At 44.6% G+C, this 44,829-nt stretch carries 58 protein-coding genes and 1 other RNA gene (2 of these 59 only partly in view); 53 read left to right on the top strand and 6 right to left on the bottom strand.

Annotated elements, in window-relative coordinates:
- From ACK8P5_RS00720 to ACK8P5_RS00855, 28 genes are all read left to right on the top strand, one after another.
- Window positions 1-805, top strand: partial view of a terminase large subunit gene (locus tag ACK8P5_RS00720; protein ID WP_422659106.1) — the final stretch only. The gene continues 989 nt to the left of window position 1, outside the view; 805 of the gene's 1,794 nt are visible here — the last part of the coding sequence; its start codon lies beyond the left edge, outside the window; it ends in the stop codon at window positions 803-805.
- A gap of 18 nt (window positions 806-823) precedes the next feature.
- The gene (locus tag ACK8P5_RS00725) at window positions 824-2,098 is read left to right on the top strand and encodes a phage portal protein (RefSeq protein WP_422659107.1); all 1,275 of its coding nucleotides are present in this window, start codon (window positions 824-826) and stop codon (window positions 2,096-2,098) included.
- A gap of 1 nt (window position 2,099) precedes the next feature.
- Entirely contained in the window at window positions 2,100-2,696 is a 597-nt protein-coding gene (locus ACK8P5_RS00730) for an HK97 family phage prohead protease (RefSeq protein WP_422659108.1), read from the top strand.
- Between the two features lie 42 nt (window positions 2,697-2,738).
- Window positions 2,739-3,905: a phage major capsid protein gene (locus ACK8P5_RS00735; RefSeq protein ID WP_422659109.1), complete on the top strand. Its 1,167-nt coding sequence runs from the start codon at window positions 2,739-2,741 to the stop codon at window positions 3,903-3,905.
- Window positions 3,906-3,944: 39 nt separating this feature from the next.
- A complete protein-coding gene (locus ACK8P5_RS00740) occupies window positions 3,945-4,358 on the top strand; it encodes a collagen-like protein (protein WP_422659110.1) in 414 nt (137 codons plus the stop codon).
- Window positions 4,358-4,900, top strand: a complete 543-nt coding sequence (locus ACK8P5_RS00745) for a phage gp6-like head-tail connector protein (RefSeq protein ID WP_422659111.1) — start codon at window positions 4,358-4,360, stop codon at window positions 4,898-4,900. The genes ACK8P5_RS00740 and ACK8P5_RS00745 overlap by 1 nt, the downstream gene beginning before the upstream one ends.
- Window positions 4,900-5,373: a hypothetical protein gene (locus ACK8P5_RS00750; protein WP_422659112.1), complete on the top strand. Its 474-nt coding sequence runs from the start codon at window positions 4,900-4,902 to the stop codon at window positions 5,371-5,373. Before ACK8P5_RS00745 ends, ACK8P5_RS00750 begins: the two co-directional genes overlap by 1 nt.
- A 2-nt stretch (window positions 5,374-5,375) precedes the next feature.
- On the top strand, window positions 5,376-5,723 hold the full coding sequence (locus ACK8P5_RS00755; RefSeq protein ID WP_422659113.1) for a hypothetical protein: 348 nt from the start codon (window positions 5,376-5,378) through the stop codon (window positions 5,721-5,723).
- Window positions 5,710-6,183, top strand: a complete 474-nt coding sequence (locus tag ACK8P5_RS00760; protein WP_422659114.1) for a phage neck terminator protein — start codon at window positions 5,710-5,712, stop codon at window positions 6,181-6,183. Before ACK8P5_RS00755 ends, ACK8P5_RS00760 begins: the two co-directional genes overlap by 14 nt.
- 5 nt (window positions 6,184-6,188) lie before the next feature.
- Entirely contained in the window at window positions 6,189-7,193 is a 1,005-nt protein-coding gene (locus ACK8P5_RS00765) for a DUF3383 family protein (RefSeq protein WP_422659115.1), read from the top strand.
- Window positions 7,194-7,209: 16 nt separating this feature from the next.
- The gene (locus ACK8P5_RS00770) at window positions 7,210-7,605 is read left to right on the top strand and encodes a phage structural protein (protein WP_422659116.1); all 396 of its coding nucleotides are present in this window, start codon (window positions 7,210-7,212) and stop codon (window positions 7,603-7,605) included.
- A gap of 37 nt (window positions 7,606-7,642) precedes the next feature.
- Window positions 7,643-7,951, top strand: coding sequence for a hypothetical protein (locus tag ACK8P5_RS00775; protein ID WP_422659117.1), 309 nt, complete (start codon window positions 7,643-7,645; stop codon window positions 7,949-7,951).
- Complete coding sequence (locus ACK8P5_RS00780; RefSeq protein WP_422659118.1) at window positions 7,938-8,126, top strand: hypothetical protein; 189 nt, start codon at window positions 7,938-7,940, stop codon at window positions 8,124-8,126. The genes ACK8P5_RS00775 and ACK8P5_RS00780 overlap by 14 nt, the downstream gene beginning before the upstream one ends.
- 44 nt (window positions 8,127-8,170) lie before the next feature.
- Window positions 8,171-10,543: a phage tail tape measure protein gene (locus ACK8P5_RS00785; protein WP_422659119.1), complete on the top strand. Its 2,373-nt coding sequence runs from the start codon at window positions 8,171-8,173 to the stop codon at window positions 10,541-10,543.
- Window positions 10,543-11,100 (top strand): phage baseplate protein, encoded by a 558-nt coding sequence (locus tag ACK8P5_RS00790; protein WP_422659120.1) that lies wholly within the window; start codon window positions 10,543-10,545, stop codon window positions 11,098-11,100. Before ACK8P5_RS00785 ends, ACK8P5_RS00790 begins: the two co-directional genes overlap by 1 nt.
- A 9-nt stretch (window positions 11,101-11,109) precedes the next feature.
- Window positions 11,110-11,433, top strand: coding sequence for a phage baseplate plug family protein (locus tag ACK8P5_RS00795; protein ID WP_422659121.1), 324 nt, complete (start codon window positions 11,110-11,112; stop codon window positions 11,431-11,433).
- A complete protein-coding gene (locus ACK8P5_RS00800) occupies window positions 11,423-12,214 on the top strand; it encodes a phage protein (RefSeq protein ID WP_422659122.1) in 792 nt (263 codons plus the stop codon). The genes ACK8P5_RS00795 and ACK8P5_RS00800 overlap by 11 nt, the downstream gene beginning before the upstream one ends.
- A complete protein-coding gene (locus ACK8P5_RS00805) occupies window positions 12,211-12,606 on the top strand; it encodes a Gp138 family membrane-puncturing spike protein (protein WP_422659123.1) in 396 nt (131 codons plus the stop codon). The genes ACK8P5_RS00800 and ACK8P5_RS00805 overlap by 4 nt, the downstream gene beginning before the upstream one ends.
- Window positions 12,588-12,953, top strand: a complete 366-nt coding sequence (locus ACK8P5_RS00810) for a DUF2634 domain-containing protein (RefSeq protein ID WP_422659124.1) — start codon at window positions 12,588-12,590, stop codon at window positions 12,951-12,953. The genes ACK8P5_RS00805 and ACK8P5_RS00810 overlap by 19 nt, the downstream gene beginning before the upstream one ends.
- Entirely contained in the window at window positions 12,943-14,130 is a 1,188-nt protein-coding gene (locus ACK8P5_RS00815) for a baseplate J/gp47 family protein (protein WP_422659125.1), read from the top strand. Before ACK8P5_RS00810 ends, ACK8P5_RS00815 begins: the two co-directional genes overlap by 11 nt.
- Entirely contained in the window at window positions 14,114-14,755 is a 642-nt protein-coding gene (locus ACK8P5_RS00820) for a hypothetical protein (protein WP_422659126.1), read from the top strand. Before ACK8P5_RS00815 ends, ACK8P5_RS00820 begins: the two co-directional genes overlap by 17 nt.
- Before the next feature lie 15 nt (window positions 14,756-14,770).
- On the top strand, window positions 14,771-15,757 hold the full coding sequence (locus tag ACK8P5_RS00825) for a tail fiber protein (RefSeq protein WP_422659127.1): 987 nt from the start codon (window positions 14,771-14,773) through the stop codon (window positions 15,755-15,757).
- Between the two features lie 6 nt (window positions 15,758-15,763).
- On the top strand, window positions 15,764-16,162 hold the full coding sequence (locus ACK8P5_RS00830; protein WP_422659128.1) for a hypothetical protein: 399 nt from the start codon (window positions 15,764-15,766) through the stop codon (window positions 16,160-16,162).
- A 1-nt stretch (window position 16,163) separates the two neighbouring features.
- Window positions 16,164-16,289, top strand: coding sequence for a CD1375 family protein (locus tag ACK8P5_RS00835; protein WP_422659129.1), 126 nt, complete (start codon window positions 16,164-16,166; stop codon window positions 16,287-16,289).
- 58 nt (window positions 16,290-16,347) lie between these two features.
- A complete protein-coding gene (locus ACK8P5_RS00840) occupies window positions 16,348-16,491 on the top strand; it encodes a CD1375 family protein (RefSeq protein WP_422659130.1) in 144 nt (47 codons plus the stop codon).
- Window positions 16,492-16,571: 80 nt separating this feature from the next.
- The gene (locus ACK8P5_RS00845; protein ID WP_422659131.1) at window positions 16,572-16,952 is read left to right on the top strand and encodes a hypothetical protein; all 381 of its coding nucleotides are present in this window, start codon (window positions 16,572-16,574) and stop codon (window positions 16,950-16,952) included.
- Between the two features lie 26 nt (window positions 16,953-16,978).
- On the top strand, window positions 16,979-17,245 hold the full coding sequence (locus tag ACK8P5_RS00850; protein ID WP_422659132.1) for a phage holin family protein: 267 nt from the start codon (window positions 16,979-16,981) through the stop codon (window positions 17,243-17,245).
- Window positions 17,242-17,973, top strand: coding sequence for an N-acetylmuramoyl-L-alanine amidase (locus tag ACK8P5_RS00855; RefSeq protein WP_422661333.1), 732 nt, complete (start codon window positions 17,242-17,244; stop codon window positions 17,971-17,973). The genes ACK8P5_RS00850 and ACK8P5_RS00855 overlap by 4 nt, the downstream gene beginning before the upstream one ends.
- A gap of 41 nt (window positions 17,974-18,014) precedes the next feature.
- Here the strand turns inward: ACK8P5_RS00855 and ACK8P5_RS00860 are convergent, their stop codons facing one another.
- The 3 genes from ACK8P5_RS00860 to ACK8P5_RS00870 all read right to left on the bottom strand — a co-directional run bounded on the left by ACK8P5_RS00860 (window position 18,015) and on the right by ACK8P5_RS00870 (window position 19,130).
- Window positions 18,015-18,584, bottom strand: coding sequence for an Ltp family lipoprotein (locus tag ACK8P5_RS00860; protein WP_422659133.1), 570 nt, complete (start codon window positions 18,582-18,584; stop codon window positions 18,015-18,017).
- Window positions 18,585-18,726: 142 nt separating this feature from the next.
- A complete protein-coding gene (locus ACK8P5_RS00865; protein ID WP_422659134.1) occupies window positions 18,727-18,927 on the bottom strand; it encodes a hypothetical protein in 201 nt (66 codons plus the stop codon).
- Window positions 18,927-19,130 carry a hypothetical protein gene (locus tag ACK8P5_RS00870; protein WP_422659135.1) on the bottom strand — a complete coding sequence of 68 codons (204 nt, stop codon included), beginning with the start codon at window positions 19,128-19,130 and terminating at the stop codon, window positions 18,927-18,929. The genes ACK8P5_RS00865 and ACK8P5_RS00870 overlap by 1 nt, the downstream gene beginning before the upstream one ends.
- Before the next feature lie 135 nt (window positions 19,131-19,265).
- Between ACK8P5_RS00870 and ACK8P5_RS00875 the strand changes: the two genes are divergently transcribed.
- Entirely contained in the window at window positions 19,266-19,463 is a 198-nt protein-coding gene (locus tag ACK8P5_RS00875; protein ID WP_422659136.1) for a hypothetical protein, read from the top strand.
- Window positions 19,453-19,845: a hypothetical protein gene (locus ACK8P5_RS00880; protein WP_422659137.1), complete on the top strand. Its 393-nt coding sequence runs from the start codon at window positions 19,453-19,455 to the stop codon at window positions 19,843-19,845. The genes ACK8P5_RS00875 and ACK8P5_RS00880 overlap by 11 nt, the downstream gene beginning before the upstream one ends.
- Window positions 19,846-19,858: 13 nt before the next feature.
- Here the strand turns inward: ACK8P5_RS00880 and ACK8P5_RS00885 are convergent, their stop codons facing one another.
- The gene (locus ACK8P5_RS00885; protein WP_422659138.1) at window positions 19,859-20,062 is read right to left on the bottom strand and encodes a hypothetical protein; all 204 of its coding nucleotides are present in this window, start codon (window positions 20,060-20,062) and stop codon (window positions 19,859-19,861) included.
- Window positions 20,063-20,147: 85 nt separating this feature from the next.
- The gene (locus ACK8P5_RS00890; protein WP_422659139.1) at window positions 20,148-20,387 is read right to left on the bottom strand and encodes a helix-turn-helix domain-containing protein; all 240 of its coding nucleotides are present in this window, start codon (window positions 20,385-20,387) and stop codon (window positions 20,148-20,150) included.
- A 187-nt stretch (window positions 20,388-20,574) separates the two neighbouring features.
- Here ACK8P5_RS00890 and ACK8P5_RS00895 point away from each other — a divergent pair, with 187 nt between their 5' ends.
- The 11 genes from ACK8P5_RS00895 (at window position 20,575) to argS (ending at window position 31,109) form a co-directional block, all read left to right on the top strand.
- The gene (locus ACK8P5_RS00895; RefSeq protein ID WP_422659140.1) at window positions 20,575-21,486 is read left to right on the top strand and encodes a hypothetical protein; all 912 of its coding nucleotides are present in this window, start codon (window positions 20,575-20,577) and stop codon (window positions 21,484-21,486) included.
- Window positions 21,487-21,638: 152 nt separating this feature from the next.
- Window positions 21,639-22,634, top strand: a complete 996-nt coding sequence (locus ACK8P5_RS00900) for a hypothetical protein (protein ID WP_422659141.1) — start codon at window positions 21,639-21,641, stop codon at window positions 22,632-22,634.
- Between the two features lies 1 nt (window position 22,635).
- Window positions 22,636-22,893, top strand: coding sequence for a hypothetical protein (locus ACK8P5_RS00905; protein ID WP_422659142.1), 258 nt, complete (start codon window positions 22,636-22,638; stop codon window positions 22,891-22,893).
- A gap of 148 nt (window positions 22,894-23,041) precedes the next feature.
- Window positions 23,042-23,242 carry a hypothetical protein gene (locus ACK8P5_RS00910; protein WP_422659143.1) on the top strand — a complete coding sequence of 67 codons (201 nt, stop codon included), beginning with the start codon at window positions 23,042-23,044 and terminating at the stop codon, window positions 23,240-23,242.
- 413 nt (window positions 23,243-23,655) lie between these two features.
- Complete coding sequence (locus tag ACK8P5_RS00915; RefSeq protein ID WP_422659144.1) at window positions 23,656-23,949, top strand: hypothetical protein; 294 nt, start codon at window positions 23,656-23,658, stop codon at window positions 23,947-23,949.
- Window positions 23,950-24,130: 181 nt separating this feature from the next.
- A complete protein-coding gene (gene speE / locus ACK8P5_RS00920) occupies window positions 24,131-24,958 on the top strand; it encodes a polyamine aminopropyltransferase (RefSeq protein WP_422659145.1) in 828 nt (275 codons plus the stop codon).
- A gap of 17 nt (window positions 24,959-24,975) precedes the next feature.
- Window positions 24,976-25,845, top strand: coding sequence for an agmatinase (speB, locus tag ACK8P5_RS00925; protein WP_422659146.1), 870 nt, complete (start codon window positions 24,976-24,978; stop codon window positions 25,843-25,845).
- Between the two features lie 458 nt (window positions 25,846-26,303).
- Window positions 26,304-28,112 (top strand): LamG-like jellyroll fold domain-containing protein, encoded by a 1,809-nt coding sequence (locus ACK8P5_RS00930; RefSeq protein WP_422659147.1) that lies wholly within the window; start codon window positions 26,304-26,306, stop codon window positions 28,110-28,112.
- A gap of 251 nt (window positions 28,113-28,363) precedes the next feature.
- Complete coding sequence (locus ACK8P5_RS00935; RefSeq protein ID WP_422659148.1) at window positions 28,364-28,831, top strand: hypothetical protein; 468 nt, start codon at window positions 28,364-28,366, stop codon at window positions 28,829-28,831.
- A gap of 176 nt (window positions 28,832-29,007) precedes the next feature.
- Entirely contained in the window at window positions 29,008-29,433 is a 426-nt protein-coding gene (locus ACK8P5_RS00940) for a DUF1934 domain-containing protein (protein WP_422659149.1), read from the top strand.
- Entirely contained in the window at window positions 29,430-31,109 is a 1,680-nt protein-coding gene (argS, locus tag ACK8P5_RS00945; protein WP_422659150.1) for an arginine--tRNA ligase, read from the top strand. The genes ACK8P5_RS00940 and argS overlap by 4 nt, the downstream gene beginning before the upstream one ends.
- 170 nt (window positions 31,110-31,279) lie before the next feature.
- Here the strand turns inward: argS and ACK8P5_RS00950 are convergent, their stop codons facing one another.
- A complete protein-coding gene (locus ACK8P5_RS00950) occupies window positions 31,280-32,428 on the bottom strand; it encodes a S8 family peptidase (RefSeq protein WP_422659151.1) in 1,149 nt (382 codons plus the stop codon).
- 364 nt (window positions 32,429-32,792) lie between these two features.
- On the opposite strand from ACK8P5_RS00950, the gene rpoE reads away from it, so the two are divergent.
- From rpoE to recR, 12 genes are all read left to right on the top strand, one after another.
- Window positions 32,793-33,353: a DNA-directed RNA polymerase subunit delta gene (gene rpoE, locus ACK8P5_RS00955; RefSeq protein ID WP_422659152.1), complete on the top strand. Its 561-nt coding sequence runs from the start codon at window positions 32,793-32,795 to the stop codon at window positions 33,351-33,353.
- Window positions 33,354-33,813: 460 nt separating this feature from the next.
- Entirely contained in the window at window positions 33,814-35,415 is a 1,602-nt protein-coding gene (locus ACK8P5_RS00960) for a CTP synthase (protein ID WP_422659153.1), read from the top strand.
- 263 nt (window positions 35,416-35,678) lie between these two features.
- Window positions 35,679-36,062, top strand: a complete 384-nt coding sequence (locus tag ACK8P5_RS00965; protein WP_422659154.1) for a response regulator — start codon at window positions 35,679-35,681, stop codon at window positions 36,060-36,062.
- Window positions 36,063-36,230: 168 nt separating this feature from the next.
- Window positions 36,231-37,085, top strand: a complete 855-nt coding sequence (fba, locus tag ACK8P5_RS00970; RefSeq protein ID WP_422659155.1) for a class II fructose-1,6-bisphosphate aldolase — start codon at window positions 36,231-36,233, stop codon at window positions 37,083-37,085.
- Window positions 37,086-37,351: 266 nt separating this feature from the next.
- Entirely contained in the window at window positions 37,352-38,611 is a 1,260-nt protein-coding gene (locus ACK8P5_RS00975) for a UDP-N-acetylglucosamine 1-carboxyvinyltransferase (RefSeq protein WP_422659156.1), read from the top strand.
- A 186-nt stretch (window positions 38,612-38,797) separates the two neighbouring features.
- Window positions 38,798-40,123, top strand: a complete 1,326-nt coding sequence (gene rho, locus ACK8P5_RS00980; RefSeq protein ID WP_422659157.1) for a transcription termination factor Rho — start codon at window positions 38,798-38,800, stop codon at window positions 40,121-40,123.
- Between the two features lie 39 nt (window positions 40,124-40,162).
- On the top strand, window positions 40,163-41,440 hold the full coding sequence (locus tag ACK8P5_RS00985) for a radical SAM protein (RefSeq protein WP_422659158.1): 1,278 nt from the start codon (window positions 40,163-40,165) through the stop codon (window positions 41,438-41,440).
- Between the two features lie 263 nt (window positions 41,441-41,703).
- Window positions 41,704-41,901 (top strand): 50S ribosomal protein L31, encoded by a 198-nt coding sequence (gene rpmE, locus ACK8P5_RS00990; RefSeq protein ID WP_422659159.1) that lies wholly within the window; start codon window positions 41,704-41,706, stop codon window positions 41,899-41,901.
- Window positions 41,902-42,027: 126 nt separating this feature from the next.
- Window positions 42,028-42,294: signal recognition particle sRNA large type (ffs, locus tag ACK8P5_RS00995), an RNA gene on the top strand.
- 348 nt (window positions 42,295-42,642) lie between these two features.
- Complete coding sequence (gene dnaX, locus ACK8P5_RS01000) at window positions 42,643-44,370, top strand: DNA polymerase III subunit gamma/tau (protein WP_422659160.1); 1,728 nt, start codon at window positions 42,643-42,645, stop codon at window positions 44,368-44,370.
- Between the two features lie 39 nt (window positions 44,371-44,409).
- Window positions 44,410-44,721 (top strand): YbaB/EbfC family nucleoid-associated protein, encoded by a 312-nt coding sequence (locus tag ACK8P5_RS01005; protein WP_422659161.1) that lies wholly within the window; start codon window positions 44,410-44,412, stop codon window positions 44,719-44,721.
- 27 nt (window positions 44,722-44,748) lie between these two features.
- A protein-coding gene (gene recR / locus ACK8P5_RS01010) for a recombination mediator RecR (protein ID WP_422659162.1) crosses the window boundary here: on the top strand, window positions 44,749-44,829 show its start. 516 nt of this gene lie beyond the right edge of the window; the window shows 81 of its 597 coding nt (coding positions 1-81); its start codon is at window positions 44,749-44,751; its stop codon lies beyond the right edge, outside the window.

Below are 44,829 nucleotides of genomic sequence, written 5' to 3' on the forward strand. Positions count from 1 at the left end.
CGATGAGGCTTTTGGTTCCGGAAATCCAGACAAAATCCGCGAATGGTTCACTAAACGCGTGAATCAGTGGCAAAAAGACAGTGAAAACAAATACATGTCTAGTAGTCATATGAATAAATGGAAGTCCCTTGCGATATCGCGAGAGGACTTTTTGGCGTTGGTGAAAGGTTATCAGACATGGAGCGGGCTGGACTTATCGAAAACTACGGATTTAACGGCTGTTGGCTACGTTTTCCGTCTGCCAGAAGGGCGCTATGCTGTTACTGCCCATGGATTTATGCCTTCGGAGCGTGCAACCCAACATGAACACAGTGACCGCGTTCCATATCGTCAGTGGAAGGAGGACGGATGGTGTACATTAACGCCTGGGGAAGTGGTCGACTACAGCTTTATTCAATCCTACATGGAACGAATGGAACGGGAGCAAGAGTGGTTCACGCAGGAGGTGTGTTACGATCCCTACAACGCTACTCACTTCACGCAACAACTGGAACAGCAAGGATATGAGCGGGTTGAAATTCGTCAAGGTGTGCAGACGTTATCCGAGCCGACAAAATTTTTCCGAGAGTTGATCCTGAAAGGACTAGTCGTACACGATGGAAGTCCGCTTTTAACATGGTGTTTATCAAATGCTGTAGAAATAATTGACAACAACGGAAATATTAAACTCAGTAAAAAACATAAGGATGATAGCCAGCGCATTGACCTTATCGCGGCAATCATCAACGCTATGGTTCGGGCGATGGTTGGCAGTGGTCGTATCGATTTGAACGCACATATCATGGATGAAGACTTCTCGTTCTAGGGAAGGGGGTGAAAACCAATGAAAAAAAACGTCTTCCGCCGCTGGCGCGAACGGCGTTCAGATGATGATTCGCTGCTAAATCCAAAACAATGGCTTTTGGATCTCTTTGGCGTTACAAACACATCCAGCGGTGAACGAATCACCAACGATAAAGCTCTGCTGAACAGTAACGTCTACACTTGTGCGTCTATTTTGGGCGGAGATATTGGAAAGCTACCTTTCCAGGTTTTTAAAAAGAGAGGAAGCGGGATCGAAAAGGACACTTCCCATCCAGCATCCCAGCTGCTTGGCGTGCGCTCGAATCCTTACATGAGCGCCTATATCTTCAAAGAATTAATGCAAGTTCATGTGACAGTATGGGGAAATGGCTATGCCAATATCGAATGGGAAACAAGCGGGATCAATAATGGGCGACCTAAAGCGCTATGGCCGATGGACCCTTCCAAGACAGACGTTCATGTCGACAGTGTGACCGGGGAAGTATGGTATGTGACCACGCTGCCGAGTGGAGAAATGCGCAAGCTTCGGCATACCGATGTTTTACACTTCCGTTCGATTAGCAAAAGCGGACTCAAGGGGATTACGCCAATCTCGGTTATTCGGGAGGAATTAGGCGTACAGCAAGCGCAGCGTAAGTTTTTAGGCTCCTTCTACGCTAACGGAACAGCAACCCGCGGCATCTTGCGTCTACCTCAAGGATCTTCCTTGGACAAGCCTGCCAAGGAAAAAGCTCGGGATGAGTGGCAGAAAGCAAATTCTGGACTGAGTAACGCACACCGCATTGCGATTTTGGATGCTGGGATGGAGTACCAGAACTTAGGTATGCCCCTCAATGATGCGCAGTTTATTGAGACTAGCAAATTCGGCATTAGTGAAGTTGCTAAAATCTATAAGGTGCCAGGTTACAAGCTAGGTTTAACGGACGTCAAGTTTTCAAATATGGAGAACCAGTCTTTAGAATATGTAAAAAGCACTCTGCAGCCGATTATCACCAATTGGGAACAGGAATGTGATTATAAGTTGTTCACGGAGTTGGAGCGCCGGAGGTATTACTCAAAATTCAATGTCGCCGGGGAACTACGGGGAGACAGCGCAAGTAGAGCCGCCTACTACAAAGAAATGATTGCCATGGGTGTCTACAACATTAACGAGGTTCGCGAATTGGAAGAGCGGGACAACATCGGAGAAATGGGTGACCGTCATTTTGTAAGCTTGAACTATGTCAGCCTAGAAAAAATGGATCAATATCAAGCTATTAAAGCGGGTCTGAACACCGAGAAGGGAGGTGAATAACTTGACAGGCAAAGAAATTCGATATTTGCACTCTGATTCTATCGAAGTTCGAAGCGGGGAAGCTGAGGGAGAAATGCTGGGCCTTGCCGGTTACGTTGTGAAATTTAATCAGCGAAGCCATTTGATATGGGGCGAATTTTACGAACGGGTAGCCAAAGGGGCATTTCTTCGAAGTCTTCAGGAAAGCACGATCAAGGCATTGTGGAATCACCGCACTGACTTTGTTCTTGGATCGACTAAGAACAGCACCCTACGTTTGCATGAAGACAGTACCGGACTACGCTTTGAAATTGACCTACCGAATAACACTTGGGGCAAAGATGCTTATGAGTCGGTACAACGTGGGGATGTCGATGGCATGAGCTTTGGGTTTAGAGTCCGTAAGGATGCATGGCAGTATATGAAGGATGAAGATGTGTATGAACGGACGCTGTTAGAGGTTGATTTATTCGAAGTCTCACCTACTCCTTTTCCGGCATATCCCGATAGTGAGGCTAACCAGCGAAGTATTGAAGGTTTGGGCATTTCAACCAAAGAGCAGCGGCGAATGGAAAAAGAAAAACTATTATTAGAACTTGACCTGTTAGCAATCGTCTAACGGGTCTTTTTATATCTAAATCAAATATATGGAGGTACTACCATGGACGAAAAAGAACGCGAATTACGCCAGAAGCTGGCACAGAAATTAGAGGAAGCTCGGAGTCTGGCAGGTGATGGGAAACTGGAAGAAGCAAGATCAGCAAAGGAGGCTGCACAGGAACTTCGAAAGCAAATTGATTTGCTAGCTGAGATCCGTGAGACAGATACACCAGGCGTTATTATCCCTGTGATTGAGACTGACCAGCGGGAAGAAAAACAGGACAAAAATGCCCAGTACCGAAGCGCTTTTCTTAAATCCCTTCGGAGTAAACCTTTGAATGATGAAGAGCGTAACTTGATTGATGCAGGAATTGAAGAAGTTCGTGCAGGGATGCAGGGCGGTGTGGATGAGGATGGAGGCTTAATCGTTCCGAAGGATATTGATACCATGATCCATGAAAAGAAAAGAGACTTCGTATCATTAGAGCCTTATGTCACTGTCGAGTCGGTTTCAACACGTAGTGGTTCGCGCGTCATCGAGAAAAACGCAGATATTACACCTTTTACAGAAATTACAGAACTGACGGATCTAGACGACATGGACAATCCGAAATTCGCACCTTTGTCGTACAACATTAAGGACCGCGGTGGGATCTTACCAATCAGTAATAGCTTGCTGCAGGATACGGATCAAAACTTGATGTCTTATCTAGCAACATGGATTGCTAAAAAATCGGTTATTACTCGTAACCAATTGATTCTAGCGTTGTTGAATACGAAATCAAAAGTGGCTCTCTCTGGTTTGGATGATATCAAACGAGTATTGAACGTGGACCTAGACCCCTCCATTAGTCAGGGCGCTATCATTCTGACCAACCAAGATGGGTTCCACTATTTAGATACACAAAAAGATAGTGATGGCCGCGATCTCCTGCAGCCGAATCCAATAAATCCTACGCAAAAAATGCTCAAGGGTAAGCCTATTGTTGTTTTGGCTAACCGCTGGCTTCCAACAACAGGTACGGATACCAAGCTTGCTCCAATTATTATCGGGGATCTCAAGGAAGCTGTGGTGCTTTTTGACCGTCAACAATATTCTATTGCATCGACTAATGTCGGAGGTAAATCTTTTGCACGCAATTCGACTGATGTCCGTGCGATTCAACGCGAGGATGTACGCGCATTTGATCTGGATGCTATTGTTTATGGTCAGTTGACTATTGTTTAACTTACAAGGGGCTTTGCCCCTTGATTGGAGGGATCATACATGTACCAAACAAGAAACTACAAAGAACCTGGCGGTCAACGCTGGGTGATTGAAGGAGAATTAGCCCTTGTTGGAGATGGGAAAATCACCAGAGACGGCGAAGTTGTCTCCTTTGGTGGTGACTCATCAGAAGGGATTGCCGGATTATCGGCTTATGAGGTGGCCGTGGAACACGGATTTACAGGTACTGAAGAGGAATGGCTTATTTCTCTCATCGGACCTGCAGGTGAAGCGGGACCCCAAGGCGATAAAGGTGAAACAGGACCACAAGGTGACAAAGGGGAGAAAGGAGAGGTGGGGCCTAGTGGCCCAGAGGGACCTAAGGGTGAAGCAGGGTTCCCCACTAAACAACAGTGGAATGACTTGCTAACCCGTGTGGCTGCTCTTGAAGCAGCAACAGGAGGGGGAAGCTAATGCTGACCACGATACACCGATTAAAAGGGCTGCTGGGTTCCCTTGCAGACACTTGGGAAGATGATATGCTGACGCTGCAAATTGCGTCAGCTTCATCAGCCATTGAAAACCGCTGTAAGCGACATTTTAAAAAGCAACTGTACTCTGAACGGATCAGCGGAGATGCAACATCTAAATATATCAACCTTCGAAATTACCCGATTCACAATATCGAATCCCCAAGCGATTGGGATTTTGAAGTGTTAGATGAGGGCAGGCTATACCGCGCCAACGGATGGCATGCAGGGGAGCATAATATCCTTATCCGATATGTTGGCGGCTATGTACTTCCAGGTGATGAAACAGAGTCAGAACCACGTACACTACCGGAACCGCTTGAACTAGCTTGCTTACTGTTAACGCAGCTGATGCTTCGGGACCCTGGTATTCGCTCTGAACGAGTGGGAAATATCAACGTTACTTATGCAGATACCGACTCGGAGGGACGCTTGCCGTCCGCCGTTGAATCTTTAATTTCGCCATATGTGGGGCGGTGGGTGTAATGGCTAGGCGTAGGCAGCGCGTAAGGCGTGCAAATGTTGAATATAGCGGGGACATGGACCTTTCCGCGTTGGTGGATCGAGTTCGGCCTCTGACGGCGCATGAAGTTGTTATTGGGGTCGAAGGGAACGAGGAAATTGCTTTAGTAGCTGCTGTCCATGAGTTCGGATCTGCCAAGATGAACATACCAGCCCGTTCTTTTATTGGTACAGGAAAAAAGAAAGCGCAGGTGGCTATCGGCAAGCTTGTTCGTGCTGGCGTGAATGAAATCGCACTTGGTAACAAGACGGTGGATTCTCTCCTGCAGGAGATTGGAGAATTGGGTCAGCAACGTGTGGTCAAAAACTTCGACCGGATAAAGCAACCGGGTCTATCTGCAATCTATGCACGGTATAAAACGGGCAAGAGGTTGTTGCAGGCCGATATGGATCTGCGAGAGTCTATTGTGTTTCGTGTCCGGCGCAAGGGAGGGTAGCCATGAGATTCAACCATGCGCGCATTCTGCGTAAATATGAGCGTCCATACACGCTTATTCGTAATTCAAATGGACATTATGACTCCGTTGGTGTCTATCACCAGCCAGAGGCCCAAAGAACGCCGCTCAGTGGATCTGTTCAACCATTGGGGGATAAGTTAACCCAATCGGATGGAGGACGTTACACAGAGGACGATAGGCTGTTACTGACATCGTTTAGGCATAAGTCAGGAGATGTAGTAGAGCATCAAGGAAAACAGTACACCGTTGAAATGGATACGGATTGGAATCAATACAGCGATGTCAATGAATACAAGTTAAGGCGGGTGAGTACACATGATCCCGTTTGAGGAAATCCGGAAAGTCATGATTGAGGGCTTGTCGAGCGCTGTGGGTGTTCCGGTCATAGAGATCAGCGGAACAGGTGATGTTCCAGCCTATCCATTTCTCTCGTATGATTTTACGGATGAGGGTAGCCCGCACGGACATATGGCCGTGACCGTGGAAAACAACAAAACAATCCATTCCGGTACCGTGGCGCTAAGCGTGACGTTTCAAAGCTATGCTAAAACGAGGCTCGAAAGCGTAAATCTAGCGAACCGGGCAAGGGATTGGTTCGAAACTACAGGTCATAGGATTCTGAAAGAAAACGTCAATGTGGTTGTCGTGGATGTTGGAGCAACAACCAATACAGATATTCAGCTAGGCACTGAGTGGGAACGCCGGAACGGATTCGAAGTTGAATGCCGGACCGTTAACATAATCGAAGAAGAATACACACCGATTGAATCGGTATATGTGAGGGGTTGAGACCATTGGCAAAAGACGTAAATGTGATTATTGAGATTGAGACACCTACGCCGCGCCTGGGGTTCGGTAAACCGCTGATTCTGGGTTCATCGACTGCAGGCAAGCCGTATGTAACATACACGGATCTGGCAAGCGTGAAAAAGGATTACAACGAATCAACGGAGGAATACAAGGCAGCATACGCATTATTGAATCAAGGTGATGATTCCCCTGCAGAGATTGCAATTGCTTGTCAAAAGACTGGCGCTGAACCGGAGACTATTAGCGATGTCTTGGACCGATTGTGGAAAGAAGACTGGTATTTCCTGATCACAACAACCACGCTACAAGCTGATGTGGACGCTTTTGCGGCAGCAATTGAACAGAACAACTCAAGAGAGTACTTCACACGTTCTTCCACACTTGAGGATGTCGCATTGTTGCTTGCTAAAAATTATAGCCGGACTACCGTTTTCTATCATACCGACATATCCAATTATCCAGAGGCGGCATTGGTTGGCCGTGTGGGATCGGCTCCGGTTGGATCAGTGACATGGAAATTCAAGTATCTGCAGGGCATCGTCCCACTTGATATTACAGACACCGAATTGCGTGAGATCCATGCCGCAGGCGCTATTACGTATGTGACCAAAGCAGGGCAGAATCAAACGTCCGAAGGAAAAACCTTGTCTGGTGAATGGATCGATGTCATTCATTCCAAGGATTACATTCGATTCAATATCGAATATGCCATTCAAAGGCTATTTGCAAATACGAAAAAGGTAAGCTTCACCGATACGGGTATTGCGCAGCTGGAAAGTGCAACCCGGACCGTCCTCCAACAAGGTTTCATTCAGGGTATTATTGCTGCTGATGAAGACGGACAGCCAATGTACGGAACAACGTTCCAGACCCGTGCCCAAACCGATCCAGCTGACCGGGCACAACGGATCTACAATGGCGGGTCATTTTGGTTCGATCTGGCAGGAGCGATTCACGAAACAACCATTCGCGGCGTAATCCGCAAGTAAGGAGGGATAATTGACTATGACAGCAACAACATACGATTCTAAGGCCGTCAGCGTCATCGTTGGCGGTGTTTATCTTACCGGATTTTCGGAGGATATGGTCGAAGTCGAGAAGGATGAAGATAATTTCGAGGTTAAGGTAGGCGCGCAAGGCGATACCGTTCGGACAAAGGTAAATAATCCACTGGGTACAGCTACGGTTACATTGCAACAGACAAGCCCACAGGTTCCATACTTGGACGGTCTTGCAAATAGTGGGAAGTTGGTTCCGGTCACAATCATCAATGCGGGACCACCAAAGGAAACCATCACTGTAACGGAAGCCTTTATTAAAAAACCTGCGGCCCGGACTTATGGTAATGAGGCTGAGGATCGGGAGTATGAGTTTGTACTCATGGATATGCTTTTTAGCTAGTTTATTAAAAAACTAAAACCGAAAAGGATGATATCACATGTCAAATTTTGCTCAAAAACAATTCACTTCTAAAGCAGGAAACAAATATACATTCCAGTTCCCAGGCGTTCGCCAAGTCACTAAAATTACAGACCGTATCAAGAATAAATTTGGTATTGCTTTGGATGAAAAATTGGCAGAGGAAATGCTTTCTCATGTTGTTGTAGAACCAAAACAGAAGATGGATGATTTTAAGGGGCCAACTGGCTATAAGGAGCTTGGTGAGGTTGTCGGTGCGGCCTACGCATTCATTTCAGGTAACGATGAACCGGATGAAGCCGAGGAAGAGTCCAATGGCGCTGAGTAAATCACAGGCACGAGAACGGGCACAAAAAAACTGGCAACTATGGAGAATTTTACTGTCAGATATGTCGATTACGTATAGCGAACTGGACAAGATGGACGCTGATGATTTAGCGGAAGCAAATGCGGCACTCGATATCCATCTTGAACAAATGAATAAGCAATCGAAAAAGAATTAGCGTCCCTGTGGGGCGCTTTTTGTTTTTAAATGGGGTGATTTGAGGTGGCAGGCGGTATTATTGGTAACCTCATGTTTGCCGTAGGTTTCAAGCTGAACACCAAAGGTCTGGACGAAGGTAACAAAAAAATTTCCAACCTGACCAAAGGCGTAGTCGGCTTGGGTGCTGCTGGTGTAGTCGCAATGTCCGGGCTTGGTATTGCTGGTATTGCTGCTGCTTCTGAATTTGAGAAGTCCATGTCTGATATCCAGAGTGCAACGGGCATGGCCGCCGATCAGATGGAAGCGACAAGAGGCATCGCCAAAAATTTATACTCACAGAACTTTGGTGAGGATTGGAACGACCTAGGGAGCGCCATTTCTACAGTCCAGCAAGTAACCGGGCAAACCGGAGATCAGTTGGAGAGTACAACGCAGAGTGCATTACTGTTACGGGATGCCTTTGGGTTCGAGATTAACGAGTCTATAAAATCGGTTGATACCATGATGAAACAGTTCGGTATCACATCGGAGCAGGCATATGATTTGCTTGCGCAAGGCGCTCAGAAGGGTTTGAACAAGTCGGATGAGCTGATGGACAGTGCGAATGAGTACGCCAACCAATTTAAGTCCTTGGGATTCTCAGCAGAAGAAATGTTCGATGTCTTTGCAGCCGGTTCGGCAGAAGGTGTTTTCCAGCTGGATAAAGTCGGGGATGCAGTGAAGGAATTTAACATCCGAGCCAAGGACGGGAGTAAGACATCGATTGAAGCGTTTGAAATGCTGGGGCTTAATGCGGATACGATGATGCATACCTTTGCCAAAGGTGGGCCACAGGCAAAGGCAGCATTCAGCCAGATCATACAGATGATTTCTGACGTGGAAGACCCGGTACTTAAAAATCAAATCGGGGTATCTTTGCTTGGCACACAATTTGAGGACTTGGAATCCACCGTAATTGAGGGCATGGGTAGAGCAACCAGTCAGTTCAATTCAGCAGGTGAGGCCATGGCAGAGCTGAACAAGATCAAGTTTGAGAAGCCAGGGGAAGCCTTTGCCATGTTCGGGCGACAGATTGAAACCAGTATTTTGATTCCGATTGGTCAAAAGCTTCTTCCGTATTTTAATCAGTTTGGGCAGTGGATGGCCGATCACAAACCACAGATTGAGGCGGTTGGTAATGCAATCGGGGATGGAATAGGCGCGGCATTGGATTGGACTGGTAAGGCTGTTTCGTATGTCTATGACAGATTCAATGAGTTCGTTCCCAAGATTCTTGAGTTTAAGGATCAGGGCGTAGAAGCATTCCGAAGCTTCACAGAAGCGATTAAGGATAATAAAGGCACAATCATCACCATTGCTTCCGTCATCTCGGCTATCTTAATCCCGTCACTCATACGTTCGGGCATACAAGGAACGATTGCCGGGGGTAAAATAGCGGCGGCTTTCTTGTTATCCAAGATCCAAATTGCGGCGAATGCAGCAGTCATGACGGGACAAATGATTGGTGCGATGGCCCGTTATGTATTCCAAGGTTGGGCCGTTGTAGCTTCCATTACAGCGACTACGATTGCTTGGACGGTACAAAAGGTAGCTATGGTTATTTCAACTGCAGCTACTTGGGCCATGACAGCGGCACAATGGGCCATGAATGCGGCGTTCCTTGCGAATCCAATTACATGGGTTGTTACTGCTATTATCGCGGTTATTGTTGCGGCTATCGTTGTATTTGAAAACTGGGGAGCTATTAAAGAATGGCTGGTCTCTAAGTGGCAAGCGCTCAAAGCTGGAACGGTATCAATTTTCCAATCGATTGGGAATTTCATCAAGAATATGTTCACTGGATTGGTGACTGCCGTCAAAACGAAAGCCACTTCAATGTGGGATGGGATCAAGTCTATTTGGGATCGAATTACAGGGTTTCTTTCGGGGATTAATCTCTTTGATATTGGTAAAAACATCATCGAAGGTATGGTTAACGGTATCGGCAGTATGGCAAATGCGGTTGTCGATAAAGTGAAAGAAATCGGTAACAGCATCACAGATAAGATCAAGGGCATTTTGGGCATTCACTCACCGTCACGTGTCATGATGGAAGTTGGTTTCTTCACGGGTGAAGGTTTGGCCCGAGGGATCGAAGACACACAGGGCCGAGTATCAGCCGCATCCGCTGATGTTACAGAAGAGATTATTCCTGGCGCAAATGGAAAACCAGCTTTAGCGGCTGCGAAAAGTCTCCCTCCTGCACGTTATCCTGAGGCTGGCTCATCACAGGGGGCAGCATTTAAATTTGATATCAATATTGACATTAAGGCCGATGGATCTTCTGATTCTGTTGCTTCGGACGTTGCAACTGAGGTCAAACGTCAGGTTCAAGCCATACTTGAAGAAGCATTCCGGCGTATGGGGTTACAAGCTCCGGAATTGGAGGGAATCTAATGGCTAAAATCGGTGGACATTATATTTTAGTTGAGCAAGAAAGCCCGACCTTTGATGTAGACATCACCACTCAGCCTGTAGAAAAAGACATTGACATGACGGACCATGTACAGCGGAAAGCTAGGACGATGGGGATTACAGGCGTGGTTGCCGGATCGGATGTTTCCAAGGTACTTGCGTATCTAAAAAAAGCGTCCGACTCCGGTCAAATTGTAAAGTACGTTGGTCGCATCGCTTTCACGGGAATCATATCCGGGTTGGCAACTACGCACACAAACAAGATCGCCAATGGATACACGGTATCCTTCACGATGACAGAAGTACGGATTGCCACGTCATCGTATTCAGCCAAACTGCCAACACCAGTTAAGGCGCAAACGGTCAAAATCGTCAATTCAGGCACCAAGCAAACCAAGTCTAGTAAAAAGACGAAGAAGACAAAGAAAACCAGTTCCAAGTCCAAGACAAAGAAAGAGAAAGCTAAATCGTCAAAGACCAAGAAAACCAAAGCACCTGTTCAAAAAGTAAAATTTAAACCGGGAAGCCCATGGGCATAGGGAGGTATTATGGATTACATCGACATTGAAAAGAATCTGATTCCCTACCGTTTTGATATTTCGCTTGAGGAAGAGGTTTTCACATTTGAAGTGCATTATAATGAGCAGTTCGATTTTTTCACTTTGAATTTAGAAAAGGACGGCGAAGTCTTGGTTAATGGAGAAAAATTGGTTTACGGTTCGACCTTGTTTTATGACGTAATGGATAATCGGTTTCCTAGGGTCCCGATCGTTCCTTATGATCAATCCGAAACAGAAAGTATAGTGAATTGGAGGACGCTCTCTGAGAGCGTCTTTTTATATTTGATTGAAGGTGATGAGGATGAAGAATAACTTTGGCCGTGTGGTTGAGGTCATGACGGAGGGTATGAAGTTTTCAATGGACAATTACAACATTGAAGGAAGCATTCCGTTTGATAATGACCCATTACCGAATGAGGCTGAAATTAAAATCTGGAACCTCTCGGATACAACGCTGAACAACATTAAGCGTGACAAGGCGCTAATGGTCAATGCCGGATACAAAGGTGATATCGGTGTTATCTTGCACGGTTATATATCAAATGTGCTCACGGCATGGGCAGGCGTAGATAAGATTACAACCATTCGTGTACTTGATGGCGTGGACCTATCCAAGCGCCAGGTTAAGGAAATTGCCTATGCCAAAAACACACTCGGAAGTGCAATTATTAAGCAGATGGCATCATATATAGGATTGCCAATCGCTCAGATGGAATTGAATCAAGATTACCGATATCAAGACGGCTACAGCGCCAAGGGTGCAGTAACGGACATTATTGCGAAGGTGTGTAAGGACTGCGGAACAAATTGCTATATCAACAAAGGCAAGCTGTACATTCGGAGTTTACGCCGCGGAGCTGATGAACTGTTTAAGCTCAATTCGGATACGGGGCTGATCGGCACACCTGCAGCATTTGAACAGAGTGGTGCTAAAGGTTATAACATTTCATCTCAACTGCAATACCGGATTACAACGGCTTCGGCAATCGATCTTAAAAGCCGCGCCTTTTCCGGCAGGCTACATGTTCGGAGTGGTTCCCACACCTTTTCAAGAACAGGTGACTTTAAAACAGATATGGAGGCGATTATTTGAGCAAATTAGATCCGGCTGCAGCCATGTCTAAACTGCTTCAGTCGCTAATTGAAAAGGCCATGTCTGAAATCCACTGCGGAACGCCATGTAAGGTCATCAAGTTTGATGAGGCAACATGTACGGCAGATGTGCAGCCGCTGATCCGGACGACACCGGATGACCCGGCCATGATTTTGAATGTTCAGGCACTGGGCCAGAGGTTCAAGGTTGACGGGGTTGAAAAGGAATATAAGCCGTCTCTTCATTCGGGTGATGTTGTCATGGTTCAATTTGCGGACAATGAAATTCGGAACGCCTTAACTGGCTCTGTTGCTTCACCGGATACGGACCGGGCACATGATCGGAATGACGCTGTTATTGTGGGGGTATTTGGATGCAGTCTCTCAAGCTAATGGATGGAGATCTTCAATTTGATGATTCTGGTGAATTGCTTGTAGTGGAGGATACAGAAGAGCTGGCCCAGTGCTGTGCCATATCTCTTGGCACCAGGACAGGAGAGTGGTTCTTAAATCCGGATTTAGGAATTGATTTCGATCTGTTTACTGGGAAAGATGTCAACGAAGAGGAAATGCGTGACGAGCTGAATCGGGCATTGCTTGAAGATGATCGTATTGAGAGCGTGGAGGAAATCACCTTCAGCATGGACCGAAAATCTAGGGTTATGACGGTTGCTTTCCTAGCTACTGGCACAAACGGGGAAGTCGTGGAGCAAGAGGGGGTGAAAATCGGTGTTGGATGAAACGGGGTTTAAACGGAAACGGTTTGCGGATTTGTTCGAAGAAATGGAGGACAAGGCCAGGGAAGCATGGGGAGAAAAAGTAAATACGTCTGAAAAATCGCCGCTGGGTATCATCCTGCGGCTTTTTGCCTGGTTCTTATCCATCGTTCATGCTCTTGCTGAAAATGTTTATTACAGTGGATATGTGAACACCGCAGAAGGGAAAAGCTTGGATCGGCTTGGCCCATACGTGGGGGCAACCCGTGTTCTGGATCAATTCGCAGTGGGTACCGTGACGCTTACGGGTACACCAGGGTACACACAAGCAGAAGGATTCCTCATTGCTACGGAAGGAGGTATACAGTTTGAGACACTTGACCCGGCTGTATTTGATTCCTTAGGAAAAGCAACCGTGCCTATTGAGGCTATGGAGTCAGGTACAAGCGGCAATGTAGATGCAGGACTTATAACGGTCATTGTGAATCCTAATCCGGATATTACTGCAGTAACCAATACAGTTGCAACGTCAGGTGGACGGTCCAAGCAGACTGACTCGGAATTTCGGGAGCTGTTTGCTCTTTCTGTTGCTGGTGGTGGATCGGCAACGGGGGATAGCATCCGAGGTTCCATCCTGCGCGTGGCAGGTGTTCGGGCTGCTGCGGTCATTATTAATAACACCATGGATATAGACTCAGCCGGAAGACCTCCCAAGTCGTATCAGTCTTATGTGCTTGGCGGAAAAGATGCAGACATTGCCTCAGCTATTTTTGAAGTCGGATCGGCTGGAATTGAATCCTATGGGGATACAACGGTAGTTCTAAAGGATTTGAGTGGAAATAATCAGCCTGTATCTTTTTCGCGTGCTGAGGTGGTTCCGATCCATATCAAAGTTAACATATTTAAAACAGCAGCATACCCGGCAGACGGTGACAGTCAGGTGGTTTCAGCTCTTGTACAGTTTATTGGCGGTACAGATGCGGATGGAACAGTGTATGCAGGATTGTCCATGAATGATGACGTTATCCTGATGCGTCTGGTATCTACCATCTACAAGATTGCCGGGGTTGAGGATGTGTCCTTAGAGATGTCAAAGGATGGGGAGATATTCACGGCCGGAAATATTCCAATCGATGTATTCCAAGTTGCACAGACGGCAGCGGATTGGATTGAGGTGGTAACAGATGATTTCAGCAGCTGATTTAATCCGGAAGTTAACGGATGTTTTCACGAAAGATCCAGACAGCAACATTGGAAAACTTCTTCGAATTGTTAGCGAACCGATGAATGAGTTAAAACAGGATTTTGAAAAAATCGAGTTGTGGCGTGACATTGATGAGGCCAAGGGTACAACGCTGGATCTGATCGGCGGTAACGTTGGACAGAAACGCGGTGCGGCTTCTGATGATGTTTACCGGATCATGATCAAGTCCAAGATTGCCCGGAATCTAAGCAAAGGGGACGTAAACACGATTATTAGGGTTATCGCTTTGGCTGTGGGTGCCAGTTATTCGGATATTAAGATACAGCAGAAGTTCCATGACTCCCTTGATCCGGAGCCGGCTGCAATATCCCTGATGCGTCTTCCGCTTGAAAGACTGGCTTCTTCTGGCATTGAGCTGAATCAGTTCGTACAGATCATTTCAAAGACGGTGGCGGCAGGGGTAAGTGTCCAGAGTATTGAGCTTCAGGGCACGTTCGAATTCGGAGGACTTCCGGAATCTTATGATCTAGCAGCCGGATTGGGTGACATTAATGATGATTCAATTGGCGGTGGTCTTGGTGCTGTATACGAAGCAGGAACAAACACAGATTTACCGATTTAGAAAGGGGGCCACATTGTGGCGTTTGAGCGAAAATTACCAGAATGGCATGAACCTGGTGTAGAACCTTCTGAAACGCAAAAAAAGACCGGATTCCAGCCTGGCATGAAGCCACCAGCGCAGTGGTTTAATTGGTTCATGAACTGGATGTATCTGGCCCTGAAGGAATTTCAGGAGAAAGCGGTTGAAAAAAGCTATGTTGATTCTGTAGCGGATGAACTGAGAGTGGAAATTGGAAATGCAGATATTCCGGATGCATCCCTTACGGTAAAAGGTAAGGTGCAGCTATCTAATGAAACAAACGGGATACGCGAGAATTTTGCGCCGACCGAAAAGGCGCTAGGCCTTGTCATGAAAGAAGCTCAGGCGGGAAAGCAAGCTGGAATTGATCGTAAAGTGGAAGTGGTTGCCGCGCTCAATTCCATAGGCGTGTCGGCATCCACGAATGAGTCATGGGAGCAGTTGATTCCGAAGATGGCGGCTATAATCCGAGCAACTGGAAACGCAACAGCGGCAGATTTATTGGCAGGAAAAACTGCTTCAAACGCAAGTGGTCCAATAACGGGGAATATACCAGCGCGAGGTGCTGGTGGCACAGTAACACCGGGGACAGCAAATCAAACGAAGGATGCAGGATATTATTCGTCAGCGATAACGATTCTTGGAGATCCTGATCTTTTAGCAGGCAACATAAGATCAGGTGTTAATATATTCGGTGTTAATGGGTCATTGATGGAAGGTAAGAAATTCTATTATATGGAGAGGACCTCTACGGGTGACATGAGTGTGAATGTAGGATTTAACTGGGGGTTAGTCCTTAGCATGAGCACTAATTATCAGTGGTACCAGACGGTTGTATATGACCCAGTTAGAGGAACCTATATTACTTCCGGAAACAATTCAGCCGCACCCACGTTTTTAAGTCCAACGAACACTGGCTTTGTCAGTAGGCTTAATTCTCTAGATGGTGGTGTGGGAAGAATTTATGTATGGGAAAGGGGCTGAGTAACATTGAAGCAAATTAATAGACGAATATATGCAGACAAAGTGACTGGCCAAGTTTTAGCTGATACGGGCGAGCCGTTTGTGATGGATTATTATATAAAACCCACTGTCGAGGATGACTTCCGTGCTTTTAAATCTTTACATGGAAGAGACGAAAATGAGGTTATATTATTGGAATTAGAGATAGGACAATACGCACGGGACTTCGAAGAGTCAATTAGTTATCGCGTTAATCCCGATACACTCTCACTCGAATTCTCTTATCCGGACCCAGACACCCCAGAAGCGCCGCCCATTTATCAGCTTCCACTCACTGAACAAGTGGCGCAACTAAAAGCCGCTGACCTCGATAACAAAGAAGCCATCGCTTCACTCTTTGAGATGATGCTGACAGGAGGCCTGTAATATGGATAAGAAAGCTATGGCGAAGATTTACCTAGATCTGGTCAAATCTGGCCGCAGAGAAGAAGCTAGTGTGCCAGAGGAGATCCGAAAAGAATATGACGAGTTAAAAGCTGAGTCCAATGCGTAGGCTGCGGGAACGGCTTTTTTTATGTCTTCTTGGTCTGTTCTTGAGAGGAGGTGATATTATGAATCTGCAAATTTTCGCATCTACCTATGTCGCATTAATCCTCGCAGGCCGCCGCGAATTTGAACAGGTACCCGAAACAGTTAAAGAATTGGTTCGTGCCGATCTGGAAGCTCTTGGTTATGACTTTGGTCAAACCTTGTAAATACACATCAATGCCAAAATACGTTTTTTTATGCCCTTGGGTGGTCCGGGGGCTTCTTTTATTAGACAGGGGGGGAAGAGATGACACCGGAAAGGGTGAGTGACATGCAAGACGACAATTCGAAGCTTCTCGTTGATATACAAATACAACTTGCAAGGATCGAGAAGACATTAGAAATTGTTCCAACACTAGCGGCAGCCGTAGAGACAGTGAGAGAAACTGCGCGTAGTGCTGACCAGTCTGCAAAATCTGCCCATCATAGGCTTGATCTACTTCAAACGGCAAAGGAAATAGCGGAAGAAGCATTGAGAACGGCGCAAGCAGCAGTTGCAGAACAAAACACACAAAAGGAAGACCAAAAATGGTTTAAGCGTACATTTTACGGGGCTATAATCGGCGGTGTTGCTGTAGGTATCCCTGCACTTATATGGGCGGGAATTAAACTATCTGCACTTACTTAATTAATTAGAAAAGAGGATGAATGTATATGGAATGGAACCTGATTTTTGAAATGATTGATCCACGTTTGATTATTGTTGTCGCGGCATGTTGGGTGATTGGCTATATCTTAAAGAAAACACCAAAGGTACCGGATTGGAGCATTGTATATATCGTTGTGGTACTGGCCGTAATGTTTACGGTATGGCTGCTTGGTTGGAGCGCAGAGTCGCTTATACAAGGTATTCTATCCGGTTCATTTGCGGTGTTTGGTCATCAGATTGTTAAACAGGCCAAGATTGGAGCTGATCAATAATGAAAGTATGGATTGATGCAGGGCACGGTGGTAAAGATCCGGGTAAGGTAGATAATGGACTAAAGGAGAAAGACATTGTACTCAATATCTCTCTAAACGTTAAAAAGAGACTGGAATCTGAGTATGAAGGTGTACAGGTGATGCTTACAAGATCAACCGATATCTTTGTTGAACTTGACGAGCGTACCAAAGCTGCTAACAAGGCCGGAGCTGATATTCTAGTTTCTATCCACTGTAATGGAGCTGGCGGTGCAGGAGGATTTGAGAGTTTTCGATATACCAATCCTCAGACTGCTTCCGTTACGCTTCAGAACGTACTTCATACCGAGATCATGACAGCCCTGAAACCGTTTGGGGTTATTGATCGGAAGCAGAAAGCCGCAAACCTTCATATGGTCCGTGAAAGTAAAATGCCAGCAGTACTCACCGAGAACTTATTTATTGATGTGGCAACTGACGCTGAACGATTAAAACGAATAGAAGTTATTAACGCCTTAATTGATGGTCATGTTAAGGGGATTGCAAAGTATTTGGGACTAAAATCTAAGGAGGGAGCAAAGATGGAGAACACGGAACGCGACATTAACAAAGTTAGTCCATGGGCTGAAGTAGTCTGGAAAGACATGTCGGAGAAGAAGTACTTTGACGGTACCCGTCCTGGTGCACCTATCACTCGTGAAGAAATGGCGATTGTACTGAGTCGAGTTATAAATAGCCTATCGAAGTAACACGAAGACCCTACCATTAAGTGCTGGTAGGGTCTATTTTTTTATTCTAAATTATCAATCGCGTATTGCGCTTCTTCTTTAGTAAACTTTTCGCCATATTCTGAGATCAATTGATCATATATAGCCGAGTCGGACATACTCATAGATTCCGCATACGATTGTGCTTTTTTTAATGCAGCTTCTTTCCAGTCAAATTCAATGTTATCGATAGCGTATTGAGCAGCTTCTTTAGGGAAGGCCTCACCGTATTCAGAAGTTAATTGATCGTAAATACCTGCCTTTGACATACTCATGGTTTTTGCATACATTTCCGCTTTAATTAATGCTGATTTATGTTCCCTAGGGACAATATCCTCTTTTACTTCCTCAATAACCTCTTTTACTTCTTTTACTTCTTTCACTTCTTGTTTAACTTCTTCTTTTTCCTCAGCTTTCTCTTTTTCTTTGCCCTTTTCATCCGATTTGGATTGAGTAGTATCGACATTATTGGTGCTACTGTTATCTGCGACCGGAGTAGGTTCCTTGTCGTTTCCGTTTGCTCCTATAGCACCGAATACAATAAATGCTGCAATGACCCAGAACCAAACTCTTTTATAAATTGGTTTCTTCAAGATAAATCCCCCTATAGATGTAAATAATAAACAAATCCAGTCTATCAGATATAGGAAAATATTACTATGTAATATTGAGAGAAAAGGAAGTTAGGTGAATCGAAAGACCCTATCAGTTATGTGCTGGTAGGGTGTCTTTTGCCTAAGTGATAATATTGAAATTTACTAGCAACCTGTTAGCTATACTGGTGCAACATTCGTATCGTGCTTCCCAATAAATCTTCTTTGCTTCATCGCCCTCGGCAGCATACTTTGAGCGGAAACGGTCAGCTTCTTCTGCTTCTCTAAGAATTATATTAATTTCTTCTTGAATGCGACCTATACGAACATGGGATGATGCCATTACCTTACTCCTTTCTCGAACTCAATCAATCTACTCACGTGTTTTATATCTTCCACAGGCACCCATACAGTTCCATCCTCACACCGTAGCTTTAGTCGTTCTGTAAGGCTCTCTGGTATTCCTTTTAATATCTCACCGTTAAGCAGTCTTATGATAATTGACTGTTTCTTATTCATCGCCACTTGTATTTCTTTTCTCCACAAAAGTAACAACCTCCTGTCATTTCCCCTTTTGTCGATTATTCTGCAAACACGCAAGATTTCCTTTTTATTATTGATTTTAGAACAAACGTTCGTTTATAATACAAACAAATGTTCCTATTCGTGGAGGCGATCATGATGAAGAAGTACATAGGACGAATTGTTGAAATCATTTATATGGATCGAAAAGGGAACATCACACAGCGTAGGATTGAGGTATTAGGGGTAAGACAGGGGAGAGTAAAAGCGAACTGTCTGAAGTCTGGTGAACTTCGTGTATTTAATGAAATGAATATACTGGCATCAAAACCCGTAGGTGAACACAATGTATCCTAACAATAATAAGATAACAATCGAAGAACGCACCATGATCCGTGATTATATTCTGCTGCCACATATGGAGAAGATGGTCCAGAAAAGTATTGATGAAGCTACATACTCCACCAATATCATGAAACGCTTATACGTCCTTGCCAGTCAGAAGATCCTTGAACAGATAAAGCAGGACATGAGGGGCATAAAGCTTGAACTTAAGAAACGGAATATCAAGATTTTAAACGAAGAACAATCTGATTTTGTTATCTACCATCATTATTATTGCCGTGGTTATGAGGATAAGTTTGGTATGACTCGTGATGTAATGCGGGCGGAGATCAGTGTGCAGTTGACTAAGTATATGTCTGAGTTAGCAAGGTTACTGAAAGAGTACTCTAAGTAAGTCCTTTTTTTCGTTATTTGAATAGCTTTTTTATTAGCTTAAATATATCAAATGTGGTCCGATTATAAACTTTATTGTAAACAGCTTTCTTTGGATTTCTAAGCCAGCCGTAACCACGAGGCATTTTTAATCCGGCACGATGTACTATCTGTCTTTTTATGCTAGTCCTTGCAGATATACGTTTCTTTAAACTGGGTCTACGCATTCCGAATTTCATGATATTCTACACCTCTCAACTGGATTCCCAAGCGCTTGAGAATTTCAAAAGGCTCTGCTGGCTAATTGCTGGCGGAGCCTATTTTTTATTCTGAGAAATCTTGTTCTTTTTCGTTTCCATCCACTTCAATAAATTCCACGACTTCTTCAATCCTGCAATTTAAATCCTCACAGATTTTCGCAAGGACACTCATTGCTACAAATTTTCCGCTGCTCATGTTTGCTAATGTGGACGAAGATATTCCCAGCTTATTTCTTAAATAGCTTTTATTTTTATCGCGTTTGATCAATGTGATATCTAACGGCTTATAACTAGGCTTAAGCATTTAACGTTACCTCCTGCAAACGAGCTATTGAAAGAATTATATCATAAATCAAATATTATATTCCACAACAAAAACAAAATGTTCGATAACTATTGACACTATGTTTTATTTAATTTATATTATGTTCAACAAGTCGAACAACATGTTTGAAAATAAGAACAAAGTATTTTAGAAGGGAGATATTCTGTTGTCTACAAATACTAAAGTCACCTTTGAGGTTGCAGGGAAAAGAGACCGCAGCGAACTATCCCTACCAATCCAGCATTTTATTGCTATGGATGACTGGATAAACAAACTTGGTCATCAAGCGTACATAGCGTGGCTTAAGTTTTATACTTACGCGGATCGTACTGAGTCCCAGCGATTTGAAGCATCGCTAACAAAGCTGTGTGAGCGTCTAGGGCTGTCGAAGGGGACGTTTTATTCAAAAGTCATTCCACCTTTATGGAATTACGGGTTTATTGATTTTAAGGAGCGTGATGGTTTCATGACGATTGTTGTATACTCCTATCCGCAGAATAGTTACGAGCTTGCCACGCGTCCGCTAAACAAGATTCGCGACTATGCTACGGAATGGGATTCAGTTAATCGTGATCGAGGAAAGGCAGGGGGAAAGAAATCGGCAATGTTGAGATCATCAGATTTGAGCGGTTCAAAAAATGAACCGCTTGAGAAATCCAATAATATCGGTTCAAAAAATGAACCGGAGGGCGGTTCAAAAATTGAACCCAATAATATATTTAAATCTTTTAATAATTCAAATAACTTGAATGATTGTATGGGCGATGCTGACGCATCACTTCACACAAGCGTGTATCAAGCCTTGAGGAATCATGCTTCAAAGAATTGTTATGTACTCAACAATACTCCAATCGGTTCCTGGTACATTGACGAGATGTACACGATGTTGGTCAATCAGTTCCCAAATCAACTTGATCCGGAAGTTGTCCAACTTGCCACAGAGTTATATTTCGACCGAGCGTGTGCAGTCACAATGCAGGGTGTGGTTATGAAGCTCGATCTGCAGAACCCAGTTGGATACTTTCGGTTTTGCTATGAAGACGCAATAAAGCAATGGAAAGCTAAACGTAACAACTGAGTATATGGAATAACGGCGGCTTTATTTAGTTATTTTATATAGAAATTTATATAGAAACTTATATGAATCCTAGTGTTTTCAGCGCCTTGGCAGGCGATTTTATATAGAAAGTTATATAGAGAGTTATATAAAAAATTAGGAGAGTGTTTATTATGAAAAATGTACGTCCTACTGATATCGGTTATGGTCTAGTGAAGGAAGTTGACTTAAAAGGTAAAGTGAACAAGTTTCGTTCAGTCGTTGGACGCTTGGGGGACTCAATTGACATGGGTAACTCTGTCGCTGCTGATGTAATTGTTATTGACGGTGTATCCTACGTTGTAGGGGATGATGTGTACAAGCTCGGTCGTAAACCTATCGTAGCCAATGAGACCGTGAGCCGAGCGAAAGAGGAAGCATATAAGGTTCTGGCGATGTATTCATTGGCAAAGAGGCACCAGGATAATGACGGTGGTGTCACAGTGATTACAGGGCTACCCTATCAAAATCTAGATGAGGCAGAAGAAGTAAAGGCGATCTTTGAGGGTGTCCACGAAGTTATTCTAAATGGAACAAAGCTTTCTATTAAAGTAGATCAGGCTATCATAGTATCGCAGGGGCTAGGGACATACTACACGCTTGTTAAGGTTCGTGGTAGTGACATCATGAGTAAACGTGTCCTCATTACTGATTTGGGATTTAAGACGATAAACTATCTGCCCATCAGTGGTGGTGAGATCGATGCTTTGACCGTAAAAACATCTCGCGAACTTGGTATTCAAAGTGCATATAAAAAGATTGCGGATGCAGTTAACCTGGAATATAAAACAGACTATAAATACTATCACGTAGATGAGCTGTTGGATGTTGGTGTGCCAAGGCAAGACGTGGATAAAGGGAAGTATTTTGAGTGTATTACAGAGAAGCCATATGTCATTGAATCCTTTGACGAGTACGCCAAAAGTGTTTGGACTGATCTTATCGATAAATACAGCAGCGCGTTCCTGGATGACCTCGATGAGGTTGTATTTGGAGGCGGTACCGCTGAACGTGTAAAGCTGCATCTTCTGAAATTCAAGAAACATTATTGCTCTATCATGGAGAATGCTCAGGATGCTCAAGTCCTTGGTTATGATGAGATCATTAAAAAGCTTTTGAGGGGGAAATAAGATGGCTGAAAGCCGGACGAAGCTACTGTATTTCGGTAAGCGCGATGATGCGATTTGGGAAGCCATTCAATCACTACCGAAGGGTGATCAGAACTATCACATGAAGGAGGCACTTAGAAGTTATTTTCTTTCAATCAGTGGTGTCACTACATCAGCTAAAGTGACGATCATACATAATGAGGCTATTCCTGATCCAGTCGAAGAAGATTGCACAGAGCAAATAAATATAGGGAAGCTATCCGGATTGATGATCCGGTAAGCAACATAAAGATTCTGCTGATATGTACTGGCAGGGTCTTTGTTCTATATCAGCAAACATTCGACATACATAAATATGAAAAAAACTCTTGATGGGAACATAAGTTCGTATTATTATAATAGGTAATATCAACCAGAGGGGTGACATCGTGGAAACTGTTTTTATTGATTGTCAATCTGTTAAAAATGTAAGAGAAGCTAAAGGTGTAATCATGGAAAATCTGAGGCTTTTAAAATCGCCTTGCTTTGTAGATTTAAATACAGTAGATGGAAAGAGACATTATTATGCCGAAAAGAGCAATATAGGTCTACAGGGAGCCGGGTGGATAGTAGTAGAAAGGAAAACATAAAAGATTTGTGTTAAATATTTCCGGAGTATATTACTCCGGAAATCCCCGGGGGAGAGCGGAATATCCGCATCGCTTACTCCTCTACTTCGATAACACTAAATTCGTGTAAGTCCTCCATGCGACAGCCTAATAATAAAGAAGCCAAGTATTCATCTTCAGGCTTCATTACTAATTCGTTGTTACAAAAATGAGAGACAATACGAGGGTGTGTCCCGGATCTCCTGGCATATTCCGCCTGAGTCCAACCCTTTTGTTTAATCCAGTAGAGCAGCAAGCATCTCCCACGGGAGATGTGTTTCAATTACATATATTCTCCTTTCAGAAGATGCTAGTCGATTTGTAGATGCTAGAGTAAATTGTAACACGAGCTAAAAGTGTCAAACAACACACCCGACAACTAGGAGGCAAGGCGCATGAAGATTGAGTACGTTAGTATTCTTATCGATAAAAGAACCGCAGAAATTTGTGATTCTTTCTTCAAAGTTCCAGAATGTCTTTATAATGATTTCATGAATGAATTATCACCAGTATCTCAGGATCGGATCTTACAATATGAATTAGAAAACACCTTTATAAGACAGACGAGAGAGGCAATAGATTTCGCATATCGAGCTGCACTCAAGGATGTTCAATTTGATAATGACCACAATGACCACGTTTTGACCACACAAACAATGAAAACACCGCAAATAGTGCATAAAAAGTAGGGCGAAAATTTCATGTAATTGCTTGTGCCGCAGGGGTCGCAAACATCGCAGGTACTGTGTTATTATACAATTTGTTTGGTACAATAGAAAAAGATGTGAAACTCGGCATCTGCCCGAATAAAGTTTTACGGATTGGATCTGGACGGCTGAACATTATTCTAGCGGAAAGAAGGTAGAGACGATGGAATTATGGTACACGGAGAAACAAACGCCGACTTTCGGCATTACGGCGAAAATACGGGAAACGTTTGTACATGAGAAGACGGAGTTTCAACAACTGGATATGATCGATACCGAAGAATTTGGACGCATGCTCGTCCTGGACGGAATGGTCATGACTACGATTAAAGACGAATTCGTCTATCATGAGATGGTCGCTCACCCCGCACTGAACACGCATCCAAATCCGAAGAAAGTGCTCGTTGTGGGCGGTGGAGACGGCGGTGTGATTCGTGAAGTCATCAAGCATCCTGGAGTGGAGAAGGCCGTTCTCGTTGAAATTGATGGCAAAGTTATTGAATATTCGAAACAGTACCTGCCGGAGATTGCTGGTAAACTGGATGATCCTAAGGTAGAAGTGCTGGTTAACGATGGATATATGCATATTATTGAACACAAGAATGAATACGATGTCATTATGGTAGACTCTACCGAGCCTGTAGGCCCGGCTGCTCCTTTGTTTGAGCGCGGCTTCTATCAAGGCATTTTCGAAGCGTTGAAAGAGGACGGGATTTTTGTTGCACAGACAGATAATCCTTGGTTCAAAGCGGACTTGATCCAGCAGGTGAACAAGGACGTGAAGGAGATTTTCCCGATCGTACGTGTATATGGTGCGAACATTCCGACTTACCCAAGTGGTCTTTGGACTTTCACAATGGGTAGCAAAAAATATGATCCGCTTGAAGTGGACGAGTCGACAATCGATGAAATGGATACGAAATACTATTCACCTCGCTTGCATAAAGCAGCTTTCGTATTGCCTAAATTCGTAGAAGACTTAGTGAAGTAAGGAGGAGCGATTAACGAATGAAACTGGATCAAGCTTATTCCGGCAACGTATTTATTTGTAGCTCCGACGATTACAAGAATTCCAAAGCCGTTATTTACGGCATGCCGATGGACTTTACAGTAAGTTTCCGTCCCGGCTCCCGTTTTGGACCTTCCCGGATTCGTCAAGCATCCGTAGGGCTTGAAGAGTACAGCCCTTACCTAGACAAGAGCATTGAAGATATGACTTACTTCGATGCTGGTGATCTAATGTTGCCATTTGGTAACGCAGGCCGCAGCCTAGAAGTCATCGGAGAGTATGTAGGCAAGCTTTTGGATGATGATAAATTCCCAATCGGTCTTGGTGGCGAACATTTGGTTACTTGGCCAATCATCCAGAAGATGCACGAGAAATACCCAGATCTTTTACTGATTCATATTGATGCGCATGCTGACCTGCGTGAACATTATGAGGGAGAGCCTTTGTCCCACTCTACGCCGGTACGTAAAGCTGCTGAAATTATGGGCGGAAAGAACATTTATCAGTTCGGTATTCGTTCGGGCTCCCGTGAAGAGTTCCAGTTCGGAAAGCAGAACATTAACTTCTATCCATTCGAGGTAGCTGCTCCGCTTAAAGAGGCACTTCCTAAGATGGGCAATCGTCCGGTTTACGTAACGATTGATATCGATGTACTGGATCCTTCTGCTGCACCAGGTACGGGTACGGCTGAAGCGGGTGGTATTACATCGAAGGAGTTGTTAGAGGCTGTACATCTGATTGCAAACTCTGACGTGAATGTTGTTGGCTGTGATCTGGTTGAAGTGGCTCCTGTTTATGATCCGACCGAGCAGACACAAATCGTGGCAGCGAAGCTGATTCGTGAGATGTTGTTGGGGTTTGTAAAATAAATGATTTCGACCCTCCCAAACCCTCCCTTGCCAGGGAGGGCCCCAGAGAGCTCCGCCCTCTGGACTCCCGAAATTTTGGCGGTTGGCGTTCAGTTGGTGGAGAGAAGTATGGGAGTGCGTAGAACCGGTCATTCCTTGGCTTCCCTTTGGGATCGCCATCGGTGACCTTCATACGAGAGGTTGCCTTACCAGCTATCGCTTGGTTCTGCTAATCTTTAAGATCGTACACGGCTCATCTCCCTGCTTCGCTGGGCGCTGAGCGTGAAACCTTTTAAGACCGTTAAGAACCTTTAAAAAACAAGCATCCCTTCTCTAAGCTTTGGCTATCGGGGGATGCTTGTTTTTTTGTTGCGCCCATCTGAACACACAGTTAATGCAAACCTTCATTTCCCTTGATGTTCCGGTGACAATCCAATAATAAGATTATCCATATCATAATTTTTGGAGGGACAGCTAGAATGAAACGGCCTTTTAGAAGAGCACTTGCCATCTTGATGTCAGCATTGATGATTACAGGAGTTTTGACAAGCGCTAGCCCAGCAACAGCACAATCCAATGCTTCAGAGGAGAGTAGCTTCAAAGTCGCTATTTTGCCAGACACGCAGAAGTACGCGCGCTATAAGAATGAAATTTTCCTGGCGCAAACAACGTGGCTCAAAGAGCATGCTGAAGAAGAGAACATTAAATTCACCTCACAACTGGGTGATCTAGTCGATCGGGTTGATGAGGATTATGAGTGGAAGAATGCCGATGCAGCGATGAAGGTTCTTGATCAAGCAAAGCTTCCTTACGGATTCCTAGCTGGAAACCATGATGTCTTGAAGCCAAGTCAGTATGACAATGAACGTGATTTGTCCAAAGAACCGTTCCTGCAATACTTCTCAACGAATCGAATGAAGTCTATCCCGGGCTTCGGGGGTAGCTCGGAGAATGGATTCAATTCTTATTACATATTTGAAGGAGCAGGCAAGAAGTATATCGCCATGTTCTTGGACTGGAGAGCGTCCGAAGAATCCTTGAAATGGGCACAGCGTGTGATCGACAAGCACCCTACCTACCCCGTAATGCTATTTACACATCAGCTTCTTAACATCTCGGGAGATAAGAAAGAAGCAATCATGACAGATCATGGTCAGTACTTATGGGATACGCTGATCAAGAAGAATGATCAGATTTTCCTTACTGTTAACGGGCATCACCATGGTTACGCACATAAGGTGATGCAGAATGACTATGGACAAGATGTTGTGATGATGGTTGTGGATTATCAGAGTGCTTTTCACGGTGGTAACGGCCTTATGCGTACACTTGAGTTAGATATGGCCAAGAACCGTATCCATGCTGAGTCATTCTCTCCATGGGTGAAGGGGATGTCTGAGGAAGAGAGAACAGTTTTTGATGAGGAAAAACTCGTCGATGACTTTAATGATTTTACGATCTCTATGGACTTTGAAGAGCGCTTCTCTGGATTTCAACCGGCAAGTGAAATACAGAAAGAAATTCCGAATGTAAGTGGAACACAAGCTCATTGGCGTTTTGAGAGTTCCGCTGCTTCAGAACATCAAGCTGTTGCAGGCAACGGAGCTAAAGTAGTACGTGATTTATCCAACCAAGGTAATGATCTGTACCGTAAGGATGAGGGTTCAGCCCGGCCTAATGATATGGTGTGGACCAAAGGGAATGCTCAAAATCCGAAAAGCCGCTCAGGCATTCGCTTTATCGGCGATAAAACACAGGATAAAGGATCTTACTTGCAGACATCCGATAATGCACCGATCAACAAGAATACATTTGAGAACGGATATACTGTAGAAGCCATTATTAAGCTTAGCCCTGATTTCCAGAGTGAGAAGCACTCCTGGATGGGGATATTGGGACGACTTGGGACAGGTAAAGACGCGGGTAAATTAAATGGAGATCAGGATGCACCCTTAGCAACGATGTCTGTTTCTAGTCTGCGTGAAATTCAGTGGGCAGCGTTTCCGGTGAATTATAACAGCGAGCATACCAATTGGTCATGGGAATTAGACGACAACTGGCACCATATTGCGATTGTAAATGATCGGGTTACAACGATCATGTATATCGATGGTGTTGAGGTGCTACGTAACCCTGATATTAGAGCTTATGGCCTTGCTTCTGTAGATAAGGCATGGATCGTAGGTGCGAGCCAGTATGAGAATAAGCTGGATGGTGTATTTAATGGCTGGATCAGTGAGATTCGTCTTGTCGATCGCGCTTTAGAGAAGAAGGATTTTCTGAAATAGGGGTTTATTTGGGTGAAACACAGACTCAAGTAAGATAAACTAAGAACCAGAACAATAGCTTGGTCCAACAGGGATCAAGCTTTTTTTCCTTCTTTTGCAGGAACTGAGTAATCTTCTTCTTCGTTAAACCGGCTTTGATCTGTAATTTTATGGTATGTTATGGCTAGTGAAAACGTTGGAGGGAGCGGATTGGCTTGCCTTGGAGAAGAATCATACCCATCATGTGTTTGTTGATTCTGTTACTAATATTCATGCTTAGTCGGTCAAATATCCCTCGAAATCTACTGATGTCAGAGGATGAGAAGACAGCTGCTAATTATGTTCAGTCTCGTGGTTATACCATTGAGGAGCATCAAGGAGCAGTATCTACCTACATATTAGAACAGTCTCGTCTGAATTCCTCGGGCGCATCTGCTTCGGGCAATTTACCGTACATCAAAACATGGAGCTTACAGGAGAACGAACCTGATAATTATTTTGGTAAAGAAATATCTTCGTATACTTTTATCGTTTCCGGTCACCCTTTGGATAAACAGTACAACACCCATACAAAAGTATCGATTATGATGGTAGATGGTAAAGTTGTTGGAGGCACATCCTCACCGGATGTAGATGCAGATGGGGGACCATATGATCTGGACGGCCGAACTCTCGAAGAAGTAACCGGTATATCCTTGGAACAATGGAGAGAACAATGGGATCAGAAATATAATAACTAAATGAAGTACCTGTCACGGGCTCATTATTTTCATGTAAAATAAGATTTACAACATATTTTCTATCCATATATGGTTCTGTATAAGCAATTCTATAGAAATTTGCAGAAATCCTCATTTGAATTGCCGTGCCATACTGGATATAGTAATACAATAGGTAAGGAAAAGAGGAACGTATCATGTCAGACCGAAAACAAGCGACCATCCGTCTTCAAAGCTTTCATGAAGGAGAGAATACGGTGCAGCAACTTCCCGCCGAGGTTATTGCCAAGGGAAGTGCGTTGTATGTTCGCTATGAAGAACCAAAGATGGGGCCGTATCAAGGAGAGACCCGCACGACCGTGAAGTTGACCCATGATGATTTGAAAATTATTCGTCATGGTGAGGTGCAGTCGGAGCAGGCTTTCAAGCTGGGGCAAAAACTGCCAGGCTTTTATCGTTCCCCTTTCACCTCATTTAATTTGTCTACGCACACCAAAAGCCTGAGTATCGATCTCAGCGGCATGACCGGAAGCGCTTCGTGGGCGTATGATCTATATGTGTTCGATGAGTTTTCGGGACACTTTTCCATCAGTTTGACTATTCAGGAGGCCCATGAATCATGACATTAAATCCACTCGATCACATTAACCAGCTCGTTGCTGAAGCGGTAGCAGATGCTGCTGTCGCGGCAGGGCTTGTGTCCCGCGAAGAGCTCCCAGCGATTACGTTAGAGGTGCCTAAGGACAAATCGCACGGTGACCTTGCTACGAATGCTGCAATGCAATTAACCCGGATCGCGAAGAAGAATCCGCGCCAGATTGCGGAATCCATTCTAGAACATCTAGACACCGGTAAAGCTTCGATTGAAAAAGCAGAGATTGCTGGTCCTGGCTTTATTAACTTTACGCTGAACAAGAGCTACCTCTATCCCGTAGTTGAACTCATTCAGCAAGAAGGTGAGAATTACGGACGTGTAAATACAGGTCAAGGGCAGCGTATTCAGATGGAGTTTGTTAGTGCGAACCCTACCGGTAGCTTGCATTTAGGACATGCCCGTGGTGCAGCTGTCGGCGATGCTCTCTGCAATGTGCTTGATTTTGCAGGTTATGATGTTACACGTGAGTACTACATTAATGATGCTGGTAATCAGGTAGTGAACCTGTGCAAGTCGATTGAAGCCCGTTATATGCAAGAGCTCGGTCAAGATGTTGAGATGCCAGAAGACGGCTATCATGGTGAGGATATTAAGGGATTTGCCAAAGAGCTAGTTGCAGAGAAAGGTGACTCCCTGCTCTCCATGTCTCCTGAAGAGCGGACCGCATTTTTCCGTGAGTATGGACTAGAGAAGGAACTTGGCAAAATCAAGCGCGATTTAGGTCGTTTCCGGGTTCATTTTGACGAATGGTTTAGCGAAACCTCTCTGTATGAGAACGGACTTGTTGTAAAGTCGCTTGAAGAGTTGAAGGCTAAAGGTGAAGCATATGACCAGGACGGTGCAACTTGGCTGCGCACAACGGACTATGGTGATGACAAGGACCGTGTACTTGTGAAGAATGACGGCACGTACACCTACCTGACACCGGATATTGCATACCACCGCAATAAATATGAGCGCGGCTACGACCGTATGATCAACATCTGGGGCGCAGACCACCATGGTTATATCCCACGGATGAAAGCCGCTATGGAAGCGTTGGGTAACGACCCAGCGAAACTGACTGTGTTGATCGCTCAGATGGTAAGCCTGTTCCAGGATGGCGAGAAAGTGAAAATGTCCAAGCGTACCGGTAAAGCCGTTACCATGGAAGATCTGATGGATGAAGTAGGCGTGGATGCCATCCGTTACTTCTTCACCATGCGGAGTATGGATTCTCATCTTGATTTTGATATGGATTTGGCGGTTTCCACGTCTAACGAAAATCCAGTATTCTATGTACAATATGCTCATGCGCGGATTTGCAGTGTATTCCGTCAAGCAGAAGAGCAAGGGATTGAGCTATTGCCTCTAGATAAGGTGAACTTGGGCCTTCTTACGGCTGAGCATGAGTATGATATTTTGCGCAAAATTGGCGAGCTTCCTCAGGAAGTGTCGCTTGCTGCAGAGAACTATGCGCCACATCGTTTGATCCGCTATGTTTATGAACTAGCGTCCTTATTCCACAGCTACTACAGAGCAGAGCGTGTTATTACAGAAGATGCGGAGCAGACTCAAGCTAGATTTGCGCTTCTTGGAGCGATTCGTACTGTTATCGCCAACGTACTTGGTCTCGTAGGTGTATCTGCACCAGACCGGATGTAATCACAGCCCTAGTGAATTATCGGGTCACAGACCCATCAAATTCCTGGGTATAAACCTAACAGCCGCTCCCCGATTATGGGGAGCGGCTGTTTATCTATGACAAGAAACGTCATGATCTGACTGGTTGTAAATATGAATGTCTAATCCTTTGAAGAGAATTCAATCTAGGATTACAGCTTCAATCCTTCTCTTACAAACTTTAGGGTTTGTACCTCGCCACCATCGGTCAAAGATCGACCTTTACGAAGGCCGACAGGGATGGAGGTACGCCGTAATAGTGCTTTAATTGTTGCTGGTTTGATATCAGGTTTCTGAGCAAGTAGCAAAGCGATGGTGCCGCTGACATGTGATGTAGCCATAGAGGTGCCGCTCATCTCATGATATTTACCATGTAACCAGGCAGATACAATTTTGTCTCCTGGAGCATAGATATCTACATACTGTCCTCGATTACTGAAGGATGGAATCTTACGGTTTCGGTCTGTTGCACCTACGGAAATCGTTTGTGGGTAACGAGCGGGATAATCCACAGAACGGCGTTTACCATCATTGCCTGAAGAAGCTACAATAATTACACCAGATTGATGGGCCTTGGTGACGACCTCTAGCAATGTACGGCTACGAGTTTGCATACCGAAGCTCATATTGATTATGTCGACACCTGTTCGAACACACCAGTCAATCCCCATGACAATATCCGACACAAACGCAGAACCGTTGTAGTCGAATGCCTTTACTGGATAAACTGTTGACCTAGGTGCTACACCAATCATCCCATGAGTGCTATTAGCGGCTGCGATGGTACCTGAAATATGTGTACCGTGGCCGTTGTCATCATAAGGGAGGGTTCCGCGATTGATCAGATTGATCCCTCTGGTCACTGAATTTTGAAGATCAGGGTGACTAAAATCTACCCCGGTATCAATAACCCCGATTTTGATACGATGCCCGGTAGAGAGTGACCAGGCTTGAGGTGCTTTGATTTGTTTGACTCCCCAAGGCACTCCGGGTCCGGCTTCAACGTTACCTTGGACGGCATGGATGTGAACTTGGCTGTCTTCCTCTATTGTTATATCTTGTTTGAATTCAGCCTCTATCCGAGTTGTATGGGAGGAGGGTGCGATAATGGAGTGAGTTAGAGGAGAATAACTTACATGCTGCCAATGGGAGGCGGATTCGGACAATTGTTTCCACTCTTGAACACACTCAATATAGAGCTTCGGATCATGAAATGTAAGGATCCTTCTTTCTTTATTTTGAGTGTGTTTTTGAGGGGCCGTCTCCATTAGAAGTGATTGCATGATCCGGGTGTAGTTCATGCCTGGCAATCCCCCTTCAAAGAACCGTTGCTGCAGTATTGTATGAATGCAGAAGGTTGCCCGAATGGGATGTTGCCCTTTTTCATGGAAATAGGCCTTGTTCGGCGTGTCAAAAGGTTACGACGAACATAATATAAACGGAGAGAACATAGGGGTTCTTTCATCTATCCCGTGAGGAGTCGATCCTTGGGGCGGATACAGTCAGAAGACGGGGAGAACCTCCCCGTCTTTTTCTCATGTTTCTAGGGAAATGATAAAAACTTGATTTTTGACTCTAAATAGGTTTTACTTAGTTTTGATAATGGATATGTTGAGATAATGATGATATGCAAGGTGAAGATTGCGTGAGAGGAAGTGTACGTCAGTGAGTAATCCGCTCAATTTAAAAATCGATCCAGACAAGATTCAGGAAATCCCAATGGTGGACCTGGCTTTTATGGTACTCAAAGCGGCTAATACGCCGTATTATTACCGTGACCTGATGAAAGAGGTAGCCAAGCTTCGTGGCTTTACGGAACAAGAAACTAACGAGACGATTGCCCAGTTATATACCGAGATCAATATAGACGGACGTTTTGCGTGCGTTGGTACTAACTTGTGGGGATTGAAGCGTTGGTATCCGCTTGAGCGTTCTGATGATCCGGTTGCGAATGCGAAGCGTCCGCGCATCATTAATGATGAGGACGATGACGATGATGATTTTGCAGAGGAAGAAGAAACGTATAGTGCGGACGATGCAGATGAAGATTATGATAGTGTCGATGAGGATTCGGACGATGATATCTATTCCGATGACGACGATGCTGACGAAGAGGTAGACGAAGAAGTCGTACTTGACGATGATGATTTGGAAGATGAGGATTCCGATGACGAGGACGATGAGAACTCAGAAGAAGACCCCGACGAGGAAGATCTGAACCGATAAATAATAGGTTTGTCACGCTGTAGAATTTCACCCAAGCATTGGGTTGGTTTGTGATGGGTTCTTCTCTTGACAAGGGGACAAGGCACAGAGTAAACTATTGCTTGGGCTTATGATTTGAGGACAAATATGTTTAATTATAAAAGTGCCCCGTTTCTTTTCGGGGTCACTTTTTTTGTTTTTAGGGAATTGTTGTAACTAATTAACGCAGCATTATTTCCGGATATCAAGGATCCCCGCGGGTTTATGGCGCCTAAATGTAACGAGTTGCGCTATTAGCTGACAGGCCGGCGTGATTCACCGGAAAAGCTTGTCATATGTCAATCGGTAGGCTCGCTTCTGAAATATGAAGCGGGCACCGTTCGTTTTTATCACGGTTTAATGATGAATCAGATGTAAAAGGGTTACCATAAACATCATATGTCGCCTGATTTTTTTGAATTTATTTAGGAGGGTTTTTACTGTGACAAAGTATATTTTCGTAACAGGTGGGGTTGTGTCTTCCTTGGGCAAAGGGATTACTGCGGCTTCACTCGGCAGATTGCTGAAGAACAGAGGGCTGAAAGTAACGATCCAGAAGTTTGATCCTTACATTAACATAGACCCGGGAACAATGAGTCCTTATCAACACGGTGAAGTTTTTGTAACAGATGACGGTGCAGAGACTGACTTGGATCTGGGACACTATGAGCGTTTTATTGATATTAATCTGTCGAAGAACAGCAACGTCACGACTGGTAAAGTATACTCTTCCGTTATTAGCAAAGAGCGTCGTGGTGAGTACTTGGGTGGTACCGTACAAGTTATTCCACACATTACAAATGAAATTAAAGAGCGTGTATTCCGTGCTGGTCGTGAGGCCGGATCTGATGTAGTTATTACGGAAATCGGTGGTACTGTAGGGGACATCGAGAGTCTTCCGTTCCTTGAAGCTATTCGCCAAATTAAGAGTGAGGTTGGCCGTGATAATGTGATGTACATTCACGTAACGCTAATTCCTTATATCAAAGCAGCTGGTGAAGTGAAGACGAAGCCGACCCAGCACAGCGTAAAAGAGCTACGTAGCATCGGTATTCAACCGAACGTTATCGTATGCCGTACAGAATATGAGCTTTCCACCGAAATGAAAGCTAAGATCGCTTTGTTCTGTGACATTGATCCGAATGCAGTAGTTGAGTGCCGTGATGCATCTTCCCTATACGAAGTTCCTTTGAACTTGCGTGAAGAAGGACTCGATGAGATTGTTGTTAATCATCTGAAACTAGATACACCAGAGCCAGACATGACAGAATGGGAAGCACTTGTTAACCGTGTATCCAAGCTGGAGAAGACTGTTGAAATTGCGATTGTTGGTAAATACGTTGCGCTTCACGATGCTTACCTCAGTGTAGTGGAATCCTTGTCTCATGCCGGATTTGATGCTAACGCAGAAGTGAAGGTTCGCTGGGTTGATGCTGAAGAGATTACAGATAGCAATGTTGATCAAATGCTAGGTAATATCGGTGGTATTCTTGTGCCTGGTGGATTCGGTGATCGTGGTATTGAAGGTAAAATCACGGCGATTCGTTATGCTCGTGAGCAAAATATTCCGTTCTTCGGTATTTGCCTCGGAATGCAGGTTTCCGTTATTGAATATGCTCGCTCTATGGTAGGTCTGGACGGCGCAAACAGCTCGGAGATCAACCCAGCTACTGAATATCCAGTCATTGACCTTCTTCCAGAACAGAAGGACATTGAGGATCTGGGTGGTACTATGCGTCTTGGGTTGTACCCTTGTAAGCTTCAGCCAGGCTCCTTGGCTATGGCTTGTTATGACGATGAACTGGTATACGAGAGACACCGTCATCGGTATGAGTTTAACAATCAATACCGTGAAGAGATTGAAAAGGCAGGCTTGCGCATTTCCGGTACGTCTCCAGATGGAAGATTGGTTGAAATCGTTGAGCTACCTGGACACCCTTGGTTCTTGGCAGTTCAGTTCCACCCAGAATTCACTTCTCGTCCGAACCGTCCACAGCCGTTGTTCCGCGAATTCGTCAAAGCTTCAATTCAGCACCGCTCTTAATTTAGAGTGCTGTAACAATAAATTTAAAGCCTTCCCCTTCTAGGGAAGGCTTTTTTTGATATTGTTCACATTTTAAAGCTTCATGTAACATCAGAGATTCTTTTCTTTATTAGTGGATACTAATAAAAAATGCGTATTTTGGTAGTTATTAAGGAAGGATTTTGCTGTTAACGGGCGAATACAAGTAATGTTCAGTTAAAGTGCACATAGGAACGATGACTTCGTTTGATATATAACGCTGATCAATGATGGGAGGTTGTAAAATGGACAATCATAAGGTGTTAATTGTAGATGACCAGAATGGGATTCGAATTTTGCTTATGGAGGTTTTTAGTAGCGAAGGTTATGAGACGTTTCAGGCTGCTAACGGCAAGATTGCATTGGACATTGTAAAGAAGAATGAGCCAGATCTGGTACTGCTGGATATGAAGATACCGGGTATGGATGGTCTTGAAATTTTGAAGCACATTAAACAGATGAATCCGGACATTAAAGTGATTATGATGACGGCTTATGGTGAACTGGATATGATTAAGGAAGCTACAGATCTCGGGGCGCTCATGCATTTTACTAAGCCTTTTGATATCGATGAAATGAGACTGGCTGTCAACATGCAACTCAAGAATAAAACGAATACATGCAGCTAAGTAAAGAATTCTGCATTCAAGCAGAATTCTTTTTTTTCGCCGGTGTGAGAAACGAAGTAGCTTTTTCCTAATTGCTTGTTTAGTATTTATTATGCGATGTGGTATAATACTATCGTATTAGAACGTCGGCTATATACTTAGACATAAACGACTATAGGAGGATGGACCATGCCATTAGTATCTATGAAGGACATGTTGAACAAAGCTCTTGAAGGAAAGTACGCAGTAGGTCAATACAACATCAATAACCTTGAGTGGACGCATGCGATTCTTGAAGCGGCAGAACAAGAGAAGTCGCCAGTAATTCTTGGTGTATCTGAGGGTGCAGCACGTTACATGGGCGGTTTTAATACGGTTGTTAAAATGGTAGAAGGCCTTATTGAAGACCTGAAAATCACTGTACCTGTTGCTATCCACCTCGACCATGGTTCAAGCGTCGAGAAATGTAAGGAAGCTATCGATGCAGGATTTACTTCTGTTATGATCGACGATTCCCACAGCCCAATTGACACAAACATTGAAACGACTAAGCAAGTTGTTGAGTATGCACATGCTAAAGGCGTTTCTGTTGAAGCTGAAGTTGGAATGGTTGGCGGTCAAGAAGATGACGTTGTTGGTGATGTTATGTATGCGAAGCTTGATGACTGCGTACGTATCGTTAACGAGACTGGTATCGACACACTTGCTCCTGCGCTTGGTTCTGTTCATGGACCTTACAAAGGCGAGCCTAACCTCGGCTTCAAAGAAATGGAAGAGATTTGTAATGCTGTTAGCCTTCCACTCGTTCTTCATGGTGGTACAGGTATCCCAACACATGACATTAAGAAAGCCATTTCCCTTGGTACTTCCAAGATTAACGTGAATACTGAGAATCAGATTGAGTTCTCTAAAGTTGTTCGTGAAGTATTGGCTGAGAAGCCTGAAGCTTACGATCCACGTGTATTCTTGAAGCCAGGTCGTGAAGCAATTAAACAAACAGTTATCGGTAAAATGCGTGAGTTCGGTTCCAGTAACCAAGCTTAATATTTTTGCTGTGCGCCTTATTGGTGCTGCAAATTAACATTGATTCAACATAAATGCGGACAGCCCTCTAGAGGGCTGTCCACTTCCATAGTTTTGGAATGGAGGACACACACCGCTAAGCCGGTGTTTTTCCATTTTTAAATGAAGGAACGAAAGATCAACTTTTTCTTATGAATTCATAATGACTTTACGCTTGTGATACACCCAAAATGCCGCCAGTAAGAATATTTTTGGCTGCGAAGTGATGTAGGGGGACCCTTAAGCTTATGGAAAAATTGATGATTAGCGGTGGACGCCCACTGCAGGGTACCGTGACAATCAGTGGTGCCAAAAACAGTGCAATTGCATTAATACCCGCAGCAATATTAGCGGAAACGGAAGTTGTATTAGATAATTTGCCGCTATTAAGTGATGTGGCTGTGTATGCAGAAATACTGGAAGAGCTAGGCGGGAAAGTTTCATGGGAAGGTTCTCAGATGAGAATTGATCCTTCCGAAATTAAATCTATTCCAATGCCTAATGGATCTGTCAAGAAATTACGTGCTTCCTATTATATGATGGGTGCTATGCTCGGAAGATTTAAAGAAGCTGTGATTGGATTACCGGGTGGATGTAACTTTGAACCACGTCCCATTGACCAACATATTAAGGGTTTTGAAGCGCTTGGAGCTACCGTGACCAATGAACATGGTGCGATTCACCTGCATGCGAAAGAGCTGCGGGGAGCGAAGATATACCTTGATGTGAGCAGTGTTGGGGCGACAATTAACATTATGCTGGCGGCTGCCAAGGCCAAAGGCTCTACAATTATAGAAAATGCGGCGAAAGAGCCTGAAATCATAGATGTTGCTACTTTGTTAAATTCCATGGGTGCAGTCATTAAGGGCGCAGGTACGGAAACGATTCGTATCGAGGGCGTTACTTCAATGCATGGCTGTCGCCATTCTATTATTCCTGACCGAATTCAGGCTGGGACTTATATGATCGCTGCTGCGGCTACCCGCGGTGATGTTGTGATTGATAATGTAATTCCGAAACACCTAGAAGCTCTTACGGCCAAGCTCATTGAGATGGGTGTAGGAATTGAAGAGCTAGATGAGAGTATCCGAGTTATCGGTAAAGAGCGTTACGAGCATGTTGATGTAAAAGCGCTGATTTATCCTGGGTTTGCGACCGATCTTCAATCACCGATGACGAGTTTGCTTACACAGGCGGAAGGCGTTAGTGTACTTAGTGACTTTGTATATAGTAATCGATTCAAGCATGTACCTGAATTGGTACGTATGGGTGCCAAAATTCGTGTTGAAGGTCGATCAGCCATTATTGAAGGTGGCAAGCTAAATGCAGCTAAAGTAAAAGCTACTGATCTTCGTGCAGGTGCAGCGCTAGTTATAGCTGGATTGACCGTTTCAGAAGGTATTACCGAAGTTAGCGGTGTGGAATTCATTGACCGTGGGTATGATCATTTAGTGACCAATCTACGGCTTCTAGGCGCTGATGTCTGGCGCGAAACGGTAGATGAATAGAATAGGGTAACCATCAGAGGGAGAGAGCCGAACTTTTTTGTGAGTAGCTTAAATAAAGTTCCTTAATTTGCATATCTCCCTTTGAATTGGGTAATCCTATTCCTAGTAAAGCAATCATAGATTTATAGACTTACAATGGCTGTGAAAGCCTTACTCAGAATCAAAAATTGAATAGGTGGTTATTGAATGGATTTACAAATTTCCGATTTGGAAGGTATGAAGCTAACAGATCTGTATAAATTGGCTAAAAAGTATCAGATACCTTACTACGGTCAGTTGAAGAAGAAGGAGCTTATTTTTGCTATTCTTCGCGCTCAAGCTGAACAAAGCGGCCTGATGTTTATGGAAGGTGTGCTTGAAGTTTTATCAGAAGGATACGGCTTTTTGAGGCCGATCAACTATCTTCCTAGTACCGAGGATATTTATATTTCTGCATCCCAGATTCGTAAATTCGATCTGAGAACAGGAGACTTAGTATCCGGCAAATGTAGAACACCAAAAGAGAATGAACGTTATTTTGGTCTATTGCAAGTCAATGCCGTCAATGGTGAGAACCCTGCCGTTGCAGCGGAACGTTTGCACTTTCCGGCGCTGACTCCTCTTTATCCGCAAGATAAACTAGTGTTAGAAACATCCCCTAATCAGTTGTCTACTCGTATTATGGATCTTCTTGCTCCTGTAGGTTTAGGACAACGCGGTTTGATCGTAGCTCCGCCGAAAGCGGGGAAGACGCTCCTCCTAAAAGAAATTGCCAACAGTATCTCAACAAATCATCCCGAAATTGAACTATTTGTTCTACTCATCGACGAACGTCCGGAAGAAGTAACCGATATGCAGCGCTCTGTAAAGGGTGAAGTGGTTGCATCTACATTTGATGAGTTGCCTGAGAATCATATTAAGGTTGCTGAACTGGTTCTGGAACGCGCTCTTCGCTTGGTAGAGCATAAGAAGGATGTTGTTATATTGCTGGATAGCATTACACGATTGGCACGTGCATATAACCTAGTTATTCCTCCTTCCGGTAGAACACTTAGTGGTGGTATCGACCCGGCGGCATTCCACCGTCCTAAACGTTTTTTTGGCGCAGCGCGTAACGTGGAAGAAGGCGGAAGTCTGACGATTTTAGCAACCGCACTGGTTGATACAGGTTCACGTATGGACGATATCATTTATGAAGAGTTCAAGGGAACGGGTAACATGGAATTACATCTGGACCGTAGATTTGCAGAGCGTCGTATCTTCCCAGCGATTGATATTCGTCGTTCAGGAACTCGCCGCGAAGAAGTGCTTCTTAATAAAGAAGAGCTTGATACCATTTGGGCTATCCGTAAAAATATGAATGACTCCGCTGATTTTGTAGAAGGTTTCCTCAAAAAAATGCGCGATAGCAAGACAAATGCTGAATTCCTTGCATCATTTGATGTCAATGGAAGCAACAACACATCGACACCGAGCCAACCTGCAAGACGCACCTCGCGTTCTTCTTCGACGGCTCCGGCGACACAAGCCTGAGTACCAGGTTAAGAATCAAGCTTAGAATAGGAGAACGACATGTATTTGGTTTATGCAGATGAGCAAGGAAATGTATATGATCATTCCGAACTGTATGGGCTTGCCCGCAGTGGTGATATGATTGTTGAGATATTAGAAGATGAATTGATCCCTCTACCGGAAGGCGCTACTCTTGTAGGACTGCCGAACACCCGGGCGATCGGAATGGATCCGGAAACGGGCGAGATGAAGGCACTACCAGGGAATGAGACGGCTGTCGGTGCTCTTTTGCCCCAAGGATATACACGCCTTTGTCTTCCTGGGTATGTAAAAACAGATAAAGAGTACAAACTACCGCTGTTTGGATACTCTGCTGTTGTGTGGAAGGATGGAGTCTTTTATACTGCTGCGCGTTTAACAGATGATCCTGAGAAATGGAATCCAGTCAATTGCGACCTGACTGAACTCGAGTTGGGTGTGAAGAAACTGACTGAGAAATATCCAGAGAACCGGCTGTATGAACACCTTTCTAACTGTGCGTTGGGTTATGAATGCTTGACGGCATCCAATACGTTCTTGAATCGCTGGGAAGGTGCTGTACCGGTATCTTATTCTTGTAATGCAGGCTGTTTTGGATGTATCTCAGAGCAACCGGATGATAGTGGGTTTGTAGCTCCTCAGACTCGGATGAACTTCCGTCCTCGTACAGAGGAGTTGGTACAGATTATGCTTGAGCATCTGAAGACTCCTGAATCGATTATTAGTTTTGGACAGGGCTGTGAAGGAGAACCCTCCACACAAGCGAAGATTATAATTGAGGCTATGCGCGAGGTTCGATCGATTACCGACATGGGGTACATTAATATCAATACGAATGCGGGTCTAACCGATCATATTCGGGGAATCGTGGATGCTGGTCTTGATTTGATGCGCGTAAGTACCATTAGTGCGCTTGACGATCATTATAATGCGTATTACAAGCCGCGTGGATATAATCTAGCTAACGTGGAGAAATCACTTCGGTATGCGACCGATCAAGGTGTGTATACATCCATTAACTATCTGATCTTCCCAGGTGTAACAGATCGTGAAGAAGAGCTAGAGGCAATGATAGAGTTCGCACGTCGTACGGGGCTTCGTCTGATTCAGCTTCGGAATTTGAATATTGATCCTGAAAGTTATTTCGACCTTATTCCACCAGCCCGAGGTGAAATTCTTGGCATGAAACAAGCCATTGAGATTATGCAAGAAGAGCTGCCAGATGTAGTTATTGGCTCTTATACGCATGTACCACCTGCAGGGATGGCTCGTCCGAAGAAAAAGCCGACCGTTATATAAATTAATAGTAGTATGATAAGAATAACTAAGAACTTATTAAGGGATCTTAGGGTTAAGCTTAATAATAAGTTGTGATGTACTGATTAGTGCGATATCTTAAAGAACTCCGTAAAGAACTTCGATGAGGTTAGGAGTATTCTGTACTTCAGTCGTTGTTTTCAGCTGGGCTATTGCACAAATAAAATGCACATGATATACTTTTTTTATGTGTCCAATTACTCTGAGTCCGCATGAGGCTCAGGGCGGAAAGAGGTGAAAGTCTAATGAGACAAGATATTCAACCGAAATATCACGTTACTACGGTAACTTGCGCTTGCGGTAACACGTTCGAAACAGGTTCTGTAAAGCCGGACCTTCGCGTGGAGGTTTGCTCCAACTGCCATCCATTCTTCACAGGTAAACAGAAGTTCCTGGATGCTGGCGGTCGTGTTGATAGATTTAAAAAGAAATACGGTATCTAATAATCAGACCCTTCGCCTTGTGCGAAGGGTTTTTGATTTATATTTTATAAATAAAATCGGTTTGCTTGATCGCCAACTTCTTCCGCTGGTTGCAATTTGGACATGCATACGATATACTTAATTTTACCGTGCTAGACGGGGAGGTAGCGGTGCCCTGTAACTCGCAATCCGCTGTAGCGAGGTTGAATTCCTATTAGAGGTATTGTCGATGTGAGGCTGGTCCCTGCGCTCGATGTTGACGGTTGGGTCTTCCGCAATGAGCACTTGTGAACCTGGTCAGGTCCGGAAGGAAGCAGCCATAAGCAAGTTCGCTTTTGTGCCGGAAGGTAGCCTAGCCCGAGTTGTTGCTCAGGATTGCCGCTCGGATCGCAATTATCAATAATAGGTGCACGGTAACTTATACCGAACACTCAAGCATCTCTGTCGACTGACAGGGGTGCTTTTTTAATGAATTAAGCCATGTACAAGTGAAGCCTTGTGCTTGGCTTAATTTTTTATTACAGGTTTACCTCGCGAATTATTATCTTATTATTTTCACAGCAAACGTTTTGCTGGGCTGGGGAAATTAGTATAGAATGTAGTATAATGAGTAAGTCGTTAATTGACGTAGTTGTACTGATTAAAAACCGCTTTTTTGTACAAAGTTTTATATTGTGATATGAGTAAGCAAATACTTTCTTATATCCTAAACTATGCGGCTTGAAAGCCGTGGAAGTGGAAGTTGAAAGAGGGTAAAGCAGAGTGGAACATATTGCGTTATATCGTGCCTGGAGACCCCAGTCGTTCCGTGACATGGTGGGGCAGCGGCATATTATCCAGACCCTGCAGAACGCGATCCGTGAGCAGCGAGTCTCCCATGCCTACCTGTTCAGCGGTCCCCGGGGTACAGGTAAGACAAGTGCCGCTAAGATTTTAGCCAAAGCCGTGAACTGCGAAAATGGACCGACAGATGAACCCTGCAACGAGTGTGAGGCGTGTCGCCGGATTACATCCGGTGCGGTTATGGACGTTCAGGAGATTGACGCAGCATCGAACCGTGGTGTTGAGGAAATCCGGGACCTACGGGAAAAGGTTAAATATGCGCCTACTGAGGTTCGTCGCAAGGTTTACATTATTGATGAAGTACACATGCTCACAACGGAGGCCTTCAACGCGCTATTGAAGACGTTAGAGGAGCCACCAGCGCATGTCATGTTTATATTGGCAACAACCGAGCCGCATAAATTACCGGCTACGATCATCTCACGCTGTCAGCGATTCGACTTCAGACGTGTTTCTCTAGAGGAACAGAGTGAACGACTAGAACGCATATGTTCAGAAGAAGGAATAAGCGCTGAGCATGAAGCTTTGCAGTATATCGCTCGGTTATCAGATGGCGGAATGCGTGATGCACTCAGTATTTTAGATCAGATTGCATCCTTTACCGGAGGTAAGGTGACCTATCAACAGGTTATGGACATGACCGGAGGCATTCCCTCGGAGCAGTTTAGTCGTCTGGCAGCAGCTTTAAAGCAGGGTGATGCAGGACTTGTGCTGCAGATGGTAGAACAATTTATGCAGGAGGGCAAAAGTGCCGACAAATGCATGGAGAACCTTTTGTATTATTTCCGTGATCTACTCATGATCAAAATGGTTCCTAATGCTGACAAGTTGACGGAGCGTGTATTAAATTCTGCTGATTTCACGGAGATGGCTGAGGCCTTCTCCAGGGAAGAGCTTTTTAAGATGATTGATACCCTGAATCGCTATCAAAGCGAGATGAAATACGCTTCGCAACCCCAGACATTGTTTGAGGTAGCCTTACTTAAATTGTGTGGTATACCACAAGGTAACGGTGGAGTGACTTCATATGGTGCAGTTGCAGGTGCCGCGGATGAGGGAGAATTGACCCGACTAAAGCAGCAGGTGGCTACACTAGAGAAAAAACTCGAGCGTATAATGCAAAAGGGTGTACCCGCAGCAGATGGACGCGATACTTCCAAACCGGCACCCCGTGCCCCTGCTCCAAAAATGGCCTCAACGGCCAAAAAACCGCAGCAGATGGAACAGTATGTAGCAGCGAGAACAGGAGAAGCATTCCAGAACGTACAGCGTCAATGGGCCCAGATCCTTCAGAATGTAAAGGAAGAGAAGGTTACAGTGCACGCTTGGTTTATGGATGGGGAACCTGTTTCTGTCTGGGAAGATAATGTCCTTGTTGCATTTAAGAATAATATTCACCGAGAAACGACTGAGAAGCCTGCTAATAAACAGGTGATCGAGGGAGTGCTAGAGTCTCAGCTTGGTAGTCCGTATCATTTGGTTACGATGATGCTGCGTGATTGGAGTGACGCCGTTGAAGGCGCCGGTAAGCCACCCGCAGAGGAATTAAAGCTGGAGCATGAAGAGGCCGAAGCCGGTGGAGAGAAGCCATGGATTGATGAGGCAATCCAATTGTTTGGAGAAGACCTCGTTGTCATAAAAGATTAGCACGTATTACCGTGCATTCCACAAAGGAGAGATGAACCCATGAATAATATGAACCAAATGATGAAGCAAGTTAAAAAGATGCAGGAGCAAATGCTGAAAGCTCAGGAAGAACTCGCAACCAAATCAGTAGAAGGTACTTCTGGTGGCGGTGTAGTTACAGTACAAGTTAGTGGTCATAAGCAAGTTATATCCATCAACATTAAGCCTGAAGCTGTAGATCCGGATGATGTTGAAATGCTACAGGATCTCGTTATGACAGCAGTGAATGATGCGCTTGCCAAAGCTGAAGAACTTGCTAACTCCGATATGGGTAAATTTACGGGCGGTATGAAAATTCCGGGCTTGTTCTAATATATAGGCAGAAGGAGTAGTTTGCATTTGTACTATCCCGAACCGATCGCGAAGCTGATCGATGCATTTACAAGGTTGCCGGGTGTGGGGCCAAAAACGGCTGCCCGC

This window comes from Paenibacillus sp. EC2-1, from assembly GCF_049311625.1.
In the GTDB taxonomy this organism is placed as follows: Bacteria; Bacillota; Bacilli; order Paenibacillales; family Paenibacillaceae; genus Paenibacillus_AQ.

Bases quoted from the DNA above. Each gene is read 5' to 3' on its own strand.
- ACK8P5_RS00820 (WP_422659126.1), top strand. From the start codon at position 14,114: ATGATTTCAGCAGCTGATTTAATCCGGAAGTTAACGGATGTTTTCACG.
- ACK8P5_RS00950 (WP_422659151.1), bottom strand. From the start codon at position 32,428: ATGAACTACACCCGGATCATGCAATCACTTCTAATGGAGACGGCCCCT.
- ACK8P5_RS00915 (WP_422659144.1), top strand. From the start codon at position 23,656: ATGAAGATTGAGTACGTTAGTATTCTTATCGATAAAAGAACCGCAGAA.
- ACK8P5_RS00725 (WP_422659107.1), top strand. From the start codon at position 824: ATGAAAAAAAACGTCTTCCGCCGCTGGCGCGAACGGCGTTCAGATGAT.
- argS (WP_422659150.1), top strand. From the start codon at position 29,430: ATGACATTAAATCCACTCGATCACATTAACCAGCTCGTTGCTGAAGCG.
- fba (WP_422659155.1), top strand. From the start codon at position 36,231: ATGCCATTAGTATCTATGAAGGACATGTTGAACAAAGCTCTTGAAGGA.
- ACK8P5_RS00985 (WP_422659158.1), top strand. From the start codon at position 40,163: ATGTATTTGGTTTATGCAGATGAGCAAGGAAATGTATATGATCATTCC.
- ACK8P5_RS00940 (WP_422659149.1), top strand. From the start codon at position 29,008: ATGTCAGACCGAAAACAAGCGACCATCCGTCTTCAAAGCTTTCATGAA.
- speB (WP_422659146.1), top strand. From the start codon at position 24,976: ATGAAACTGGATCAAGCTTATTCCGGCAACGTATTTATTTGTAGCTCC.
- rho (WP_422659157.1), top strand. From the start codon at position 38,798: ATGGATTTACAAATTTCCGATTTGGAAGGTATGAAGCTAACAGATCTG.
- ACK8P5_RS00755 (WP_422659113.1), top strand. From the start codon at position 5,376: ATGAGATTCAACCATGCGCGCATTCTGCGTAAATATGAGCGTCCATAC.
- ACK8P5_RS00850 (WP_422659132.1), top strand. From the start codon at position 16,979: ATGGAATGGAACCTGATTTTTGAAATGATTGATCCACGTTTGATTATT.
- ACK8P5_RS00900 (WP_422659141.1), top strand. From the start codon at position 21,639: ATGAAAAATGTACGTCCTACTGATATCGGTTATGGTCTAGTGAAGGAA.
- ACK8P5_RS00810 (WP_422659124.1), top strand. From the start codon at position 12,588: ATGCAGTCTCTCAAGCTAATGGATGGAGATCTTCAATTTGATGATTCT.
- ACK8P5_RS00770 (WP_422659116.1), top strand. From the start codon at position 7,210: ATGACAGCAACAACATACGATTCTAAGGCCGTCAGCGTCATCGTTGGC.
- ACK8P5_RS01005 (WP_422659161.1), top strand. From the start codon at position 44,410: ATGAATAATATGAACCAAATGATGAAGCAAGTTAAAAAGATGCAGGAG.
- speE (WP_422659145.1), top strand. From the start codon at position 24,131: ATGGAATTATGGTACACGGAGAAACAAACGCCGACTTTCGGCATTACG.
- ACK8P5_RS00890 (WP_422659139.1), bottom strand. From the start codon at position 20,387: ATGCTTAAGCCTAGTTATAAGCCGTTAGATATCACATTGATCAAACGC.
- ACK8P5_RS00885 (WP_422659138.1), bottom strand. From the start codon at position 20,062: ATGAAATTCGGAATGCGTAGACCCAGTTTAAAGAAACGTATATCTGCA.
- ACK8P5_RS00750 (WP_422659112.1), top strand. From the start codon at position 4,900: ATGGCTAGGCGTAGGCAGCGCGTAAGGCGTGCAAATGTTGAATATAGC.
- ACK8P5_RS00845 (WP_422659131.1), top strand. From the start codon at position 16,572: ATGACACCGGAAAGGGTGAGTGACATGCAAGACGACAATTCGAAGCTT.
- ACK8P5_RS00840 (WP_422659130.1), top strand. From the start codon at position 16,348: ATGAATCTGCAAATTTTCGCATCTACCTATGTCGCATTAATCCTCGCA.
- ACK8P5_RS00735 (WP_422659109.1), top strand. From the start codon at position 2,739: ATGGACGAAAAAGAACGCGAATTACGCCAGAAGCTGGCACAGAAATTA.
- ACK8P5_RS00745 (WP_422659111.1), top strand. From the start codon at position 4,358: ATGCTGACCACGATACACCGATTAAAAGGGCTGCTGGGTTCCCTTGCA.
- ACK8P5_RS00790 (WP_422659120.1), top strand. From the start codon at position 10,543: ATGGCTAAAATCGGTGGACATTATATTTTAGTTGAGCAAGAAAGCCCG.
- ACK8P5_RS00775 (WP_422659117.1), top strand. From the start codon at position 7,643: ATGTCAAATTTTGCTCAAAAACAATTCACTTCTAAAGCAGGAAACAAA.
- rpmE (WP_422659159.1), top strand. From the start codon at position 41,704: ATGAGACAAGATATTCAACCGAAATATCACGTTACTACGGTAACTTGC.
- ACK8P5_RS00865 (WP_422659134.1), bottom strand. From the start codon at position 18,927: ATGGCATCATCCCATGTTCGTATAGGTCGCATTCAAGAAGAAATTAAT.
- ACK8P5_RS00780 (WP_422659118.1), top strand. From the start codon at position 7,938: ATGGCGCTGAGTAAATCACAGGCACGAGAACGGGCACAAAAAAACTGG.
- ACK8P5_RS00800 (WP_422659122.1), top strand. From the start codon at position 11,423: ATGAAGAATAACTTTGGCCGTGTGGTTGAGGTCATGACGGAGGGTATG.
- ACK8P5_RS00930 (WP_422659147.1), top strand. From the start codon at position 26,304: ATGAAACGGCCTTTTAGAAGAGCACTTGCCATCTTGATGTCAGCATTG.
- ACK8P5_RS00740 (WP_422659110.1), top strand. From the start codon at position 3,945: ATGTACCAAACAAGAAACTACAAAGAACCTGGCGGTCAACGCTGGGTG.
- ACK8P5_RS00760 (WP_422659114.1), top strand. From the start codon at position 5,710: ATGATCCCGTTTGAGGAAATCCGGAAAGTCATGATTGAGGGCTTGTCG.
- ACK8P5_RS00935 (WP_422659148.1), top strand. From the start codon at position 28,364: ATGCTTAGTCGGTCAAATATCCCTCGAAATCTACTGATGTCAGAGGAT.
- ACK8P5_RS00965 (WP_422659154.1), top strand. From the start codon at position 35,679: ATGGACAATCATAAGGTGTTAATTGTAGATGACCAGAATGGGATTCGA.
- ACK8P5_RS00905 (WP_422659142.1), top strand. From the start codon at position 22,636: ATGGCTGAAAGCCGGACGAAGCTACTGTATTTCGGTAAGCGCGATGAT.
- ACK8P5_RS00875 (WP_422659136.1), top strand. From the start codon at position 19,266: ATGAAGAAGTACATAGGACGAATTGTTGAAATCATTTATATGGATCGA.
- ACK8P5_RS00835 (WP_422659129.1), top strand. From the start codon at position 16,164: ATGGATAAGAAAGCTATGGCGAAGATTTACCTAGATCTGGTCAAATCT.
- ACK8P5_RS00975 (WP_422659156.1), top strand. From the start codon at position 37,352: ATGGAAAAATTGATGATTAGCGGTGGACGCCCACTGCAGGGTACCGTG.
- ACK8P5_RS00880 (WP_422659137.1), top strand. From the start codon at position 19,453: ATGTATCCTAACAATAATAAGATAACAATCGAAGAACGCACCATGATC.
- ACK8P5_RS00795 (WP_422659121.1), top strand. From the start codon at position 11,110: ATGGATTACATCGACATTGAAAAGAATCTGATTCCCTACCGTTTTGAT.